At 70.7% G+C, this 42,663-nt stretch carries 41 protein-coding genes; 11 read left to right on the top strand and 30 right to left on the bottom strand.

What is annotated here, in order from left to right; all coding sequences use genetic code 11:
* Positions 1-54 precede the first annotated feature (54 nt).
* The 3 genes from ACE3O1_RS03425 to ACE3O1_RS03415 form a co-directional block, all read right to left on the bottom strand.
* Positions 55-921 (bottom strand): GyrI-like domain-containing protein, encoded by an 867-nt coding sequence (locus ACE3O1_RS03425; RefSeq protein ID WP_374312433.1) that lies wholly within the window; start codon positions 919-921, stop codon positions 55-57.
* 163 nt (positions 922-1,084) lie between these two features.
* Entirely contained in the window at positions 1,085-1,843 is a 759-nt protein-coding gene (locus ACE3O1_RS03420) for a phosphotransferase (protein WP_374312431.1), read from the bottom strand.
* Complete coding sequence (locus ACE3O1_RS03415; protein WP_374312429.1) at positions 1,840-2,298, bottom strand: pyridoxamine 5'-phosphate oxidase family protein; 459 nt, start codon at positions 2,296-2,298, stop codon at positions 1,840-1,842. Before ACE3O1_RS03415 ends, ACE3O1_RS03420 begins: the two co-directional genes overlap by 4 nt.
* Before the next feature lie 52 nt (positions 2,299-2,350).
* Here ACE3O1_RS03415 and ACE3O1_RS03410 point away from each other — a divergent pair, with 52 nt between their 5' ends.
* A complete protein-coding gene (locus ACE3O1_RS03410) occupies positions 2,351-3,271 on the top strand; it encodes an AEC family transporter (protein WP_374312427.1) in 921 nt (306 codons plus the stop codon).
* Positions 3,272-3,273: 2 nt separating this feature from the next.
* Here ACE3O1_RS03410 and ACE3O1_RS03405 read toward each other — a convergent pair whose 3' ends face one another.
* From ACE3O1_RS03405 to ACE3O1_RS03395, 3 genes are read right to left on the bottom strand one after another with little or no spacing between them, the layout of a single operon-like run.
* Positions 3,274-3,543 (bottom strand): DUF6510 family protein, encoded by a 270-nt coding sequence (locus ACE3O1_RS03405; RefSeq protein WP_374312425.1) that lies wholly within the window; start codon positions 3,541-3,543, stop codon positions 3,274-3,276.
* Positions 3,543-4,268 (bottom strand): FAD-binding oxidoreductase, encoded by a 726-nt coding sequence (locus tag ACE3O1_RS03400; protein ID WP_374312423.1) that lies wholly within the window; start codon positions 4,266-4,268, stop codon positions 3,543-3,545. The genes ACE3O1_RS03405 and ACE3O1_RS03400 overlap by 1 nt, the downstream gene beginning before the upstream one ends.
* On the bottom strand, positions 4,265-4,858 hold the full coding sequence (locus ACE3O1_RS03395) for a sulfite oxidase-like oxidoreductase (protein ID WP_374312421.1): 594 nt from the start codon (positions 4,856-4,858) through the stop codon (positions 4,265-4,267). The genes ACE3O1_RS03400 and ACE3O1_RS03395 overlap by 4 nt, the downstream gene beginning before the upstream one ends.
* A 187-nt stretch (positions 4,859-5,045) precedes the next feature.
* Between ACE3O1_RS03395 and ACE3O1_RS03390 the strand changes: the two genes are divergently transcribed.
* Positions 5,046-5,606, top strand: a complete 561-nt coding sequence (locus ACE3O1_RS03390; RefSeq protein ID WP_374312419.1) for an HdeD family acid-resistance protein — start codon at positions 5,046-5,048, stop codon at positions 5,604-5,606.
* Between the two features lie 56 nt (positions 5,607-5,662).
* Here the strand turns inward: ACE3O1_RS03390 and ACE3O1_RS03385 are convergent, their stop codons facing one another.
* Together ACE3O1_RS03385 and ACE3O1_RS03380 are read right to left on the bottom strand one after the other, a co-directional pair.
* Complete coding sequence (locus tag ACE3O1_RS03385; protein WP_374312417.1) at positions 5,663-7,645, bottom strand: prolyl oligopeptidase family serine peptidase; 1,983 nt, start codon at positions 7,643-7,645, stop codon at positions 5,663-5,665.
* Between the two features lie 3 nt (positions 7,646-7,648).
* The gene (locus ACE3O1_RS03380; RefSeq protein ID WP_374312415.1) at positions 7,649-8,422 is read right to left on the bottom strand and encodes an SDR family oxidoreductase; all 774 of its coding nucleotides are present in this window, start codon (positions 8,420-8,422) and stop codon (positions 7,649-7,651) included.
* 45 nt (positions 8,423-8,467) lie between these two features.
* Between ACE3O1_RS03380 and ACE3O1_RS03375 the strand changes: the two genes are divergently transcribed.
* From ACE3O1_RS03375 to ACE3O1_RS03360, 4 genes are all read left to right on the top strand, one after another.
* Positions 8,468-8,950, top strand: a complete 483-nt coding sequence (locus ACE3O1_RS03375) for an NfeD family protein (protein WP_374312412.1) — start codon at positions 8,468-8,470, stop codon at positions 8,948-8,950.
* On the top strand, positions 8,947-9,900 hold the full coding sequence (locus ACE3O1_RS03370) for an SPFH domain-containing protein (protein ID WP_374312410.1): 954 nt from the start codon (positions 8,947-8,949) through the stop codon (positions 9,898-9,900). Before ACE3O1_RS03375 ends, ACE3O1_RS03370 begins: the two co-directional genes overlap by 4 nt.
* Positions 9,897-10,676 (top strand): glycerophosphodiester phosphodiesterase family protein, encoded by a 780-nt coding sequence (locus tag ACE3O1_RS03365; protein WP_374312408.1) that lies wholly within the window; start codon positions 9,897-9,899, stop codon positions 10,674-10,676. The genes ACE3O1_RS03370 and ACE3O1_RS03365 overlap by 4 nt, the downstream gene beginning before the upstream one ends.
* 126 nt (positions 10,677-10,802) lie before the next feature.
* On the top strand, positions 10,803-11,186 hold the full coding sequence (locus ACE3O1_RS03360) for an RNA polymerase-binding protein RbpA (RefSeq protein ID WP_374312406.1): 384 nt from the start codon (positions 10,803-10,805) through the stop codon (positions 11,184-11,186).
* Positions 11,187-11,189: 3 nt separating this feature from the next.
* Here ACE3O1_RS03360 and lnt read toward each other — a convergent pair whose 3' ends face one another.
* The 9 genes from lnt to ACE3O1_RS03315 form a co-directional block, all read right to left on the bottom strand.
* Entirely contained in the window at positions 11,190-12,785 is a 1,596-nt protein-coding gene (lnt, locus tag ACE3O1_RS03355; protein ID WP_374312404.1) for an apolipoprotein N-acyltransferase, read from the bottom strand.
* Positions 12,786-12,822: 37 nt separating this feature from the next.
* A complete protein-coding gene (locus ACE3O1_RS03350) occupies positions 12,823-15,318 on the bottom strand; it encodes a DEAD/DEAH box helicase (RefSeq protein WP_374312402.1) in 2,496 nt (831 codons plus the stop codon).
* Positions 15,315-16,076 carry a twin-arginine translocase subunit TatC gene (tatC, locus tag ACE3O1_RS03345; RefSeq protein ID WP_374312400.1) on the bottom strand — a complete coding sequence of 254 codons (762 nt, stop codon included), beginning with the start codon at positions 16,074-16,076 and terminating at the stop codon, positions 15,315-15,317. Before tatC ends, ACE3O1_RS03350 begins: the two co-directional genes overlap by 4 nt.
* A 66-nt stretch (positions 16,077-16,142) precedes the next feature.
* Entirely contained in the window at positions 16,143-16,400 is a 258-nt protein-coding gene (tatA, locus tag ACE3O1_RS03340; protein ID WP_374312398.1) for a Sec-independent protein translocase subunit TatA, read from the bottom strand.
* Between the two features lie 86 nt (positions 16,401-16,486).
* Positions 16,487-17,449, bottom strand: coding sequence for a helix-turn-helix transcriptional regulator (locus tag ACE3O1_RS03335; RefSeq protein WP_374312396.1), 963 nt, complete (start codon positions 17,447-17,449; stop codon positions 16,487-16,489).
* Positions 17,446-18,441 (bottom strand): helix-turn-helix transcriptional regulator, encoded by a 996-nt coding sequence (locus ACE3O1_RS03330; RefSeq protein ID WP_374312394.1) that lies wholly within the window; start codon positions 18,439-18,441, stop codon positions 17,446-17,448. Before ACE3O1_RS03330 ends, ACE3O1_RS03335 begins: the two co-directional genes overlap by 4 nt.
* Positions 18,442-18,495: 54 nt before the next feature.
* Positions 18,496-19,431, bottom strand: a complete 936-nt coding sequence (locus tag ACE3O1_RS03325; protein ID WP_374312392.1) for an FKBP-type peptidyl-prolyl cis-trans isomerase — start codon at positions 19,429-19,431, stop codon at positions 18,496-18,498.
* Positions 19,432-19,527: 96 nt separating this feature from the next.
* Positions 19,528-20,559 (bottom strand): tRNA (adenine-N1)-methyltransferase, encoded by a 1,032-nt coding sequence (locus tag ACE3O1_RS03320; RefSeq protein ID WP_374312390.1) that lies wholly within the window; start codon positions 20,557-20,559, stop codon positions 19,528-19,530.
* Entirely contained in the window at positions 20,556-21,239 is a 684-nt protein-coding gene (locus ACE3O1_RS03315; RefSeq protein WP_374312388.1) for an HAD family hydrolase, read from the bottom strand. The genes ACE3O1_RS03320 and ACE3O1_RS03315 overlap by 4 nt, the downstream gene beginning before the upstream one ends.
* A 146-nt stretch (positions 21,240-21,385) precedes the next feature.
* Here ACE3O1_RS03315 and ACE3O1_RS03310 point away from each other — a divergent pair, with 146 nt between their 5' ends.
* Positions 21,386-22,252 (top strand): PAC2 family protein, encoded by an 867-nt coding sequence (locus ACE3O1_RS03310; RefSeq protein ID WP_374312386.1) that lies wholly within the window; start codon positions 21,386-21,388, stop codon positions 22,250-22,252.
* A gap of 31 nt (positions 22,253-22,283) precedes the next feature.
* Here the strand turns inward: ACE3O1_RS03310 and ndk are convergent, their stop codons facing one another.
* From ndk to ACE3O1_RS03270, 8 genes are all read right to left on the bottom strand, one after another.
* Positions 22,284-22,697: a nucleoside-diphosphate kinase gene (gene ndk, locus ACE3O1_RS03305; protein WP_056119602.1), complete on the bottom strand. Its 414-nt coding sequence runs from the start codon at positions 22,695-22,697 to the stop codon at positions 22,284-22,286.
* Positions 22,698-22,717: 20 nt separating this feature from the next.
* Positions 22,718-23,134 (bottom strand): DUF4233 domain-containing protein, encoded by a 417-nt coding sequence (locus tag ACE3O1_RS03300; RefSeq protein ID WP_374312384.1) that lies wholly within the window; start codon positions 23,132-23,134, stop codon positions 22,718-22,720.
* The gene (locus ACE3O1_RS03295) at positions 23,122-24,480 is read right to left on the bottom strand and encodes a folylpolyglutamate synthase/dihydrofolate synthase family protein (protein ID WP_374312382.1); all 1,359 of its coding nucleotides are present in this window, start codon (positions 24,478-24,480) and stop codon (positions 23,122-23,124) included. The genes ACE3O1_RS03300 and ACE3O1_RS03295 overlap by 13 nt, the downstream gene beginning before the upstream one ends.
* Positions 24,477-27,911, bottom strand: coding sequence for an isoleucine--tRNA ligase (ileS, locus tag ACE3O1_RS03290; protein ID WP_374312380.1), 3,435 nt, complete (start codon positions 27,909-27,911; stop codon positions 24,477-24,479). Before ileS ends, ACE3O1_RS03295 begins: the two co-directional genes overlap by 4 nt.
* 269 nt (positions 27,912-28,180) lie before the next feature.
* Positions 28,181-29,728 (bottom strand): ATP-binding cassette domain-containing protein, encoded by a 1,548-nt coding sequence (locus ACE3O1_RS03285; RefSeq protein ID WP_374312378.1) that lies wholly within the window; start codon positions 29,726-29,728, stop codon positions 28,181-28,183.
* On the bottom strand, positions 29,725-30,537 hold the full coding sequence (locus ACE3O1_RS03280) for an ABC transporter permease (protein ID WP_374312376.1): 813 nt from the start codon (positions 30,535-30,537) through the stop codon (positions 29,725-29,727). The genes ACE3O1_RS03285 and ACE3O1_RS03280 overlap by 4 nt, the downstream gene beginning before the upstream one ends.
* Positions 30,534-31,517, bottom strand: coding sequence for an ABC transporter permease (locus tag ACE3O1_RS03275; protein WP_374312374.1), 984 nt, complete (start codon positions 31,515-31,517; stop codon positions 30,534-30,536). The genes ACE3O1_RS03280 and ACE3O1_RS03275 overlap by 4 nt, the downstream gene beginning before the upstream one ends.
* A 32-nt stretch (positions 31,518-31,549) precedes the next feature.
* Entirely contained in the window at positions 31,550-33,172 is a 1,623-nt protein-coding gene (locus ACE3O1_RS03270; protein ID WP_374312372.1) for an ABC transporter substrate-binding protein, read from the bottom strand.
* A 30-nt stretch (positions 33,173-33,202) separates the two neighbouring features.
* Here ACE3O1_RS03270 and ACE3O1_RS03265 point away from each other — a divergent pair, with 30 nt between their 5' ends.
* The 3 genes from ACE3O1_RS03265 to ACE3O1_RS03255 all read left to right on the top strand — a co-directional run bounded on the left by ACE3O1_RS03265 (position 33,203) and on the right by ACE3O1_RS03255 (position 36,877).
* Positions 33,203-33,967, top strand: coding sequence for a pentapeptide repeat-containing protein (locus ACE3O1_RS03265; protein WP_374312370.1), 765 nt, complete (start codon positions 33,203-33,205; stop codon positions 33,965-33,967).
* An 80-nt stretch (positions 33,968-34,047) separates the two neighbouring features.
* Positions 34,048-36,627: a valine--tRNA ligase gene (gene valS / locus ACE3O1_RS03260; protein ID WP_374312368.1), complete on the top strand. Its 2,580-nt coding sequence runs from the start codon at positions 34,048-34,050 to the stop codon at positions 36,625-36,627.
* A 1-nt stretch (position 36,628) separates the two neighbouring features.
* The gene (locus tag ACE3O1_RS03255; RefSeq protein ID WP_374312366.1) at positions 36,629-36,877 is read left to right on the top strand and encodes a hypothetical protein; all 249 of its coding nucleotides are present in this window, start codon (positions 36,629-36,631) and stop codon (positions 36,875-36,877) included.
* A 7-nt stretch (positions 36,878-36,884) separates the two neighbouring features.
* On the opposite strand, the gene ACE3O1_RS03250 is transcribed toward ACE3O1_RS03255, so the two are convergent.
* The 3 genes from ACE3O1_RS03250 to ACE3O1_RS03240 are packed head-to-tail and all read right to left on the bottom strand — an operon-like array spanning position 36,885 to position 38,997.
* Complete coding sequence (locus ACE3O1_RS03250) at positions 36,885-38,159, bottom strand: MFS transporter (protein ID WP_374312364.1); 1,275 nt, start codon at positions 38,157-38,159, stop codon at positions 36,885-36,887.
* Positions 38,156-38,362, bottom strand: coding sequence for a hypothetical protein (locus ACE3O1_RS03245; protein ID WP_374312362.1), 207 nt, complete (start codon positions 38,360-38,362; stop codon positions 38,156-38,158). The genes ACE3O1_RS03250 and ACE3O1_RS03245 overlap by 4 nt, the downstream gene beginning before the upstream one ends.
* Positions 38,359-38,997 carry an ArsR/SmtB family transcription factor gene (locus ACE3O1_RS03240; RefSeq protein WP_374312360.1) on the bottom strand — a complete coding sequence of 213 codons (639 nt, stop codon included), beginning with the start codon at positions 38,995-38,997 and terminating at the stop codon, positions 38,359-38,361. The genes ACE3O1_RS03245 and ACE3O1_RS03240 overlap by 4 nt, the downstream gene beginning before the upstream one ends.
* A gap of 106 nt (positions 38,998-39,103) precedes the next feature.
* Here ACE3O1_RS03240 and ACE3O1_RS03235 point away from each other — a divergent pair, with 106 nt between their 5' ends.
* Positions 39,104-41,155, top strand: coding sequence for a M3 family metallopeptidase (locus tag ACE3O1_RS03235; RefSeq protein ID WP_374312358.1), 2,052 nt, complete (start codon positions 39,104-39,106; stop codon positions 41,153-41,155).
* A gap of 25 nt (positions 41,156-41,180) precedes the next feature.
* Here the strand turns inward: ACE3O1_RS03235 and ACE3O1_RS03230 are convergent, their stop codons facing one another.
* On the bottom strand, positions 41,181-42,296 hold the full coding sequence (locus tag ACE3O1_RS03230) for an epoxide hydrolase family protein (protein WP_374312356.1): 1,116 nt from the start codon (positions 42,294-42,296) through the stop codon (positions 41,181-41,183).
* Positions 42,297-42,305: 9 nt separating this feature from the next.
* A partial coding sequence (locus tag ACE3O1_RS03225) for a LuxR C-terminal-related transcriptional regulator (RefSeq protein WP_374312354.1) occupies positions 42,306-42,663 on the bottom strand: 358 nt, incomplete at its 5' end.

Here is a 42,663-nt window from a genome sequence, read left to right as displayed (position 1 = left end):
GGGGGGCTTGACCCAACGGTCACGCCCCGTTCTCTGTCCGGTTGCGGCTGCGGCTCACGCTCGCTCGACCGGAAGCCAGAGCTCGCAAGTGGCGGTGGCGAAGTCGGGGGAGCGCTCGAGCACCGCGACGATCGACGGTCCGGGGCGCAGGCGCCACGGGTTCGAGGGGAACCACTCGCTCGCGGTGGCCGCCCACGTCTCCTGCAGCGCGACGGGGTAGTCGCCCTCGACGCGGAAGACCGCCCACGCACCGGCGGGGACCTCGATCACGTCGAGACCCGCGGGGATGTCCGTGTCGGCCGTCACGGCCACGCCGTGCAGGTAGGTGAGCTCGCTGCCCTCGGTGTAATCGGGGTCGACGTCTGCGCTCACCTGGAGGAGGCCGGCCGGCTCGGCGCTGCTCAATCCCTTGAGTCGCGCGTGCTCCTCGACCGGGAGACCGGCGATGTGGGCCTGGATGTGCGGATTGATCCCCTGATGGATCAGGGGGACTCGTGCGGCGTGACCGACGAGCCGGAAGGCGGGTCGGTCTGCGATGCGGGTGTCCATGGATGCTGTCCCTTCGACGGTCAGGCGGAACCTGAGTTGCGGTTGTGTGCGAAGGGGACCGCCATCGCGCCGCACGTCGGCGGGGCCGACGCCGTGCACCGCGCGGAACGCCCGGCCGAACGCCTCGGTCGAGCCGTACCCGTAGCGAACCGCGATGTCGAGCAGGTCGTCGTCGCCGAGCAGGTCGCCGACAGCCACCGTCATGCGGCGTCGTCGAACGTACTCGGAGAGCGGCATCCCGGCCAGCGACGAGAACATCCGCCGCAGGTGATACTCGGTCGTGCCCAGACTCCGTGCCAGGTCCGCGATGTCGATGTCGTCGGTGAGCTGACTCTCGACGACGTCGACCACGCGGTTGAGATTCGCGATCACGGCTCCTCCTTCGCATCCAGCCTCGTCATGGCGCAGCTCCCGCACCCGATCTTCCCGGACCGAAACGGTCGGAAGGCGGGGAGGGGGCTCGGGTGCCTCGCAGGGTCGCCCTCCTCGCGCGATCTGACATAATGTGCATTATCAGCGATAGCGCGAGAAGCACTCACGACAATGAGATGGCCCACGGGCGCGGCCCGCGCAGACGCTCGGCGTCCCGCCCGTACATCGCGGCGTGCTCGGCGAAGTCGACACGTCCTGTCGCGCGCCGCCGGCCGAGCGTGAACGCCCGCAGGTCATCCAGCCGATCGGCGGCCGTCGCAATGATCTCGTCAGCGGCGACTCCGCCGCCGTACGCGCGGATGAGGGCATCCAGGCGGATCCGACGGTCGAGCCCTTCCGTGTGCGGAGCGTCCTCTGCGAACGGCACGATCCGATAAGCGAGGTAGGACAGATCCCACGCGCGCGAGCCCGGCGACGCGAAATCGAAGTCGATCGCACCGGAAAGCGTCTCCCCGCGCACCAGCAGGTTGTACGTGGCGAAGTCGTTATGACAGATCACTTCGGCCGGCTCACGCCGCGGTGAGCGCCACACGAGCGACGGATCCGCCACGAGGGGCACGCTCGCGTCGTGGATCCGTCGCAGCAGCCGCGCTGCCGAGCGCAGCACGTCGACCGACCAGAGCACGCGGGGCGCGGCATCCGCCAGTGTCTCCCCCGGCACGAACGAGAGGATCTCCCTGCCGAACTGGTCGAAGCCGCGCGGCTCGGGCACCTCGTCGATCCCGGCGTGGTGCAGCGTGCGCAGCAGCAGGTGCACCGCGGGCGTCCACTCGCCGGCCTGGCGGTGCACCGCGTCGCCCCGGCGCACCACCGGGGTCACGTTGCCGCCGACGAGCACCTCGTCGTCGGGTGCGTCGCTCACGGCAGCCATTCGCCGTGACGCATGAGCAGGCGGCCGCGCAGCTCGTTCGCCTCGCGCCACGCCTGCACGCGCGTAGGCCGCAGCACGACGAACACGTAGCCGGCGAGACCGCGCGGATCCCAGTCCGCCTGCGCCGCATACGCCGCACCGAGCTCAGCCTCGTCGTCGACGCCGACGATGCGCTCGAGGTCGACATCGAGGAGCACGACGTCGCGCGTCGGTCCGACCGCGAGTCGCGCCGATCGTCCGCCGGCGAGATTCCGCGCCGTGACCGAACCCTCCTCCACCGCGATCACGGCCCGTTCGCCGATCCACGCGAGCGAGAGCGGCACGAGGTACGGGTCGCCGCCGGTCGTCGCCGTCGCCACCCACACGTCGATCTGGGGCCCGGCGAGCATGGCGAGGGTGTCGGCTCTTCGCGTGGCCCGGTCCCGCGGCTCGGCAGCAGTGCTCATGCCCCCACGCTAGCGGCGGGCGCGGACCCTGCCCCGGCCCTAGGCTCGAAGGGTGCTGGAATCGCTCACCGGATTCGTCGTCGTCGGCGTCGCGATCCTCGTGGGCTGGATCCTCGGACGCATCAATCTGCTCGGCGAGCACGCCCGGCCCGTGCTCGCCCGCCTCACGTTCTTCGTCCTGTCGCCGTTCCTGCTCTTCGTCGTGCTCGCGCAGGCCGACGTCCGCACGCTGTTCTCGGCCCTCCTGCCCGTCTCCGCCATCGCCGCCGTCGCGATCATCGGCGTCTACGCCGTCGTCGCGCGGTTCGCGTGGCGGCGCTCGGTGGGCGAGACGGTCATCGGGGCCCTCAGTGCCGGGCAGGTCAACTCCAACAACATCGGCATCCCGCTGTCGCTCTACCTGCTCGGCAGCGCCGCATATCCGGCACCGGTGATCCTGCTTCAGCTGCTCGTGTTCACGCCGATCACGATGGCGATCCTGGATGCCGTGACCTCCGGCCGATCGACGCTCTGGCGCTCGATCGTCCGCACCGCCACGAACCCGATCGTGCTCGGCTCGGCGCTGGGCGCGATCGTCTCGGTCAGCGGCCTCGAACTGCCGCCCGTCGTCATGGACCCGGCGGTGCTCATCGCCAACGCCTGCGTGCCGATCCTGCTGATCAGCTACGGCATCTCGCTGCACGGGCAGCGCGTCCTGGCACCCTCGGGCCGGCGCCGCGACGTCGTGCTCGCGACGGCGCTCAAGCTCATCGCGATGCCGGTCATCGCCTGGGTCGTCGCCGAGTTCGTCTTCGGACTCGGCGCGCAGGACGTGCTGATCGTCGTGGTGCTCGCGGCTCTCCCGACGGCGCAGAACGTCTTCAACTTCTCGCAGCGCTATGACGTCGGCGAAACGATCTCGCGCGACACCGTCTTCCTGACGACGATCGGCTGCGTCCCCGTGCTCATCGCGATCACGCTGCTGCTCGGCTGAGCTCAGACGCGGCGCAGCTCCCGCAGCATCCCGAACACGACCCGCACGCTCTCGTCGTCCTGCAGCACGGTGAGGAGCGTGTGCGTACACGTGCGGCAGCGCGCGATCGCGCACGTGTCGTCGATCTCGACGATCGTTTCGGCCAGCGCCGCCGCGGCGCCGCAGCCGGCGCAGACGCCGACCAGCATCGTCGCGTCACCCTCGAACACCCCGGCCAGCAGTCCTGCCAGCGCGTTCCCGTCGACCGTCGCCGCAGCGTTCTCTTCGCGCATCATGCCCCTCCGAACCGCTCTGTCCTGATCCGCCCCGAGGCGTGCCCGAGTCTCACGAGCGCATCGGCGACGTGCTCGACGAAACCTGTCGGTCCGCAGACGAACACCGCCGGCTCGCGGTCGGCAGCCCACACCGCGTCGGCGATCCGCTGATCGTCGAGGCGACCGACGCTCCCGTCCCATCCGTCCGGCGCGCGCCGTGTGTACGCCCAGGTGAGCTCCACTCCCCCGTCGGCGGCCAGCGCGACGAGCTCATCACGATATATCGCGTCCTCCGGACCCCGCACCGAGTACAGCAGGCGAACGGATGCCGCGGCCGAGGCATCCCGTGCCGCCCGCGCCATCGCGACCAGCGGCACGACGCCGGACCCGCCGGCGATCAGCTGCACCGGCCCCTCTCCCCCGGGTCGCCACACGAAGTACCCGCCCAGCGGGCCCTTGACCTCGAGCTCGTCACCCGGGAGGACGTCGCGCACGAGGTAAGGCGAGACCTCGCCGTCGGGGACCTCGTCGACGCCGAGCTCGATGCTCTCACCGGGCCCGTACGAGCCGAGCGAGTACGAGCGCACCGCCTGGTAGCCGTCCTCCGCGGTCAGGCGGATGTCGACGTGCTGACCGGCGTCGTTCCCCGGCCATCCGGGCACGTCGAGGCGCAGCAGACGGGCGGTGGGCGTCGCCTCTGTCACCGCTGTGACGCGCGCGGGCCGCCACCCGCCCACGATCACCAGTACCGCTCCTCGGTCCAGGGGTCCCCGTGCATGTTGTAGCCGTTCTGCTCCCAGAAGCCGGGCGCGTCGCCGTCCATAAGATCGAGGCCCCTCACCCACTTCGCGCTCTTCCAGAAGTAGAGGTGCGGAACGAGCAGCCGAGCCGGCCCGCCGTGCTCGGGGTCCAGCGGCTCGCCGTCGAATTCGAACGCAACCCACGCCTTGCCATCGACGAGGTCCTCGAGCGGGATGTTCGTGGTGTAGCCGCCGTAGGAATGAGCCATCACGTGCGTCGCCTCGGACTCCACTGCTTCGAGGACCGTGTCGATCGAGACGCCCCGCCACGATGTTCCGAGCTTCGACCACCGCGTGACGCAGTGGATGTCGGTGGTGATGTCCTCGATGGGAAGGGAGAGGAATTCGTCCCAGCTCCATCGCGCGAGCCCGCGGCCGTCCTCGACGACCGTGAACGACCACTCGTCCGTGTCGATCCGAGGTGTGGGGCCGGCCGAAAGGACCGGGAAGTCCTCCGTGAGGTACTGGCCGGGCGGCAGATCCGGGTCTGATTCCCGCCGGCGTGCGCCGAACCCTCTCGAGAACACTGCCATGGGGCGCCTCCTTCACTCGACCGATCACGCTCACCGTAGCGCCGCCGACGGCAGGTGCGCGAGAGTCCGGAACGGTCACGAGCCGGCGACAGTGTTGCGACACACGACGTTCATTCCGCCGATGCTCGAGTTGGGGTCTAGGCTTTAGCCGCACGTTCCCAGGTAACTCTCAGAAAGGACACCTCGCATGTCCACGGAATCTGCGGCCGAGAAGTCGGCCGTCAACGGCATCCGCACCGCCCTCGGCGTGGGCGGCGTCCTCGCCGTCCTCGCCGGTCTGTTCATCATCTTCCAGCCCCAGAACGCCGCGTTCGTGGTCACCATCGTGATCGCGATCTACGCGATCGCCGCGGGACTCGTCTACGCGGGGCTCGGGATCTTCACGCGCAACAAGGGCGGGTGGGCTCGCCTCGGCCACATCGCGCTGGGCGTCCTGTTCGTCATCGCCGGAATCGTCGCGCTGGTCAATCTGCAGCAGGCGACGGCCTGGCTCGCCGTGTTCGTCGTGATCCTCGTCGGCATCATGTGGATCATCGAGGGCATCGTGGCGCTCTCCACGCTGGGGGACGCGGCGTCGAAGGGCTGGTCGATCTTCTTCGCGATCGTCAGCATCATCGCCGGTCTGTACCTGCTGTTCAGCCCGCTCTGGGGCGCCGTCGTGCTGTGGTGGATCCTCGGCATCGCGCTGGTGGTCCTCGGCATCATCAACATCGTCCGCGCGTTCACCTTCGGCAAGAAGGACCTCTGATCCGCTGACGCCGAAAAGGCCCCGGGGAATCCCCGGGGCCTTTTCCGTTGCATGACTCAGCGCGTCGGCAGGTGCTTCGCCCACCACGCCAGCACCGCATCGAAGCGCTGCACGCGGTGCCGGGGCTGTCCGGACCGCGTCAGTTCGTGGTTCTCGCCGGGGAACACCAGCATCTCCGCCTCGGTGCCGTTGCGCTTGAGGGCGGCGTAGTACCGAGTCGCCTGCTCCAACGGGCAGCGGAAGTCGAGCTCCGAGTGGATCACGAGGGTCGGCGTGGTCACCTGGTCGACGACGGCCATCGGACTCTGCCGGGCGATGTCCTCCGCAGAGACGCCCACGTACTCGTCGCCGAAGAATGTGCCGATGTCGCTCGTGCCCTGGAACGTCGCCGGATCGAGGAATCCACGCTCGACGATCGCGCCGGCGAACCGGTGGTCGTGGGCGATCACCCAGGCCGTCAGATATCCGCCGTACGACCCGCCCATGATGCCCACCCGAGTGCCGTCCAGGCGTGGGTCGCCGGCGATCGCACCATCGAGGAAGTCGATGACGTCGGCGAAGTCGACGGTGCCCATGGCCTGACGGATGCTGCGCCCGTGCGCACGCCCGTAGCCTGCGGATCCCCGCGGGTTGCTGTAGACCACCGCATAGCCCGCCTCCACGAGGACCTGCGTCTCGTCGAACAGGTGCACGCCGTACGACGCGTACGGCCCGCCGTGGATCTGCAGGATGACGGGGAACGGCCCGTCGCCCTCGGGAGTGGCTACCCAGCCGTGCACAGGGTAGCCGTCGCGACCGTCGACGGTGAGTTCGCGCGGAGCGGCGATGCCGGATGCCGCAGCCCCGGCGCCGAAGGCGGTGACCGTGCGCGCGTCCCCGCCGTCGATCACGACGAGCTCGCCGGCCGAGCCGGGGGTGGCGACAGCGGCGACGATGCGATCTCCGGCGGCGGCGTGCCCGGCCACCTCGACATCGCCGCCGAGGACCTCGGTCAGCTCGCCCGCACGCGTGACGCGAACCAGCCGCACGCGGCCGCGGGTCGTGTCCTGCACGAGGAAGTCGTCGCCGATCGGCGTGATGTGTCCGTCACCCAGGTTGATCGTCTCGTCGTCGGTCAGGCGGCGCGGGCCGCTCTGCTCCACCAGCCACAGGCCGACGCCGGGGGCGATGAAGTCGACGCCCGCCTCCCCCACCTCGTGAGCGAGCAGCGCGATGGTGCCGTCGTCGGCGACATCGATGCCGTAGACCGAGAGATCCGCGTCGACGCCGAGCACCTCACGGCTGCCCGAGCCGTCGCTCGCGACGGCGATCACGCGCGAACGCAGGTCGCGGCGCGCGGCCTCGATCTCGTCGACGACCGTGAGGATCTCGGCGCCGTCCGCCGAGAAGACGACACCGCCGTGCGATGCTGCGCCCTCGGTGAGACGGCGGGGCTCGAAGGCGATGACGGGCTTCTTCGGCGGCTGCTCGCCCTCGGGCAGCACGGTTGCCGCGGGCTCGTAGAAGGGCTCGGAGTCCGGCTGCGGGGCCGAGACGGCGAACAAGTGCGCCGGACGATCGGCGAGGTAGCCGAGGCCGTTGGCGTGCCAGCGGATGCCGGTGATGTGACGGGGAGCCTCGGCCGAGGCATCCAGGCCCTCCACGCTGCCGTAGCGACCCGGCTCGGGTACGCGAGCGACGTAGGCGAACGAGCGGCCGTCGGGCGCCCACGCGAACCCCTCGACGCCGAGCTGGGCATCGGTGGCCTGCACCGCCTCGCCGCCCGCGGACGGAATGACGAAGATCTGCGGTCGCCCCTTCGCATCGCCGCGGACGAACGCCAGCCGGGCGCCGTCGGGCGAGAGGCGCGGACCCGAATCGGCCACCCCGCGCGTGAGGCGGCGCGGCGTGCCGTCCGGCAGCTCGACACGCCAGAGCTGACCCACCGCTCGGTTGGCGGCCAGATCAGGTCGCGACGTGGCGAAGACCGCGAACGATCCGTCGGGGGCGATGACGGGCCGCCCGACCGAGATGAGCTTCTCGATGTCGTGTGCGCGCACGCGTCACTCCCCGGCGAACGAGGCGGTGTCGCCCACGAGACGCGTGTTGTCTGCGGGGATCGGCTCGAGAGCGGCCGCGGCGACCTCGGCGGCGAACTCGGAGACGTTGTAGAGCTTGCCGGCGTCTTCGCGCCGAGCAGCGATGGCGCCCGGGTTCGCCCGCTCCAGGAGTGTCGCCGTGATCGTGCCCTCGATCATGTCCCCGGAGACGACGACGAATCCGACGCCGCGCTCGGTGAGAGCGGGGATCCGCTCGCGCAGGGCGTCCTCGCCTGCGCGCTTGGAGAGCGCGACCGGCTCGTACTCGGGCATGGTCGGCGTGGTGCGGATGAAGTGGGCCTGGTGGCTCGTGACGAACACCACCCGGGCGCCCTCGCCCAGGAGCGGCAGCGCGGTCTCGAGCACACGGACCTGCGCGTCGCGATTGAGCTGGAGGGCGTAGTCCTCCGCCATGCCCGACTCCATGCCGCCGGAGGCGTTCAGGACGAGGATGTCGAGCCCGCCGAACGCGCGCTGCACCTCGTCGAACATCGCCTGGACCGACTCCGCGTCGGTGAGGTCGGCGCCCACGACGAGCGCCTCGACCCCGAGCTCCCTCAGCTCGGCCGCCAGCTTCTCGGCGCGCGGCGCCTTGTTGCGGTAGTTGATGACGACGTTCGCGCCCGCCTCGGCGAGGTAGCGCACCGTGTCGGCGCCGATGCCCCGCGACGAGCCGGTCACGAGGGCGGTCTTGCCGCTCAGCGAGCCGGCGGGGAGGGGTGTGGATGTCTCAGTCACGCCCTCGACCCTACCTGCTAGGTTCGGAGGACGAGGAGGCGCACAGTGGAGCTCATCCAGACGATCGAACAGTACGCGTGGATCGGGTGGCTGGTGCTCATCCTGGTGTTCCTCGTGATCGAGATGCTCACCCTCGACTTCACCTTCCTCATGCTGAGCATCGGCGGCCTGGCCGGCCTCGGAGCCGACCTGATCGGCGCGCCGATCTGGCTGCAGGTGATCATCGCCGCCGTCGTCGCCGCGGTGCTCGTGCTCTTCCTGCGTCCGCCGCTGCTGAGACGGCTCCGACGCGGCGAGGATCCCACCCCGTCCAACGTGGACGCCCTCATCGACCTCGGGGGCCGGGTCGTCTCGACCGTCTCCGCCCACGGCGGACAGGTGCGTCTGAGCAACGGCGACGTCTGGACCGCACGCACCGAGGTCGGCGAGCTCGAGCCGGGGACGCCGGTCAACGTCAGCCGGATCGACGGCGCGACCGCCGTGGTCCGGCCCACGAACCCCACCCTCACGGAGGACCCCACCGCATGAGCGATCTCGACGCCCTGATCCCCACCGCCATCGCCTGGCTGCTCGCGATCGCGGTCTTCATCTTCGTGCTGGTGGTGATCGTCCGCTCGATCCGCATCATCCCCCAGGCCAACGCGGGCATCGTCGAGCGGCTGGGCCGGTATCACAAGACGCTCATGCCCGGCCTCAACCTCCTCGTGCCCTTCATCGACCGGCTGCGCCCGCTCATCGACATGCGCGAACAGGTCGTGTCCTTCCCGCCTCAGCCGGTGATCACCGAGGACAACCTCGTCGTGTCGATCGACACCGTCGTGTACTTCCAGGTGACCGATGCTCGCGCCGCGACGTACGAGATCGCGAACTATCTCGGTGCCGTGGAGCAGCTGACCACCACGACGCTGCGCAACGTCGTCGGCGGCCTGAACCTCGAAGAGGCGCTGACGAGCCGCGACAACATCAACGGCCAGCTGCGCGTCGTGCTCGACGAGGCGACGGGCAAGTGGGGCATCCGCGTCGGACGCGTCGAGCTCAAGGCCATCGACCCGCCGCACTCGATCCAGGACTCGATGGAGAAGCAGATGCGCGCCGAGCGCGACCGTCGTGCCGCGATCCTCACGGCCGAGGGCTCGAAGCAGTCGCAGATCCTCGAGGCCGAAGGCCGCCGTCAGGCCGAGATCCTCAAGGCCGAGGGCGACAAGCAGGCGCAGGTGCTGCGCGCGCAGGGCGAGGCGGAGGCCATCCAGACGGTCTTCGACGCCATCCATACCGGCAACCCCGACGACAAGCTCCTCGCCTACCAGTACCTGCAGACGCTGCCGAAGATCGCCGACAGCGCGTCGAGCAAGCTCTGGATCATCCCGAGCGAATTCACCGAGGCGCTCAAGGGGCTCAGCGGCTCGTTCCTCGGGGCGACCCAGGGTGCCGCGAGCGGCGAGCACAAGACACCGGGTATCCAGCCGCCGGCACCGTGACCGCGCACCCCTGGTTCCTCGGAGTCTCGACACCACGGATCCTTGCGCACCGCGGGCTGGTCACGCCCCATGAGGCCGCCCACGGGGTGGCCGAGAACTCGTTCGCGGCGGTCGCCGCGGCCCACTCCGCCGGCGCGGACTACGTCGAGTCAGACTGTCACCTCACCGCCGACGGCGTGGTGGTGCTCTTCCACGACGACGACCTCTCGCGCGTGACCGGAGACCCGCGCCCCATCGCGAACGTGCGGTCCGGCGAACTCGAGGCGCTCATGGCCGATCGCGGCGGGCTCCTGACGCTTGCGCAGGCGCTCGACGCGTTCCCGACCGTCCGCTTCAACCTCGACGTCAAGGCACCGGGCGCGGCCGAGCCCGTGGGCCGGATCGTCGCGCGGCACGGCGCGCGGGTGCTGCTCACGAGCTTCTCCGACGACCGCCGCCGCACCGCTCTGGCCGCGGCGGAGGCTGAGGGGCGCGGCATCCGTCCCGCCACGTCCGCCGGCAGCGCGACGATCGCGCGCCTGCTCGCGGCGCTGGCGGTGCGCTCACGCCGGGGAGTCCGCCGCGCGCTGGACGGAGTGGACGCGCTGCAGGTGCCTGAACGCCAGCGGCGCCTCCGCATCGTCTCGCCGCGCCTGCTGGATGCCGCTCATGCGCACGGCGTCGAGGTCCACGTATGGACGGTGAACGATCCCGCCGACATGACGCGCCTGGTGGAGTGGGGCGTTGACGGGGTGGTCACGGATCGCGCCGACGTCGCGCTGCGGGCACTGCGCTGACGCGCGCCGCCCACAGCGACCTGCGGCGGCTGTGCATCCACTGTGAAACGCCGCGTCCCAAGGGCCTTTCGGATGATCCGCACAGGTCACTTCGTTATACCTGTACAGCGACGAGAGGACCACAAAATGGCAGACCGCAGCTTGCGCGGCATCCGACTCGGCGCCCAGAGCCTACAGAGCGAAGAGGGCGTCGTCTTCCATGAGCGTGCACAGCACCTCTACACGTGTACCGTCTGCGGACGCGACACCAACCTGACTTTCGCGGCCGATGCCGAGGTTCCCCCGGCCTGGGAGTGCCGCACCTGCGGAGCCGAGGCGCTCCGTCGTGTCGGCGACGGCACCGCCACCGTCGACCACTCGGGCGACAAGACGCCCCGCAGCCACTGGGACATGCTGCTCGAGCGCCGCACCCTTCCCGAGCTCGAGGAGCTCCTCGAGGAGCGTCTCGCCTACGTCCGCGCGCGCCGCGGTGCCGGCGAGGACGTCACCCTCGACAAGATCAGCGCCTGAGCCTCACCCGCTTCGTCCGACGCCGGTCCCTTCGGGGGCCGGCGTTCCGGCGTCCGGGGACCTCTGCGCATCGCGACGTGAGGCGACCACCACGGCGACGCCCAGGGCGATCAGCGCGAGCAGCGAACCCCAGCCCAGGAGCACTTTGATCCAGGGCCCCGCCAGGACAGCGGGAGTGAGACCCGTGCGCAGGGGCACCTCGGTGAGCATGTGCCCCGCCTCGCCCGCCGGCAGCCCGTCGATCGTGCGACCGTCGGGGGCCATCACCTGGCTCGTTCCGACGGTCGACAGATTCACGACCGAACGACCCGTCTCGATCGCACGCATGCGGGCGAACGCCAGCTGCTGCAGGTTCTCGTCGGTGTCGCGGAAGTCGGCGTTGTTCGTCTGGAACATGTACACCTGCGCGCCGTCCTCGGCGCCGGCCCAGATCACCTCGTCGTAGATGACGTCGAAGCAGATCGCGAGGCCCACCCCGATGCCCTCGAGGTCGAAGAAGGGCCGGTTCGAGCCGGGCGTGTACTCGCGCTGGATGAGTCCGATGAGATCGGGGGCGAGCGCCTCGAAGAACCAGCGATCGGGTACGTACTCCCCCATCGGCACCGGATTGGTCTTGTCGTGCAGCTGCACGGCGCCCTCCCCCGCCACCCACAGCATCGACGTGTTGAAGGTGTCCTCTCCGCGCGTCGTCGCGGCGTTGACGATGAGCGGCGCTCCCGCGCGCTCCGACAGCGCGTCGAGGATCCGCGCCGTGCTCTCGTTGGCGAGAGGGTCCGAGTCGATGCCGCCCTCCGGCCACAGCAGCACATCGAGATCCTCTCCGAGGAGCGGAGCGGATGCCTCGAGCTGGGCGTTCAGGACGTCGTTGCGCTCGCGGGGGTCGAAGTACCCCGAGGGGCCGTTGCCCTGCACGCTTCCCACGCGCAGGTCGCCGGCAGGCGTCGTGGGGAACGCCGGGACGAGCAGGAGCAGCGCGGCCATCGCCGCCGCGGGCAGCGCCGTGCGGAGGTCGCGGAATCGAGCGATGCGTGCCCACTCGATCACCGCCGCGGTGAACGCGACCATGAGGAACGTGAGGCCTGCGACGCCCGTCCACGACACGAGGTGCGCGAGCGGGCTCTCGGACTGGCTCATGCCGATGCGCGCCCACGGGAAGCCGGTGTAGGGCCAGGATCCCATGAAGAGCTCCCGCGCGGTCCAGACGCCGCCGATCAGCAGCGGGAGGGCGACGAGAGATGCCCGGCGAGACGGGAACAGCCGCGGCATCCATCGATACGCGAGCGTGAGCGCGATGGACCCGACGGCCATGAAGACGGTCTCGAGGCCCGCGAGGGCGAACCACGGGACCACGCCGAGGTAGCGCGTGATCCACATGATGTGGACGAGGAAGAACGTGGCGCCGAACACGAATCCGACCAGGAGCGCTCCCCAGACCGAGCGTCCGATGAGGGCCACGAGCGACAGGCCCACTCCGACGAAGGCGAGCGGCCACCAGCCCACGGCGGGATATGCCAGATCGAGGACGACCCCGCCGACGACGGACACGAGGACGGCCGCCCACAACGGCAGGAGCGGGCGCGGCGCGGCGGCGAGAGGCACGGAACAACCCTAAGCGCCGCGGACTGTGCGGCCGCTGTCAGACGCCCGAGTAGGCGACGATGCCGCGGCGCACGGCGTCCAGCGCCTTGCGGGCCACACCGGCGAGCGGGGCGTCAGCGACGATCGACAGCTGGTCCAGCAGGTCGATCGTCTGCTTCGACCAGCGCACGAAGTCGCCGGCCGCCATGTCGGCCTCGGACAGCACGCGGTCGAGCATCCCGCCCCGAGCCCACGAGTGCATCGCCTGGGCGAGCCCCGCCGCGATCGGCTCCGACCCGGGCAGGTGGTGCTCACGCTCGAGGTCGTCGAGCTGCTGCCAGAGCTCCAGCGTCGCGGTGAAGGCGGGGCGGAACGCGCCGCGCGGAAGCCCGCGTTCTCCGGGTCCGCCGTCGTCGCGACGCGGTTCGTAGACGAGGCAGCACGCGAGGGCGGCGAGGGACGGCGCATCCAGGTCCCGCCACAGCCCGCGACGGAGCGACTCCGCCACCAGCAGGTCGCGTTCTCCGTAGATGCGGCGCATCGTGCGGCCAGCGGGTGTGAGGGTCGTGGCGCCGTCGTCGGAGCGCACGTAGTCGAGCTCACCGAGCACGTCGACCACACGATCGAAGATCCGGGCCACCGTGCCGGTGCGCGTCTCGATCTGCTGGCGCATCTTGTCGATGGTGCGCCGAAGCCGCCAGTACCGCTCCGCCCAGCGGGCGTGGTTCTCGCGGTCGGGGCAGGAATGGCAGGGATGCCGCTGCATCCGTCGCCGCAGGCTGCCGAGCTCCTTCTGGCGCTTGTCGCGCGCCGCGCGCGAGGCGTTCGCGTCCTTGCGGTTCAGCTTCTCGAGATCGCTGAGATCGCGGCGGATGCCGGAGTACTCGGCGAAGTCGCCCCGATCGCACGTCATGGCCTTCTCATAGCCGGCGAGCGACTCCTCCTGCTCGCGCACCTGGCGTGCGAGACCCACCACCGCGCGGTCGGCCTGGAACTGCGCGAACGACGACTCGAGGATCTCGCGCGCTTTCGCCCGCCCGAACCGGTCGATGAGGTTGACCGCCATGTTGTAGGTCGGCCGGAAGCTGGAGTTGAGCGGGTACGTGCGGCGCGACGCGAGAGCAGCGACAGCCTGGGGGTCGAGCCCCTCCGTCCACTGCACGACCGCGTGCCCTTCGACGTCGATGCCCCGACGCCCGGCGCGGCCGGTCAGCTGGGTGTACTCCCCCGACGTGATCGCCACTCGCGCTTCGCCGTTGAACTTCTCGAGCTTCTCGAGCACCACCGTGCGCGCGGGCATGTTGATGCCGAGCGCGAGCGTCTCGGTCGCGAACACGACCTTCACGAGCTTGCGCTGGAAGAGCTCCTCCACGACCTCCTTGAACGCGGGCAGGAGCCCGGCGTGGTGCGACGCGACGCCGCGCTCGAGGTTGTCGAGCCATTCCCAGTAGCCGAGGACCGCGAGATCCTCATCGTGCAGCGTGCGCGTGCGCTCCTCGACGATCGAGCGGATCTCGGCGCGCTCCTCCTGGCTGGTGAGGCGGACACCGGCGCGGCGCACCTGCTGCACCGCGGCATCGCACCCGACTCGGCTGAAGATGAAGAAGATGGCCGGGAGCAGGTTGGAGCGGGCGAGCAGCTCCACGACGTCCGGGCGGTCCAGCCGCTCGATCCGCTGCACGTTCGCGGAGCGCACGGGGCGCCTGCCGCCACGGTTGGGCCGGCGGCGGGATGCCTCGTACCCGGCGTTGCGCGCGCTCGACCCCTGCTGAGCGCGCCGGTTGACCTCGAAGTTCTGGCCCTTGAACGACCGGATGCGCATGAGCTCCTGGTTCACCTGCGCCGTGGCGATCCCCGCCCGATCGTCGAAGAGCGGCAGCAGGTCGCCCCGCACCAGCACGTGCTGCTCCAGGGGCACCGGCCGCGTCTCGGACACGATCACCTCGGTGTCGCCGCGCACGGTGTCCAGCCAGTCGCCGAACTCCTCCGCGTTGGATACGGTCGCCGACAGCGACACGAGCCGCACGCGCTGCGGGAGGTGGATGATGATCTCCTCCCACACCGCCCCGCGGAAACGATCGGCGAGGTAGTGCACCTCGTCCATGACGACGTACCGCAGCCCGCGCAGCGCCGGGGAGTCGGCGTAGAGCATGTTGCGCAGCACTTCCGTCGTCATGACGACGATGCGGGCGCTGCCGTTGATGTTGGTGTCACCGGTGAGCAGCCCGACCTGGTCGGCGCCGTAGACGTCCTGGAGCTCGCGGAACTTCTGATTCGACAGCGCCTTGATCGGCGTCGTGTAGAACGCCTTGTCGCCCTGCTCGCGCATGGCGAGGTGCACGGCGAACTCGCCCACGATCGTCTTGCCCGCGCCCGTCGGGGCCGCCACCAGCACGCTGCGACCCTCTTCGAGGGCCCGGCAGCCGGCGAGCTGGAAGTCGTCGAGCGTGAATCGCTGGGACGCCGCGAAGTCGGCCGTGATCGGGTGGCTGCGGGAGGCCGCGGCGGAATCGCGCGCCCGTGCGTATCGCTCCGCCCGACCGGGATCGGTCATGCGCCGGTCTCGGGCGGCAGGATCGCGGCGTCGCGCTTGGCCCGGCGGCGGTCGAACAGCAGGGACACCCCTGCCGCGGCGAAGAACAGCACCACCATGATCCCGGCGAGCATGAGCATGCTGACGACGTCGGCGGCCGGCGTCGCGAGGGCGGCGAACACCACGGAGATCAGCACCGCGACGCGCCAGCCCTTGATGATGGCGCGTCCCGACATCACCCCCGCGACGTTCATCGCGACCAGGAACACCGGGAGAACGAAGGCGACGCCGACGACGATCAGCAGCTTGAACACGAAGTCGTAGTAGTACGCGGCGTCGTAGAAGGACGCGGCGCCCTGCGGCACGAACGACGCCATGAGCTCCACGATGTGCGGCATGATCACGAGACCCATCGCGCACCCGGCGAAGAAGAGCGGGATCGCGGCGGCGAGGAAACCGACCGTGTAGCGCACCTCTTTGCGCGTGAGCCCCGGCATGATGAAGGCCCAGATCTGCCACAGCCAGATGGGCGCCGAGATCAGCAGGCCGATCGCGAAGGACATCCGCAGGCGCAGGTCGAACGCGGCCGTGACCGTGCTGAACATGAGCTCGACCTTCGCCTCCTGACCCTCCGACTCCGCCACGACGCGCAGCGGCTCGGTGATGAGGTGGATGACCGGGTCGGTGATGAAGAACGCGACGACCATGCCGACGATGAGCGCCAGCGCGGCCCACATGATGCGCTTGCGCAGCTCGACCAGATGCTGGCCGAGCGACATGCGCTTCTCACGCCGCGTCGGGTCGGATTCTCCGACGCGCGGCGGTCCTGCCGTTGCCACGGCGGGTCAGGGCTTGGATTCGGCGGTTCCGCCCGCGTCCGTGCGCACCTCGGCCGAGGGCGCCTCGACGGAGGAGGCGGTGCCGGCCGGCGTCGCGTCGGCCTTGGACGTGTCGTCGTCCTTCATCGCCTTCATCTCACCCTTGAAGACGCGAGCGGACTGACCCATGCTCTTGGCCAGCGCCGGCAGCTTCGCCGCGCCGAACAGCAGCAGGATCACAGCCAGGATGATCAGGAAGTGCCACCCTGTGAGGCCTTGCAGCATGTCGATTTCCTTTCGGCGGGTCCGGTCTCAGTGTAACCCGCCGTCACCGAGGGCGGTGTTCTCCGGGCGAACTCGTCACCGATCCTTCACCGATACTGGGCGAGCCCCGCCTCTGCCCATTCGGCGGTCGCGCGGCGCGCGGCGGCGGGCTCGAGCACCTCGACCTCGCCGCCGCGGCGGACAGCGAGACGGCGCAGGCTGAACTCGTCGGCGACGCGCATCGTCGCCACGGTCATGCCGCCCGACGTCTCGAGGGACGCGCGGTCGAGGTAGTCCCCGAGAAGTCGCGCGACCGCCTCGGGGAAGCGGATGCGGGCGACGACGTCGTCCTCGCTCGCCTCGAACCAGCCGGGAGCCGGCTCGCCCGCGTGTGAGATCTCGATGTCCGTGAGCTGCAGGTCGCTCACGCGGTCCAGGTGGAACGTGCGCATCGCCTCGCGCAGGTGGCACCAGCCCTGGAGGTACCACTGCCCGTCGGCGATGTGCACCTTCACCGGGTCGACGGTCCGCGTGGTGGGCGCGGCATCCGGTGCCTTGTAGGTGAACGAGACGGCGACCCGGCGGCGGAGTGCCGTCGCCACGGTGTCGCGCACGGTGTCGACGGGCCCGGGTGCGACGATCACCTCGGCGGGGATGCCGGAGGCGCCGCGGGCGAGCTTGGCCAGCAGGCCGGCGAACAGCTCCGTGTCGCCCACGCCGGGGATGGTGCGCGCCAGCTGCAGTCCCGCCAGCAGCGCCGCCGCCTCACGGGCGGTGAGCTTGGGCGCGCGCTCGAGCCCGACGGAGTTCGTGATCACGATGAGATCCCGCTGGTCAAGGAGGTCCCAGTCGATGTCGAACAGGTCGTTCGCCATCTGCCAGTAGCCGCCGTCTCCGGGCAGCCCGATCACGGTGAGCTTCTCGACCATCCCGCGCATCTGGTCGGGCGTGACGTCGAACTCGTCGGCTGCCTCGGCGATGGACACCTCGCCCTTGCCGATGAGGTACGGCACGAGCTGCAGCATGAGCGCGGCGCGGTCGGTGGCGACCAGGGAGCGACGGGCGGTCATGCGGATGCCCCGTTCAGGTCGCGCGCGGCGGCGAGGCGCTCGATCACGCGGTCACGCAGCTCGGCCGGCTCGACGACCCGCACCTCGGGGCCGTAGGAGGCGAGCTCCTCGGCGAAGATGTGGACGTCGACGTACGAGACGCGGATCCCCTGCTCGGCCGGGGTCGCGCGCCGTGCGAGGCGCAGCGCTGCCTCCGTGCCGGGGTTCACCTCGAGGTGCGCCGTGCTGCGGGCCGCGACCTGCTCGAGGCCGCGGAGCGCGCGTTCGCCGGCACCCTCGCGCAGCGCCGGATCGAAGCCCTCTCGCGTCTGCACGACCGGGCCCACGATGCGCGAGAGCAGGAAGGTCCGGTCGGCGCCCACCCCGAGGTCGATGCCGAACACGTGCCAGCGCGCCTCGTACTCGACGAGCGCCAGCGGCTGGACGCGTCGCGTGCGCGGCGCCTCCTCCCCCGGCTTCAGGTAGGGGAACGTCACCACGCGGGACTGCTCGATCGCCTGCTGCAGGAGCGGGAACGACGGGTCGTGCAGGCTGATCCGCGGCGAATAGCCGATGATCGGCTCATCCACCGGAATGCCCAGGGCGCGGATCTTGCGCAGGCCGCTGCGGGCATCGTCGGACATGGAGCTCTCACTCCAGACGCCGCCCGCCAGGTTCAGCAGGGCGAGCTCGGCCGGCGTGAACTCGATGTCCTCGGGAAGCTCGTACTCCGCGCTCGGCACCCGATACCGCGCCTCGCGCAGGTCGTCGGGATCGGCCCAGTCGCCGATGGTCTCGATGGGGACGCCCAGGCCGCGAAGACTCTCCTTGTCGCGCTCGAACATCTTCTCGAGCGCGTCCTTGGATGCGCCGGCCACCGTCTGCTCGCGGTATCCCGACACCGAGGACAGGATGGTGTCCTTCGTCAGCCCCTGATCGGTCGCCATGAGCGCGACGACGAGATTGACGAGCCGCTCCTCTGGCGGGTTCTTCGCGGGCGCGTTGGCAGGCACCCACTCATCCTAGGGTCGGCCGGCCCCTGCGGAACCGTCTCGACGGGCGCGCCGCTACTGCGCGGGAGCGGCCTCGTCGAGGCCGAGGATGTCGAACACGAAGACGGTCGCCTGGTCGGTGCCTCCTGCTTCGGCGGGAACGACGGCCATCACCTGCGAGCCGACCGTCTGGCCGACGAGCACCTGCTCGAGGACCGGGTCGCCCGTCAGCGGAATGGACTGAGGCTGCGTCTCCCACGTGGAGCTCAGCTGCTCCTTGTCGTCCCATGACACCGCGAGCACGTGCGCCCGCACGGTCGAGTCCGCCTCGACGACCGGGCCGTCGCCCTTCTTCAGCGTCTGCACGACGACCTCGGTGGGCGCATTCCCGTCGGGGATCACGACGCCGGGGTGACCGTCGGGCGCACGGACGACGGCAGGAAGACCCATGCCGCTGTTGTACTGAAGGCTGCCGTCGGCGGCGGGGCGATACACCTTGCGCACGTCCACGACGGCCACAGACGAGTCATCCTCGGCGAGACCGACGCTCTGCGCCGCCGCGGGATCGATTCCCCCGGGTCCGATCGCCACGACGATGCGCGATCCCTCGGACGCGCACTGGAGCGCCTCCTCGAACGCCGGAACCGTCGCGGTCCACTGCGACAGCGGGAGCGGCTGCGACAGGTCGCCGTCGTAGCCGGTCCCGACGATCTGTTCGCCGGTCTCGCCCGAGTACAGGCTCAGGTCGATCACCACGAGCTGGTCGGTCGACGTGATCGGCACTTCGCCGTCGCCCTGCTCGACGTCGGTGAACTGCGTCTCGGACGCGATGAACGGCGTGTAGATCTCGACCTCGGGCGCGGCATCCGCAGCGCCCGTCACCTGGATGAGATCGACCTCGTCACCGCCGCCGTCGGGGCGGGGGCAGTCGGAGGCGGCAGGCAGCGAACAGCCGGCCAGGCCGACGGCCGCGAGTCCGAGGATCGCGAGGGCAGCGGGGATCTTGCGCACCGGAACAGTCTAGATGCGGGTCGGGTCAATGCCGTGCAGCGGCGTTGAGGCGTCCCGGATCTAGGTTGAGTAGCGCCGCCGGCGCGTATCGAAACCTCAGCGCTCGTCCGAGTCGCCCGTTCCCTCGCTCGTTCCCTCGCCCGTCGCGTCGCCCGCGGCCTGCCGCGCGCCCTCGGCGGCTCGCTGTGCCTCGCGCACCCGCTTGCGGAGGTTCTTGTCGGTGATCTGGCGGTCGCCGACGGCTCCCGGGGTCCAGAGCTCGACGTCCTCGTCGCCGTAGCTCGACTTCGACGCGCGCCGCTTGACCTCGGGCGGCACGGCACCCGGGGCCAGGCGCCGAGCCCACAGCAGGAAGCCGGTGTGGGCGACCATGCGGTGGTCGGGCCGGACCGCGAGGCCCTCCACGTGCCAGCCGCGCACCATCGTCTCGCTGGCCTCGGGATCGGTGAACAGGCCGGTGTGGCGGATGTACTCCGCCACACGGCTCAGCTGGGTCGCGGTGGCGATGTAGCAGAGCACGACGCCGCCGGGGGTGAGTGCATCGGCGACGACGTCGATGCACTCCCACGGCGCCAGCATGTCGAGGACGACACGGTCGACGGATGCCGGAGCCACGGCGCCCGGGAGCGATTCGACGAGGTCCCCGACCACGACCTGCCAGTTCGCCGGCGTCTCCCCCAGGTACGTCTCGACGTTGGCCTGGGCGACCTCGGCGAACTCCGGCCGCCGCTCGAAGGAGATGAGGCGACCTTCGGAGCCCATCGCGCGGAGGAGCCACAGCGACAGCGCGCCCGAGCCGACGCCCGCCTCGACGACGACGGAGCCCGGGAACACGTCGGCCTCGGCGATGATCTGCGCGGCGTCCTTCGGATAGACGATCGCCGCGCCCCGGGGCATGGACATGACGAAGTCTCGCAGCAGGGGGCGCAGCGCGAGGTACTCGTGCCCGCCGCTGTTCGCGACGACCGAGCCGTCGGGCTGGCTGACGAGCTGCTCGTGCTTGAGCACGCCGTGGTGCGTGTGCAGTTCGCCGCGCTCGCGAAGGGTGATCGTGTGCAGGCGTCCCTTGGGGCCCGTGAGCTGCACGCGGTCTCCGAACCGGAAGGGGCCGCTGGGTCGTTCGGTCATCGGGCGGCCTCCTCGGCGCGGTGGGCGGCGTGGAAGGATGCCACGTCCGCGGCGGTGCGGCCCTCCAGGGTCGGCCACAGCACGTGGGCGCCGGCCCCGGTGAGCGAGACCATGAGCGGCACGCCGATCGTCGCGGCTCCGGAGGCGACCGCCGAGCGCAGGCCGTTGGGCGAGTCCTCGATCGCGACGGCCTCGGCCGGCGTGACGCCGAGCGCGTCGCAGGCCTGCAGGTACGGGTCGGGGAATGGCTTGGGGCGCGTGGCGTCGTCGCCCGCGATCACCACGTCGAACGCCTCGAAGTCGATGAGGTCGACGACGGTGTCGGCCATGCGCCGCATCGACATCGTGACGAGGCCGGTCTTGATCCCGGCGGCGCGCAGGTCCGCGAGCAGCTCGCGCGCTCCGGGGCGGAAGGGCACGCCGGTGGTGGCGAGACGGCGCATCACGTCGTCGGTCAGGTGGTCGATGATCTCGTGCACGCCCATCCGCACGCCGGCATCCTGGAAGATCCGCGCGGAGTCCTCGAGACCGAGTCCCACCAGCGCGAGCGCCTGCTCGTGGGACCACGTCCCGCCGAAGCTCTCGACGAGCGGCGTCTCCGCGGCCATCCAATAGGGCTCGGTGTCGACCAGGGTGCCGTCCATGTCCCACAGGACGGCCGAGAGAGGCGCGGGATTCACTGGTCCATGGTAGCCGGAGGCGAGACGGCGCCCGGGGCGAGCCCCGCGCGCGCGACGCGGTGCGGAGGCGCGCGGGAGTGCTGATCCCCCCGCGCCGCACCGGGCCTATCCTGGAGGGAACCCGCACCGCGGGTGGAGGAGGTCTCGTGGACGGACTGGGACGCCGGGTGCTCGTCGCCGCGTTCGACGGGTGGAACGATGCCGGTGAGGCGGCGTCGTCAGCCATCACGCAGCTGCGCGAAGGGGGCACGTACGAGACCGTCTTCTCCGTGGACCCCGAGCTGTACTTCGACTACCAGTACACGCGACCCCAGATCGTGACCGACGGGGACGGGAAGCGGTCGCTGAAGTGGCCCGAGGCCGCCCTGCTGCGCCCCACCCGCACCACGCGCAGCGGCACGCAGCTGTGGCTGCTCACCGGCGTCGAGCCAGCGCGCGCGTGGCAGGCATTCGCGTCGGAGTTCATCGACATCGCCCTGCGAGAGGACATCACCGGCTTCCTGTCGATCGGGTCGATGATGTCGGACGTCCCGCACACCCGCCCGATCTCGGTCTTCGCCGGCAGCGACAACGATGCCCTGCGCACCGCGCTCGAACTCGAGCGGAGCACCTACGAGGGTCCCGTGGGCATCCTCAGCGTGCTCGGCCACGCCGCCGACGCCGCCGGCATCCCGTCGGCGAGCCTGTGGGCGAGCGTTCCGCACTACGTCGCCGGCCACACGCCGTCCCCGAAGGCCACGCTGGCCCTGCTCGATCGGCTCGAGGACCTCACCGGCGCCTCGGTGCCGCGCGGCGACCTCGCGACCGAGGCCGCGGCGTGGGAGGCATCGATCGACGCCGCTGCCGCCGACGACGAGGAGATGACGGAGTACATCCGTCAGCTCGAGCGCACGCGCGACACATGGGACTCCCCCGAGGCGTCGGGCGACGCCATCGCCCAGGAGTTCGAGCGCTACCTGCGTCGCGGCGGCGACGGCCCGACCAAGCCGGGCCGCGACGACCCGCGGCGCTAGCCGCGAACGCGCTGCGTGGGCCGGCGCGGCGTCAGAACCAGATGTCCAGCTCGCGGGCGGCGGACTCGGGGCTGTCGGAGCCGTGAACGAGGTTCTGCTGCACCTTCAGGCCCCAATCCCGGCCGAAGTCGCCGCGGATCGTGCCGGGCGCTGCCGTCGTCGGGTCGGTGGTGCCCGCAAGTGAGCGGAATCCCTCGATGACCCGGTTGCCCGCCAGGCGGATGGCGACCGACGGACCCGACATCATGAACTCGAGCAGCGGCTCGTAGAAGGGCTTGCCCTCGTGCTCGGCGTAGTGGCGCTCGAGGGTGCCGCGATCCGGTTCGACGAGGCGGATGTCGACGAGGGAGTATCCCTTCGCCTCGATGCGGGCCAGGATCGCGCCGGTCAGTCCGCGCGCGACACCGTCGGGCTTGACGAGGACGAGGGTCTCTTCGGTGGCCATGGAAGTCTCCGTTCCGCCGGTCAGGCTTCTTCAGGGGGGTTCGCAGCGAGCTCGGCGTTGCGCCGGTCGAGCGCTGCTCCCTTGATCGTCGCATACGCGTACATGCCGCCGAAAATGAGCGCGACGATCGCGAGCGACGGAACGAGGAACGCCCCCAGCGCCACGATCACCTGCAGCACCCAGCCGAGCGCGATGCCCCACGAGTACCGCACGAAGCGGGTCGTGACGATCATGAGGATCGCGACGACCGTGCCGGCGACGATCCCCCACCACGGCTCGATCGACTCGGGGAGAGCCCGGAGTCCGTAGATCACCAGGCCGCCCAGGAAGGCGATGATCGACTCGAACGCGAGCACGATCGACGCGAGCGACTCGGCGGCCCCGCGGGGGCGGCGCGCGCGGGGCGCGGATGCCTCGGCGGCGCTCACTCGTCCCACCCGCTCTTCCACTCCTCGGCGTCCGCCAGTGCCAGCGCCTGACCCGCGAGGATCACCGACCCGGCGATGACGACGGCACGCCGATCGGATGCCGCGGCCCAGGCCCGTGCGGACTCCGCGGCCTGCGCGAGGTCGTCGTGCACCGTGACGGCCAGGCCCTGCGCCTCGGCGAGGTCGGCGAGGCGCTCGGCGTCCTCCGCGCGTTCGGAGGCCGGAGACGTCGCGAAGACGTGCGCCGCGACCGGGGCGATCTCCCGCACGATTCCGGCGGCGTCCTTGTCAGAGAACACCCCCAGCACGACGCCCCACTCGTCGAAATCGAACGACTCGCGCAGCGCGGTCGCCAGCGCCTTCGCGCCGTGCGGGTTGTGCGCCGCGTCGACGAGCACCGTCGGGGCGATGCCCACGAGCTGCAGGCGGCCCGGCGCAGTGGCGTGACCGAGGGCTTCGGCGAGCACCTCGCCCGTGATCGCCTGCGATGCGCCACCGATGAGCGCCTCCACGGCCGCGATGGCGAGGGCGGCGTTGAATCCCTGATGCGCGCCGTACAGCGGGAGGTACTCCTCCTCGTAGGTGCCGGCGAGCCCGCGCACGGTGATCTGCTGACCCCCGACGGCGAGCCGCTGCTCGACCAGCGCGAAATCGACGCCCTCGAAGGCGATCGTGGCGTCGCGGGCCGCGGCAGCATCGCGAAGCGCGGCCTCGGCAGAGGCATCCTGCCGGGCCGACACGACCGCCGCGCCGTCCTTGATGATCCCCGCCTTGACCGAGGCGATCTCGGCGATCGTCTCGCCGAGGCGATCGGCGTGATCGATGTCGATCGGCGTGAAGACCGCGACGTCTCCGTCGGCCGTGTTGGTGGAGTCCCACGACCCGCCCATGCCGACCTCGAGGACGAGGACGTCGATCGGGGCATCGGCGAACGCCACGAAGGCCAGCACCGTGAGCAGCTCGAAGAAGGTCAGCGGCGCGTCGCCGGCCGCGGTGAGCTCCGCGTCGACGAGATCGACGAACGGCGCGATCTCGTCCCACGCGTCGGCGACCGCGGCGTCGGCGATGGGCGCGCCGTCGACCATGATCCGCTCGGTGAACCGCTCGAGGTGCGGGCTGGTGAACAAGCCGGTCCGCAGGCCGTGAGCGCGCACGAGGGTCTCGATGAGGCGGCTGGTGGAGGTCTTGCCGTTCGTCCCCGTCACGTGCACGACGCGATAGGTCTTCTGCGGGTCGTCCAGCAGCTCGAGCACGCGGCGCGTGCGCTCGACGCGCGGCTGCACCCACCGCTCGCCCTGCCGTTCGAGGAGGGCCGCATAGACCTTGTCGGCGCGGGCGATGTCGCGATCGGTCACTTGCTCTCGCTCCCCTCGCTCGCGGCACCGCGTGCGGATGCCTCCACCCTGGTCACCTCGACGCTGAACGCGCCCTGGTTCGCGAAGTCCCCGGCGGCGTGCGTGCGGACGAGATCGCTGGGAAGCGTCACCGATCCGGCGAGGACGGCGCCGCCCGCGAGCAGTGCGGCACCGTCGGGCCCGGTCACGGAGTAGTCGATCGCGAGCGTCTCTCCCGCGACGTCGGCCACCGCGAACGCGCTCGCCACGGCGCCCGCATCCTCGGCCGACTCGAACGCCAGGCGCAGGTCGATGCGGTCGCTGACGTCGAATCCGGCCGCCTTGCGGGTGTCCTGCACCGCCCGCACGACGTCGCGCGCCAGTCCCTCGGCCTCGAGCTCGGGGGTCGTCGCGGTGTCGAGCAGCACGAAACCGCCCTCGTCGAGGAGCGCGATCGCCGTGCCCTCGTCGACGCCGCCCGCCTCGAGGGTGAGGTCGTACTCCCCCTCGTGCAGGGCGATGCCGTCGACGACGACGACGCCGTCCGCCTCCTCCCACACACCCGCCTTCGCGCCGGCGATGACGTGCTGCACCTGCTTGCCGAGGCGCGGGCCGGCCGCGCGGGCGTTGACGCTCAGTCGCTTGCTGATCCCGTAGCGCTCTGCGACGTCGCCGTCGAGCTCGACGAGGTCGACCGACTTCACGTTCAGCTCATCGCGCAGGATGCCCTCGAACTGGGCGAGGGACGCGGCATCCGCGACCACCACCGTCAGCGTCGCGAGCGGCAGGCGCACGCGCTTGCCCTCCTTCTTGCGCAGCGCGTTCGCGACGCTCGACACCTCGCGCACGGCATCCATCGCCGAGCGGATGTCGTCCGCGGCGGCGAAAGCCTCGGCGTCCGGCCAGTCCTGCAGGTGCACACTGCGGCCGCCCGTGAGCCCCTGCCACACCCGCTCCGACACGAGCGGGATGAGCGGCGCGGCGACGCGGGTGAGCGTCTCGAGCACGGTGTACAGGGTGTCGAAGGCCTCGCGGCTCTTCGGATCGTCGGTCACCCCCACCCAGAACCGGTCGCGCGAGCGGCGGATGTACCAGTTCGTCAGAGCCTCGGCGAAGTCGCGGAGCTTCGCCGCGGCGGTGGTCGAATCGAGCCCCTCGAGGTCCGCCGCCACGTCGCGCACGAGGTCGCCGGTGAGGGCGAGGATGTACCGGTCGAGCACGTCCGTGGAATCCGTCCGCCAGGATGCCTCGTACCCGGCGCCGTCGGGACCGCCGGCCGCGTTCGCGTAGGTGGCGAAGAAGTACCACGCGTTCCACAGCGGCAGCAGGAACTCGCGCACGCCGGCACGGATGCCCTCCTCGGTCACGACGAGGTTCCCTCCGCGCAGCACCGAGGACGCCATGAGGAACCACCGCATCGCGTCGGAGCCGTCGCGGTCGAAGACCTCGCTGACGTCGGGGTAGTTCCGCAGCGACTTCGACATCTTCTGGCCGTCGCTGCCCAGCACGATGCCGTGGCAGGAGACGCCGGTGAACGCGGGACGGTCGAACAGCGCGGTCGAGAGCACGTGCATGACGTAGAACCAGCCGCGCGTCTGCCCGATGTACTCGACGATGAAGTCGGCGGGCGCGTGCTCGTCGAACCAGTCGTGGTTCTCGAACGGGTAATGGACCTGCGCGTAGGGCATCGAGCCCGAGTCGAACCAGACGTCGAACACGTCCTCGATGCGGCGCATCGTGCTGCGCCCGCTCGGGTCGTCGGGGTTGGGGCGCGTCAGCTCGTCGATGAACGGGCGGTGCAGGTCGACCTCGCCGGCAGCGTTCAGCGGAAGGCGGGCGAAGTCGCGTTCGAGGTCGGCGAGGGAGCCGTAGACGTCGATGCGCGGGTACTCCGGGTCGTCGCTCTTCCACACCGGGATCGGCGACCCCCAGTAGCGGTTGCGGCTCACCGACCAGTCGCGGGCGCCTTCGAGCCACTTGCCGAACTGACCGTGCTTGACGTTCTCGGGGACCCACGTGATCTGCTCGTTGTTCTCGAGCATCCGGTCCTTGATGTCCGTCACGCGCACGAACCAGCTCGACACAGCGCGGTAGATGAGCGGGTTGCGGCACCGCCAGCAGTGAGGGTAGGAGTGCTCGTAGCTGGCCAGGCGCAGCAGGCGCCCCTCCTGGCGGAGGAGCCGCACGAGCGGCGTGTTGGCGTCCATCCACAGCTCGCCGGCGACGTCCGTCACCTGCGGCAGGAAGCGGCCGCCGTCGTCGAGGCTCATGATGAGCGGGATGCCGGCGGCTTCGGTGACCCGCTGGTCGTCTTCGCCGTAGGCCGGGGCCTGGTGGACGATGCCGGTGCCGTCGCCCGTCGTGACGTAGTCGTCGACGAGGATGCGCCAGGCGCTTCCGGTGCCCCAGGTCTCGGCATCCGCGTAGTAGTCGAAGAGCCGGTCGTAGCCGACATCCTGCAGCTCCGCGCCGACGACGGTCTGCACGACGGCTTCGCGCGCCGCCTCGGCCGACTCGTAGCCGAGGTCCTTGGCGTAGCCCGCAAGGAGCTCCTCCGCCAGGAGGTAACGGTGGGCGTAGGCCTCGGCGGCCTCGTCGGCGTGCCCGTCGGGCGCGTGGTGCACATCGGCGGCTCCGCCCGGTCCGCCCGGAACGACGACGTAGCGGATGTCGGGGCCGACGGCGAGGGCGAGGTTCGTCGGGAGCGTCCACGGCGTCGTCGTCCACGCGAGGGCCCGGACGCCGGTGAGGCCGAGGGCCTCGGCCTTGGCTCCGACGAGCGGGAAGGTGACCGTCACCGAGGGATCCTGGCGCATCTTGTAGACGTCGTCGTCCATGCGCAGCTCGTGACTGGACAGGGGCGTCTCGTCGCGCCAGCAGTACGGCAGCACGCGGTAGCCCTCGTATGCGAGGCCCTTGTCGTGCAGCGTCTTGAACGCCCACAGCACCGACTCCATGTAGGACGTGTCGAGCGTCTTGTAGCCGCGCTCGAAGTCGACCCAGCGAGCCTGGCGGGTGACGTAGTCCTCCCACTCCCGCGTGTAGGCGAGTACCGACTCCCGCGCCTTGGCGTTGAAGGCAGCCAGGCCCATCTCCTCGATCTGGGTCTTCTCGGTGATGCCCAGCTGCTTCATCGCCTCGAGCTCGGCGGGAAGGCCGTGCGTGTCCCATCCGAACACGCGGTCCACCTTCTTCCCGCGCATCGTCTGGAAGCGCGGGAAGAGATCCTTCGCGTAGCCGGTGAGCAGGTGGCCGTAGTGGGGCAGGCCGTTGGCGAACGGCGGGCCGTCGTAGAAGACCCACTCCTCGGCACCCTCGCGGTTCGCGATCGATGCCCGGAACGTGTCGTCGGACTCCCAGAACGCGAGCGTCTCGCGCTCGATCTCGGGGAACCGTGGGCTCGGCACGACGGAATCGGCAGCGGGGCCGAATGAGGATTTCGGGTAGGTCATGTCACTCCAGCAGGTTGCGATGCTTCCTGCGAGGACGACCCGTGCGGGCCGCGGTACCACCCCGCGTTGTCTTCTCCGGTGCTCGAGTGCCGCCGTCAGGCGGGGTATCGAGATCCGGGGAAGACCCCTCTCACTGCGGCTGTGACGGGCCTGACCCGCTCGGTTCTACTGACCCCGGTGCTCGAGCGCCGCCGAGGCGGTGTTCGGGACCCGGAGGGTTCTTCCGAGAGCTCCCCGGTGATGGCCGGATCGATGCTGGTCGGCCCAGTCTACGCGGGCGCAGGCCCGGGCGCACGCGGCGGGGTCGATCTCGCCGCCGCGATCAGCTCGCGGGTGAACGGATGCTGCGCGGCGGCGAACACCGCGGCGGTCGCTCCGCGCTCGACCACGACGCCGTCCTTCATGACCAGGACCTCGTCGGCCATCGCCGCGACGACGTCCAGATCGTGCGAGACGAACACGAGTGTGAGGTCCCGCTCCCGCTGCAGCCGGGCCAGCAGCTCGAGGATCCGCTCGCGCACCAGCGCGTCCAGTGCCGACACCGGCTCATCGAGCACGAGCACCTCGGGCGCCGCAGCGAGGGCGCGGGCGATCGCGACGCGCTGACGCTGGCCGCCGGAGAGCTCGGCGGGACGCCGCCGTGCGAGCGTCTCGTCCAGCTCGACCTCGGCGAGGAGCGCGCGCACCCGCGCGGCCCGCTCGGCTCGCGGCACCCCACCGGCCTGAAGGGCCTCGGACAGCGAGCGATCGATGCGCCAGCGCGGATCGAGGGCCCCCAGCGGGTTCTGGTGCACGAGCTGGATCCGCCGCTGCGCCGCCGGGGTCGGTGCGACGCCGTCCAGGAGCACCTCCCCGGCGTCGGGTCGCTCGACCCCGACGATCATGCGCGCGAGCGTGGTCTTGCCCGATCCGGACTCGCCGACGATGCCGAGCGTGCGGCCGCGCGGCAGCGTGAACGAGACGTCGACGACCGCCGGGGCGTCGAACGCCTTCGACAGCCCGCGGACCTCCAGCCGCACCGGACGCGCCGCGGGATCAGCCGCGCGCGGGGAGTGCAGCGCCGCGGCGACCAGCCGCTGGGTATAGGGATGCTCCGGCGCGGCGAGCACACGGGACGTCGGACCGGATTCGACGACACGTCCCTCGCGCATGACGAGCACGCGGTCGGCGACGCCGCGCACCGCAGCGAGGTCGTGGCTGATGAAGACGACGGCCACGCCGCGGTCCGCGATCGAGCGCAGCAGCCCGAGGATCCGGGCCTGCACGGTCGCGTCGAGTGCGGTCGTCGCCTCGTCGGCGACGAGCACCGTCGGGCCGCCGGCCAGAGCGGAGGCGATGAGCGCGCGCTGCCGCAGTCCCCCGGAGAGCTCGTGCGGGTGCTGGCGCGCGCGTCGCTCGGGGTCGGGCATCGCGACCTCGGACAGGAGCGCGTGCACGCGTTCGCGCCGCACGGGCCGCGGCATCCTCCCGCGATGCAGTCGCAGCGGCTCGGCGACCTCGTCCTCCACGCGGCGCAGCGGATCGAGGGACACCAGTGCGTCCTGCGAGACCAGCGCGATGCGCGACCCGCGCAGCCGGCGCCACTCGCGCTCGCCGAGAGCCCGCGCGTCGACCCCGGCGATGTCGAGCGCGTCGACGCGGACGGCGGCGTTGCGCGGGCTGAGGCCGAGCAGCGCACGAGCGGTCAGGGACTTGCCGGCGCCGGACTCGCCGATGATCGCCACGCACTCCCCCGGCGCGACGGCGAGGTCGAGATCGGCGACCGCCCGAACGTCGCCGAACGACACGCTGAGGCCGCGCACCACGAGCCCGGTCATCGCCCGCTCCCCTCGGCACGGGCGCGCAGCGTGCGCCCGACGATGGTCGCCGCCACGACGGTGAGCGTGATCGCAGCGCCCGGGAACGCCGAGACCCACCACGCCTGCCCGATGACGTTCCGGCCGCCCGCCAGCATGAGTCCCCACTCGGGGCTGGGCTCGGTGGGGCCGAGCCCGAGGAAGCTGAGGCCGGCGGCCGCCAGGATGCTCGATCCGATGCCGATGGTGGCGAGCACGCTCAGCGCACCGACGACGCCCGGGACGACGTGGCGCCCGAAGGCCCGCGCCGGCGGCACGCCGAGGATCCGTGCGGCCTCGACATGCTCCGCCAGGCGGAGCGTGCGCGTCTGCACCCGCGCGAGGCGGATGTAGATCGGCACCGCAGCGATCGTCACGGCGATCGCGACGTTGACGGGGCCGGGTCCGAGCAGGGCCACCACCACGAGCGCGACGAGGAACTCCGGGAACGCCAGCAGGATGTCGGTCGCCCGCATCGCCGCCGCGTCGACCAGCCGCGGCGCGATTCCCGACAGGGAGCCGATGGCGAGCCCGGCCGCGAAGGCCAAGGCCGTCGCGAGCACGCCGATCCCGACCGATCGGCCGGCACCGTACACGACCCGCGAATAGACGTCCCGGCCGCTCTGATCGGTGCCGAAGAGGTGCTCGGGGCTGGGCGGCAGCAGGGCGGCGCGCACGTCCGTCTGCAGCGGGTCGTACATCGCGAATACCTGCGGTGCGACGGCGATGGCCGCGATGATCGCGAGCACGATGAGCGCCGCCGCGAGGCCGATGCGCCGCGGCGCCGTCATGCGGGTGCCTTCTCGCGCGCGGCCCCTGGTCCCGGTGCGCGGCGCAGCCGCGGGTCGAGGAGCGGATAGGTCGCCTCGACGACGAGGCTCACCACGGCGAACACGACGGCGCTGAGCAGGATGATCCCGGTGATGACGGGGAGGTCGCGGTCGGTGATCGCCGTGAGGGTCACCCGGCCGAGCCCGGGCCGCGCGAACACCGTCTCGACGAGCACGGCACCGCCGAGCAGCGACCCGACCAGGTACGCCGCGAGGGTGAGGGCCCCCGTGGACCCGTGCCGGAGCGTGTGGTGCAGAGCGAGCCACGACGGGCTCGCTCCGCGGGCGCGCACGGTCGTGGCGAACGGCTGGTTCTCGGCGGTCTCCATGCCGTCCCGGAGCACCTGGCCGAGCAGCGCGGCGACGGGGAGGGCGAGCGTGATGGCGGGCAGCACGATCGTCGCCGGATTGCGGGTGCCCGCGACGGGGAACCACCCGAGCCCGAAGGCGAAGACGCTCAGCAGGAGCAGCCCGATCCAGAACACGGGCGTGGACAGGAGGACGAGCTCGACCCCGCCGGCGATGCCGCGGGAGACGCGCCCACTCGCGAGGAGCGCCACCCCGAAGGCCAGCACGACCGCGATCGCCAGTGCCAGGGCGGACAGCTGCAGCGTCGCGCCGAGCTGACGCCCGATCACCTCGGTCACCGGCATCCGCAGCTGGTACGACTCCCCCAGGTCTCCCTGCAGCAGCCTCGCCAGGTAGGCGACGTACTGCTCGAGCGGCGGCCGGTCCAGGCCCAGCTCGGCCCGGATGCCCGCCTTGACCTCGTCACTGACCTGCGCCTGCGGTCCGAGCATGACCTCGACCGGATCGCCGGGGATCACCCGGAAGGCCAGGAAGGCCAGGGTCGCCGCCCCCCACAGCACGATGATGACGGATGCCGCTATCCCGGCCGCGCGGAGGGCGACGCGCCGTACTGCAGTCCGCGATGCCGTCATCGCCCGTCGAGACCCGCCCTTCCGGCTCCCGGTCAGCCGATGCTGACGTCGTAGAACAGCGGGCGCCCGTACAGATCGTAGGCGAGCCCGGTCACCGTGTCGGAGACGGCGGTGATGAGCGACGGGCTGTACAGCGGCACGATCGCCGCGTGGTCGGCGTTCCACTGCTGGACCTCGCCGTAGATCTCGGCGCGCTCCTCGGCGTCGGCGGTCGCGACGCCGCGCTCGAGCAGGGCGTCCAGGTCGGGGTCGCTCACCTGCGAGGCGTTCTGGAACCCGTCGGTGTGCAGATGGCTGCGCAGGAGGTCCGGATCGACACCCGAGAAGCCCCAGTCGGTCAGGTCGAACGTCTTCGGACCGTACTGCTCGTTGTAGGCGCCCGGCTCGAGCACCTCGCGCACGAGCTCGAAGCCGACCGCCTTGAGGTCGGACTGGATCGAGTTGGCCAGGGCGGCGCGGTCGTCGGGGACGGGCGTCCACGCGATCCACCGGGCGGAGAGGCGCTCGCCGTCCTTCGTGCGGTACCCCTCGGAATCGCGCTCGGTCCAGCCGGCCTCGTCGAGCAGTGCCTCGGCCGTGGCGGGATCGAAGGCCCAGGTTCCCTCGAGCGACGCGTCGTAGGTCGGGGTGGTGGATCCGAGGATCGACCACGCACGGGGGAACTGGCCGAAGAAGATCTCCTCCACCGCGGTGTCGATGTCGATGGCGCGGGAGAACGCCTGGCGCACGCGCTCATCGGCGAACACCCCGTACTTCTCGTTCAGGTAGAGCGAGTACGGCAGGCCGGGGTACTCCTGGGCATCGACCGTCAGGGGGTCGCCCAGGTCTGCGGCGAGGTTCGGCGGGAGCTGGCTCGCGAGATCCGCCTCGCCGCTCTCCGCCACTCCGACGCGCACCGAGGCCTCAGGGAGGATCTCCACGCGCAGCGTCTCGAACTTCGCGGCACCGCCGTCGTGGGGGCCCCACGCGTAGTCGTCGTTGCGGGTGTAGACGATCTCCTGGTCGGGGGTGTACTCGGTGAGCTCGAAGGGCCCGGTGCCGACGGTGACGCCCGGCCCGCCGGCCTTCAGCTGGTCGGCCGAGGACTCCAGAACGGCCGGCGAGTAGAAGCCGAGCAGCGCGGTGCTCGCCGCCTGGAGGAACGGCGAGTAGGGCTGCGTGAACGACACCCGCACCGTGTGCTCGTCCACCACCTCGGTGCCGGCGTAGAACTCGCCGCCGAGCATGCTCGCCGCCTGCGCCGACGCCGTCTCGGGATCCGCGATGCGGTCGAAGTTCGCCTTGACGGCAGCGGCGTCGAACGGCTCTCCGTCGTGGAAGGTCACGTCGTCGCGCAGGGTGAAGACGTACGAGGCGCCGTCGTCCTCGATCTCCCACTCCTCCGCCAGCCACGGTGAGAATGAGCCGTCCGCCTCCTGGAACACCAGCGAGTCCAGCGCGGCGCGCTGCACCATCGCCGAGACGTCCAGCTGGCTCGTCTGCGGATCCATGTGGCCCGCCGACAGGTTCGCGCCCTCGATCGCCCACACCACCTCGCCGTTCGCGTCGGCCGACCCCGAAGGGTCGGACGCGCCCCCGGCGCAGGAGCTGAGCACCAGAGCGGCGGCGAGCGGGAGAGCGACGGCGGCGATACGGCGCCGGGGCAAAGAAGGCATGACGGACCTCGGAAAGTGCAGGAAGGGGACGTGACCACCGTAGTGGTTTTGTGGACGCAGTCGATCAACGCACGGCATCCGGTCGGCATTCCCGGTGCCGCGGCGTGGCGCTACCGTCGAGGCATGGGCCGACGACCGGAGCTGCCGCACCCCCCGCGCCTCGCCGCCCCCGATCTGCCGCGCGACCTCGCCGATTCCTCCGTCCTCCATCGGCACGGCGACCACGTGCGCGAGCGCATCGCGGGACTGACGGGAGCAGTGGATGCCGCCCACGCGGCGCTCACCGAGTGCGCCGTGGTCGCGGCATCCCTCGATCGGCTCGATCTCACCGGGGCGACCCTCGTGGACGTCGAGCTGCAGGAGCTGCGCGCGTCCAGCGTGAGCGCACGCGAGGCGCGCCTGCGGCGGGTGCGGGTGTCGGGCGGCCGCATCGGCTCGCTCGACCTCGGCGGAGCCGGCGTCGACGAGGTCGAGCTCCGCGGAGTTCGCATCGACTACCTGTCGCTGGGCGGGGCGAAGGTCGAAGACGTCCTCATCGCCGGGTGCACGATCACGACGATCGACCTGCCGCTGGCGACGCTGTCCCGCGTCCGCTTCGAAGACTCCCGTGCCGACGAGGTCGACGCGCGCGGCATGCGGGCCGACAGCCTCGACCTGCGGGGCCTCGACGCCGTGGCGTATCTCGACGTCGCCGCACTCCGGGGCGCCAATCTCTCCCCGTGGCAGGTCGAGCAGCTGGCGCCCGCGCTCGCGGCATCCCTGGGCATCGACGTCCGCGACGGAGCGGACGGGTGACGACGGGACGGTAGAATCGTCGGGCATCCCACACTCAGGCACGCTCACACAGTGCCGCACATATCGCCTTGGAGACCCGCATGGCCGACGCCCCGATTCCCGACAAGCCCGCCCTCGAAGGTCTCGAATCCAAGTGGGATGCCGCATGGAGCGAGCAGGGGACGTACCTGTTCGACCGGATCCGCGCCGCCGAGGTCGGCCGCGCCGGGATCTTCTCGGTCGACACTCCCCCGCCGACCGCCTCGGGGAGCCTGCACATCGGGCACGTGTTCAGCTACACCCACACCGACGTCAAGGTGCGCTTCGAGCGCATGCGCGGCAAGACCGTGTTCTACCCGATGGGCTGGGACGACAACGGTCTGCCGACCGAGCGTCGCGTGCAGAACTACTACGGCGTGCGCTGCGATCCGTCGCTGCCGTATGTTCCGGACTTCACGCCGCCCTATGAGGGCGGCGACAACAAGTCGAGCCGCGCCGCCGACCAGATCCCGGTGAGCCGCCGCAACTTCATCGAGCTCTGCGAGAAGCTCACCGTCGAGGACGAGAAGCACTTCGAAGCGCTGTGGCGCGCCCTGGGCCTCAGCGTCGACTGGACCCAGACCTACCGCACCATCTCGGACGAGACCATGCGCACGAGCCAGCTCGCCTTCCTGCGCAACCTCGAGCGCGGCGAGGCGTACCAGTCGATGGCGCCCACGCTGTGGGACATCGACTTCCGCAGCGCGATCGCCCAGGCCGAGCTCGAGGACCGCGACCAGCCCGCCGCGTACCACCGCGTGGCGTTCCACAAGAGCGACGGCTCGGGCGACGTGCACATCGAGACGACTCGGCCGGAGCTGCTCCCCGCGTGCGTCGCCCTCGTCGCGAACCCGGACGACGAGCGCTACCAGCCGCTCTTCGGCACGACGGTGCGCACCCCGCTGTTCGACGTCGAGGTGCCCGTCCTCGCCCACCCGCTGGCGCAGCAGGACAAGGGCTCGGGCATCGCCATGATCTGCACGTTCGGCGACGTGACCGACATCATCTGGTGGCGTGAGCTGGATCTCCCCAATCGCACGATCCTGGGACAGGACGGGCGCGTGATCGCGGAGGCCCCCGACGCGATCACGACGGATGCCGCGAAGGCCGCCTACGCGGAGCTCGCCGGCAAGACGGTGTTCAGCGCCAAGAAGCGCATCGTCGAGCTCCTGCAGGAGTCCGGCGAGATGGAAGGCGACCCGAAGCCCTTCACGCACCCCGTGAAGTTCTACGAGAAGGGCGACCGCCCGCTCGAGATCGTGTCGACGCGCCAGTGGTACATCCGCAACGGCGCGCGCGACGAGGCCCTGCGCGACAAGCTGATCGCGCTGGGACGCGACGTGTCGTGGCACCCCGACTTCATGCGCGTGCGGTACGAGAACTGGACCAACGGCCTCACCGGCGACTGGCTGGTCTCGCGTCAGCGGTTCTTCGGCGTGCCGATCCCGGTCTGGTACGCGCTCGACGAGAACGGCGACCGGGACTACTCGCGCGTGCTCACGCCGGATGCCTCGACACTGCCCGTCGACCCCACGACCGATGTCCCGGCGGGCTACACCCCGGAACAGCGCGGTGTGCCCGGCGGCTTCGACGGCGAGAAGGACATCTTCGACACGTGGGCGACGTCCTCGCTCACGCCCCAGCTGGCCGGCGGCTGGGAGCGCGACCCGGAGCTGTGGAACCTCGTCGCCCCCTTCGACGTGCGCCCCCAGGGTCAGGACATCATCCGCACCTGGCTGTTCTCGACCCTCCTGCGCAGCGCGCTCGAGGACGACCGCGCCCCGTGGAGGGATGCCGCGATCTCGGGCTTCATCGTCGACCCCGACCGCAAGAAGATGTCGAAGTCGAAGGGCAACGTCGTCACGCCCGCCGACATCCTCGCGCAGCACGGCTCCGACGCGGTGCGCTACTGGGCGGCCTCGAGCCGCCTGGGGACGGACGCCGCGTTCGATCCGCAGAACCCGACGCAGATCAAGATCGGCCGCCGTCTGGCGATCAAGGTGCTCAACGCCGCCAAGTTCGTGCTGTCCTTCCCGGTGCCCGAGGGCGCGACCGTGACGCACGCCCTGGACGCCTCGATGCTCGCCACGCTCGACGGCGTGGTGCGCGAGGCCACGAAGGCCCTCGAGTCGTTCGACCACGCCCGTGCGCTGGAGGTGACGGAGTCGTTCTTCTGGACGTTCTGCGACGACTACCTCGAGCTCGTCAAGGAGCGCGCGTACAACCAGACCGACGTGGGACAGGCATCCGCGGCCCTCGCGCTGCGCACGGCGCTGTCGACCCTGCTGCGTCTGTTCGCCCCGGTCATCTCGTTCGCCGCCGAAGAGGCGTGGTCGTGGTTCAACGACGGCTCGGTGCACACGGCGACCTGGCCCGAGCCGCTGGGCATCGACGGTGACACGGCGGTGCTCCGCGTCGTCGGCGAGGCCCTCATCGGCATCCGCCGCGCCAAGACCGAGGCCAAGGCCTCGCAGAAGACGCCCGTCGAGCGCGTGACGATCGCCGGGCCTGCGGCATCCGTCGCCGTCCTGCGCCTCGCCGAGGGCGATCTGAAGGCCGTCGGGCGCATCGACGAGATCGTCTACGGCGACGCGGACGAACTGACCGTGTCGGGCATCGAACTCGCACCCCAGGAGGCGTGACATGCAGCTCGGAACGAGATGGACGTCGGGCGACGAGCCTCCGAAGGCGGTTCCGGCGGCACTCCGCACGGGAATCGAGGCGGTCGATGGCACGATCCCGTCCGACCAGTTCGGTCAGCCTCGGCCGCGCTGGACCCTGACCTGGCTCGAGGGCAAGCCGATCGCCGAGCTCGACACCGGGATCATCGTGTCGCTCGACGAGAACGGCGTCGCCGTGGCCCGCAACGATCCCGAGGACGGCTTCGGCTGATCCGCCGTCACTCCTCGGGGGCGTCGTGCTTCGACGCCTCGAGGAGCAGTCGCACGGCGACGAGCGCCGCGATCAGCGTCACCCCACCTGCGATGACGTACGGGAGGCGCAGGTCGTAGCGGGCCACCCAGCCCCCGAGAAGCGTCGCGAACGGGAACAGCCCCCACGTGAAGGTGCGGATGATGCCGAGGACGCGACCGAACAGGTAGCCGGGCACGATCGCCTGCCGCAGCGCGCCCCACGGCACGTTCCAGACCGACACCGCGAACGCCATCAGGCCGTACGCCAGCGTGCCGGTGATGACCTCGGGCGCGGCCCACACTCCGACGAGGGATGCCGCGGCGACGAGGTTCGCGCCGAGCATCACAGGTCCTCGCCCGAACTTCTGCACGAGCGGCGACGCGACCAGCGATCCGGCCAGGGCGCCGAGGCCGATCCCCGCCGTCACGAGCCCGATCGCTGCGGGCGCGACGGCGAGCTCGTCGAGGAAGTAGAGGATCGTCGGCGCCTGAGCGAACGAGAACGCCGAGCCCACCACCGAGGTGAACACGACCATCGACCGCAGGAAGCGATGCCTCCACAGATAGGCGATCGCCTCGCGCGCCGTGGTCGAGGGTGCGGAAGCCTCCGCACGCGCGTCGGCCGGCGCATCCCGCAGCGGTCGAGCAGCGGAGAGCGGCAGCATGACCGCCAGCGCGATCGGGATCAGGTACCCGGCGGCACCCACCCAGAGGGGCAGCGCGAGCGAGACGGCGAACAGCACGCCGCCGATCGGGGTCGCGATGAAGTTGTCGATCGTGATCTGCGCGGCCTGCAGGAAGCCGTTGGCGCGGTCGAGCGAGCGTCGCTCGACCAGTGCCGGCACGATCGCGTTCGTGGCGTTGTCGAACAGCGTCTCGCCCAGGCCGAAGATGAGCGTCGCGGCGAACAGCCACCAGATGTCGAGCCGGCCGGTGACCGTCAGCACCGCGAGTCCGACGGCGGCGAGGCCTCGCAGCGTATTGGCCAGGGCCATGATCGAGCGGCGATCGAACCGGTCGACGATCATGCCGGCGGGCAGTCCGAAGATCAGCCACGGCACGAAGGCGAGGGCACCGAGAGCGGCGATCGCGAGCGGGTCGTGGGTGAGGGTCGTCGCGATCAGCGGGACCGCGATGCGGCCGACCCCGTCGGCGAGGTTGCTGAACGCGGCAGCGGTCCACAGCTTGCCGAAGTCCCGTCCCAACCGTGGCTTCGCCCTGGACCCCTCCGTCGCCGCCGCGGTGTCGACGGTGCCGGTCATCGCGGCAGCATCCCGATCGACCCCATCGCGAGGGCATCGGCGCGGGCGTCGCCGGCGGCGACCTGGGCCGGCACCGGCCGGTCCGCGGTGCGCCGGCGCTCCAGGCGGAGGGCGACGAACCGGTCCATGCCGGCGGCGGTGGTGAGCAGCATCCGCTCGAAGCGCGTGGCGCGAACGGAACGGGGCGCGGTGAGTGCGGTCATGACTGGCCTCCGAGGTTCGGGAGCGGGAACAGGTCGGCCCGGATGGTGACCGGGCGGACGTTCTCGCCGGTTTGGTTGCGGTAGTTGTCGACGGTCTCGTCGATGAGCGCCATGATCTTCAGCGCCAGATCCTTGCTCTGCTCGGGGGTGAGCCGGGCGGTGGCGGTCGAGATGAGCGTGCCTTCCTGCCACATCTCGTCCTCTCCCGCGATGCCTCGATTGACGAATTCGAGCAGCTGGTCGTTGCGGCCCCGCAGGAACTCGTTCATGACGACCTGAGTCGCGGCGCGGCCGGCCGGCGTCGTCATCGCATCGGGGTTCGCGAACGAGACGCCGCCGACGGGGCGCTCCCACCAGCGCTCGCGACCCGTGCCGCGGTCCTCGGCCTCGCGGATGAGATCGTGCTTGGCGAGCGCGCGGAGGTGATAGCTGGTGGAGCCGCTGGACTCCCCCAGCCGCTCGGCGAGCGAACTGGCCGTCTGCGGTCCGTACTGGCTGAGGATGTCGTAGATCCTCACGCGCAACGGATGGGCGAGGGCGCGCAGCGCGCCCGAATCGAGCACGCGGTCTTCGTTGTGACGCTGCTCGGCGCGGGCCATCGCCTCGGCCTGCTCGCCCTTCTCGTTCTCTGCCATGCCTCGACTGTAGCGATGCAAAGGTTTCTTTGCAAGTGTTTCTTTGCAATGCCTTCTTTGCAAAGAAGTGTGGGCATTGCGGCGATCGCTGATTAGGCTGAGAGGCATGCCGAACGACAATCCGCTGCTCACCCCGCCGTCGCTCCCCTACGGCCTTCCCGACTACACCGCCATCCGTCCGGAGCACTATCTCCCGGCATTCCGGGAGGCGTTCGAGGCGCACTCGCGCGAGATCGCGAACATCACGCGCGTGCGGTCGATGCCGACCTTCGAGAACACGCTGGTGCCGCTGGAGGAGAGCGGAAAGCTCCTGGGCGATGTCGCCCGCACCTTCTACACGGTGTCGTCGGCGGATGCGACGCCCGAGATCCAGGCCATCGAAGAGGAGCTCGCACCTCTCATGTCGGCCCACCAGGATTCGATCCAGCTCGACGCGCAGCTCTACTTGCGGATCAAGACCGTGCACGACCAGCTCGACGAGCTCGACCTCGAGCCCGAGCAGCGCTACCTCGTCGAGCGGCACTACCGGGAGATGTCGCACGCCGGAGCGGGACTCGACGACGCCGCCAAGGAGCGGCTGACCGCCCTCAACCAGCGGCTGTCGACGCTCACGACGTCGTTCGAGAAGAACCTCCTGAACGACACCAACGATCTCGCGATCGTGTTCGACACCGCCGAGGAGCTCGACGGGCTCACCGAAGGCGAGCTCTCCGCGGCCGCGCAGGCCGCTGCGGACCGCGGCCTCGGAGGCAGATGGGTCGTCACCCTGACGCTCTTCACCGGCCACCCGTACCTCTCGTCGCTGACGAAGCGTGCGAGTCGCAAGCGGATCCTCGATGCCTCGCGGGCCCGCGGGTCCCGCGGGAACGAGTACGACAACCGTGAGGTGCTCCTCGAGATCGTGCGTCTGCGTGCCGAGCGCGCCGCCCTGCTCGGGTACGACACCCATGCGGCGTACGTCACCTCCGACGAGACGGCCGGATCTCCGGATGCCGTGCACGACCTGCTCCGGCGGCTCGCGGTGCCCGCCGCCCGCAACGCCGAGCGCGAGCAGGCGGCCCTGCAGGCGATCATCGACGCCGAGCCGGAGCCGTTCCGCCTGGAGGCGCACGACTGGGCGTTCTACACCGAGAAGGTCCGTGCCGCCGAGTACGACCTGGACCGCAGCGCACTGCGCCCGTGGTTCGAGGCGGAGCGGGTGCTTCGCGACGGCGTCTTCCGCGCGGCCACCGATCTGTACGGCGTCACCTTCGCCGAGCGCGCCGACATCCCCGCCTACCATCCCGACGCGCGCGTGTTCGAACTGCACAACGCGGACGGCTCGCAGCTCGGACTGTTCGTGCTCGACCTCTACACGCGCGACACCAAGCGGGGCGGCGCGTGGATGAACTCGATCGTGTCGCAGTCGCACCTGCGCGGCACCCGGCCGATCGTCGTGAACAATCTCAACGTGCCGAAGCCGGCGCCGGGCAAGCCCACGCTGCTGACGCTCGACGAGGTGACGACCCTCTTCCACGAGTTCGGGCACGCGCTCCACGGGCTCTTCGCGACGGTCACCTATCCCCACTTCGCCGGGACGAACGTGTTCCGCGACTTCGTGGAGTTCCCCAGCCAGGTCAACGAGATGTGGATCTACTGGCCCGAGGTCCTCGACGCCTACGCGCGCCACGTCGACACCGGCGAGCCCCTCCCCGCCGAGGTCGTGGAGAAGCTGCACGCGTCCGAGGCGTTCAATCAGGGCTTCGCCACGAGCGAGTACCTCGCGGCGTCCTGGCTCGATCAGGCGTGGCACTCGCTCACCCAGGAGCAGGCGGAGCGCTCTCTCGACGTGGCCGAGTTCGAGGCATCCGCTCTCCGCGAGATCGGGCTGGACAACCCCGCCGTGCCCACCCGCTACTCCTCGACGTACTTCGCGCACGTCTTCTCGGGCGGCTACAGCGCGGGCTACTACTCCTACATCTGGAGCGAGGTGCTCGACGCCGACACGGTCGAGTGGTTCCGCGACAACGGCGGGCTCACCCGCGAGAACGGCGATCGATTCCGCCAGCGGCTGCTCGGTGTGGGCGGCTCGAAGGATCCACTGGCGGCCTATCGCGACTTCCGGGGACGGGATGCCGACATCCGTCCGCTGCTGGAACGCCGAGGTCTCGTCGCCTGACCCTCGGCGAGGGGACGAGACGGCGTCAGCGTGCGCCGATCCCCCGCGCGAACGTGCGCACCCGCTCGGCCATCGCCCCGGGCACCTCGGCGGCGGTGAAGTGCCCGCCTTCGGCGAGCCGCTCGAAAGTGCGCAGGTCGCGGTAGAACGCCCGGGCGAGAGACTCGGGGTAGTCGGCTTCGTGGCGCTGGATGAACACCGCGGCCGGCACCTCGACCGGTGCGATCGCCTCAGGCTGATCGGCGCCCTCGTAGTAGGGGCGGAACGAGTCGGCGATCGACTGGGTCGTCCAGTAGATCGTCGCCTCGGTGAGGATGCGGTCGCGCGAGATGCGGCGCTCGACGGCCTCGGGGTCTCCGGCGGGCGTATCGCTCCACTCGACGAGCTTCTCGGCCAGCCAGGCGACGAGGCCTGCGGGCGAGTCGTTGAGCGCGGCGGCGAGGGTGTCGGGACGGGTCGCCTGCACGTGCCCGTACGCCCCGTGCTGCTCGTGGTCGGCGGCGATCCGGTTGAAGAACGCCTTCTCGTCTGGGGCCGTCAGCTCCCGTCGTTCGGCACGCGTCGGGAAGTGGGCATGGGTGGCGACCACGCCCAGGACCGCGTCCGGATGCTGCGACGCGAGCAGGTCGTTCACGTTGGCCGAGACGTCCTCGCCGTAGGTCAGGTACCGCTCGTAGCCGAGGACGTCGGTCATGAGCGCGTGCATGGTGTCGGCGAAGCGGCGCTCCGTGGCGAGCCCCGACCGGTACGGCGTCGAGAAGCCGAACCCCGGAAGGCTCGGCACGACGACGTGGAAGTCGGTGAGGAGATCGGCGAAGTCCAGCTGCAGCGCAAAGGTGTGCGGCCAGCCGTGCATGACCAGGAGGGCCGGCGCCGCCGGGTCGGCGGAGCGCAGGTGGACGAAGTGGATGTCGGCGTCGCCGATCGGCACCCGGAACTGAGGGTGCGCGTTCAGCCAGTGCTCGCGTCCGCGCCAGTCGAAGGCGCGCCAGGAGGCGACGAGGTCGGCGAGATATCCGGCCGACATGCCCGACGGCGGCCGATGGGGCGAGTCCGGCAGCAGCCGGGAGCGGCCGAGCCTCTCGCGCAGATCGGTCAGCGCGGCGTCTGGGACACGGATCTCGAAGGGTGCGGCATCCATCCCCCGACGCTAGTTCCGGGGTGCGACACCACCCGCAGGGCCGACGGCCCACGCAGCCGCCGCCGCGCGTGAGGAGACACCGAGCTTCGCGCGCGCGTTCGCGACGTGACGATGGACCGTGTGGGCGCTGAGGAAGAGTTCGGCGGCGATCTGCGCGTCCGTGAGCCCGCGCGCCACGAGCAGCAGGACTTCACGCTCGCGCGGGGTGATCGGAGAATCCGGCGGCGCGGGGGCCGGCGTGGCGAGGTCGGCGGTGAGATCGTCGTCGGGGACGCCGTCGAAGCTCAGCGCGGCCGTGAGCAGCGCCCCGCTATCGCCGTGCCACGGATGATGCGCCGCGCCGTCCAGCACCTCGAGGCGCGCGTGG

This window comes from Microbacterium sp. (assembly GCF_041909575.1).
Classification (GTDB): Bacteria; Actinomycetota; Actinomycetes; order Actinomycetales; family Microbacteriaceae; genus Microbacterium.
The sequence above is the reverse complement of the archived record's forward strand: the minus strand, read 5'-3'. Positions and strand labels throughout refer to the sequence as shown.

Coding starts and splice junctions, on each gene's coding strand:
- ACE3O1_RS03250 (WP_374312364.1), bottom strand. CDS start 38,159: ATGACCGGCACCGTCGACACCGCGGCGGCGACGGAGGGGTCCAGGGCG.
- ACE3O1_RS03285 (WP_374312378.1), bottom strand. CDS start 29,728: ATGACCGGGCTCGTGGTGCGCGGCCTCAGCGTGTCGTTCGGCGACGTT.
- ACE3O1_RS03280 (WP_374312376.1), bottom strand. CDS start 30,537: ATGACGGCGCCGCGGCGCATCGGCCTCGCGGCGGCGCTCATCGTGCTC.
- ACE3O1_RS03370 (WP_374312410.1), top strand. CDS start 8,947: ATGAGCGATCTCGACGCCCTGATCCCCACCGCCATCGCCTGGCTGCTC.
- ACE3O1_RS03335 (WP_374312396.1), bottom strand. CDS start 17,449: ATGACCGCCCGTCGCTCCCTGGTCGCCACCGACCGCGCCGCGCTCATG.
- ACE3O1_RS03395 (WP_374312421.1), bottom strand. CDS start 4,858: ATGGCAGTGTTCTCGAGAGGGTTCGGCGCACGCCGGCGGGAATCAGAC.
- ACE3O1_RS03240 (WP_374312360.1), bottom strand. CDS start 38,997: ATGGCAGAGAACGAGAAGGGCGAGCAGGCCGAGGCGATGGCCCGCGCC.
- ACE3O1_RS03275 (WP_374312374.1), bottom strand. CDS start 31,517: ATGACGGCATCGCGGACTGCAGTACGGCGCGTCGCCCTCCGCGCGGCC.
- ACE3O1_RS03320 (WP_374312390.1), bottom strand. CDS start 20,559: ATGACCGAACGACCCAGCGGCCCCTTCCGGTTCGGAGACCGCGTGCAG.
- ACE3O1_RS03350 (WP_374312402.1), bottom strand. CDS start 15,318: ATGACCGATCCCGGTCGGGCGGAGCGATACGCACGGGCGCGCGATTCC.
- ACE3O1_RS03245 (WP_374312362.1), bottom strand. CDS start 38,362: ATGACCGCACTCACCGCGCCCCGTTCCGTTCGCGCCACGCGCTTCGAG.
- ACE3O1_RS03360 (WP_374312406.1), top strand. CDS start 10,803: ATGGCAGACCGCAGCTTGCGCGGCATCCGACTCGGCGCCCAGAGCCTA.
- ACE3O1_RS03255 (WP_374312366.1), top strand. CDS start 36,629: ATGCAGCTCGGAACGAGATGGACGTCGGGCGACGAGCCTCCGAAGGCG.
- tatA (WP_374312398.1), bottom strand. CDS start 16,400: ATGCTGCAAGGCCTCACAGGGTGGCACTTCCTGATCATCCTGGCTGTG.
- tatC (WP_374312400.1), bottom strand. CDS start 16,076: ATGTCGCTCGGCCAGCATCTGGTCGAGCTGCGCAAGCGCATCATGTGG.
- ndk (WP_056119602.1), bottom strand. CDS start 22,697: ATGGCCACCGAAGAGACCCTCGTCCTCGTCAAGCCCGACGGTGTCGCG.
- valS (WP_374312368.1), top strand. CDS start 34,048: ATGGCCGACGCCCCGATTCCCGACAAGCCCGCCCTCGAAGGTCTCGAA.
- ACE3O1_RS03235 (WP_374312358.1), top strand. CDS start 39,104: ATGCCGAACGACAATCCGCTGCTCACCCCGCCGTCGCTCCCCTACGGC.
- ACE3O1_RS03390 (WP_374312419.1), top strand. CDS start 5,046: ATGTCCACGGAATCTGCGGCCGAGAAGTCGGCCGTCAACGGCATCCGC.
- ACE3O1_RS03405 (WP_374312425.1), bottom strand. CDS start 3,543: ATGCGCGAAGAGAACGCTGCGGCGACGGTCGACGGGAACGCGCTGGCA.
- ACE3O1_RS03415 (WP_374312429.1), bottom strand. CDS start 2,298: ATGAGCACTGCTGCCGAGCCGCGGGACCGGGCCACGCGAAGAGCCGAC.
- ACE3O1_RS03270 (WP_374312372.1), bottom strand. CDS start 33,172: ATGCCTTCTTTGCCCCGGCGCCGTATCGCCGCCGTCGCTCTCCCGCTC.
- ACE3O1_RS03230 (WP_374312356.1), bottom strand. CDS start 42,296: ATGGATGCCGCACCCTTCGAGATCCGTGTCCCAGACGCCGCGCTGACC.
- ileS (WP_374312380.1), bottom strand. CDS start 27,911: ATGACCTACCCGAAATCCTCATTCGGCCCCGCTGCCGATTCCGTCGTG.